Raw genomic sequence first — 43480 nt, 5'->3', positions numbered from 1 at the left:
GCCTGAATCGAGTCATGGCTAGACTGCCCCATACTTCAGAAACAGCCATTGCTATTACATTTTTAGTAATGAATCTGTCTGCCCTGCTACGGCAGGTTTTTTGTCTTTTTTTGTTTCTTTCCACAATCAGGTATTTTTCAGTCTTTAATTATGATCAAACCTTATCATTAAGAGGAAATAAAGCCGGAAATATTTATATTGCTTAACAGTTAAACAACTAATTAGTCCATCGGTTATTTTTCTCCGACTTATTCAGCAAGCCCTACATAGTCTCAGGCTTCCAGATGACCGCTCTCGGAATTCCCCAGAATCCCTATCAGGGATTGAAACGCCTCCTACCCCGAACTCTGCTGGGCGATTTCAACTCGGAATTCCCCCTCATCCCCTAACCCCTTCTCCCTCCGTGGGGAGAAGGGGAACCGGATTCTCTTGCTCCCCTCTCCCGTGCAACAAAAGCGAAGCATCCTCTGTCATCCCTCCTCACGGGGGGAACGAGGGGGGTTGGGAGAGCTCACAAGGGTAGGTTTTTTAAGATTGGGGTTGAGGTAAGACAAGGAAGACAAGTAGACCAGTAGACAAGGAAGAGTTTTAACGAAAAATCGGGCGTTTCGGCTTTTAGAAGTTAGTTTGACCGAACCGAATTCTGTACGGTTTTTCCCCCTTGTCTTCTTTCCATCCTTGTCCTCCTTGTCTTGTCCCCACCCTAAAATAAAAAACCTACACCTGTCAGGGTTGGGAGAGAGGCTGGGGGTGAGGGGTTAAAGTTGACAATGAAGGCTTTGCGCCCCTACAGTTTCCGGGCTAATGGTTAATTCATCTTGCAAAAGGTGTGCCACGCCACTACAATTTGGCGACAATTTGGCGATGGCATTTCCAGATATTTGGCAGAATTCAATCTGAATTCAAACGCTTGTTAATCTGGTTCATCAGTCCAGTAAACAGCGCACCTGCCATTAAAAGACCGATCGCGGGAGTAAAGACAGGATTCCACAAGCTATACCACACGTCTAATCCCAGTGAAACACCAATCGATCGCCCCAACAGTGCGATCGCGAACCAGAAGAAGCTGAATAAAACCAGGAAGAAATCAGCGACTAATAACTGATTTACCCAATAGATCAGTTTGTCTTTCATAATAGGTAAGTTATCTTCAGAAAATAGGACGTGAATGGCACAACGTCAATGCTTACTATACAATCAAGGACTTATACCGTATACTGTCGCCTGGGAACAACAGCGATCGCTTCTGTCACAACGGATTAACGATCCCACCCTTGATGATGTTCTCTTATTAATGGAACATCCACAAGTCTATACTTTAGGTCAAGGTGCAAGTTTAGACTTCCTCAAGTTCAACCCCGCAGAAGCGGATTGGGAGGTTCACCGTATAGAACGGGGAGGTGAAGTCACTTACCATTGTCCTGGTCAACTCGTCGGCTATCCCATTCTCAATTTACGATATTATCAGCAAGATTTACATTGGTATCTGCGACAGTTAGAAGCCGTCTTAATTGAGGTGTTGGCGGTTTATGGACTCAAAGGCGATCGCGAAACCGGGATGACGGGCGTTTGGCTAGAGGGACACAAGGTTGCCGCCATTGGCATTAAAGTCAGTCGTTGGATTACCATGCACGGCTTTGCCCTAAATATTTGCCCTGACTTAAGCGGGTTTAAGCGCATCGTCCCCTGTGGAATTGCCGATAAACCAGTGGGGAGTCTTGCCCAGTTTATTCCTAATATTACCGTAGACCAAGTCCGCCCCATAGTAATTGCCAAGTTTGCCGAGGTTTTCCAGGTTAGGTATCACAACTCAGACCGATTTAACCCGGTTTAAGTCAAGTTTTCCGAACAGCGAGTCGCTAAGAACTTATTCAGATCAGCATAGGTTCCCGCATAGGTAGTGGTTGGCTTCTCATACCCTTTCAGGCTAACAATATGTTGTTTAAAGCCCAGATTCTTGTATCCTAGCTGTTCCAGATAGCTATAGGTATCTTCTCCTAACGCAATATCCAGACCAATTTGTTTCGTCGCCGACTCCAGACGAAACGCCGCATTCACTGTATCGCCAATTGCTGTATAGTCAGGGCGATCTCCACTGCCCGTATTTCCCACCATTGCATAACCCGTATTCACTCCCGTGCCAATGCGTAGTGGGAAAGGTAGGGGGTACTGACTGGAAAGGGATGCCGTCATCCTGTGCAAATCGCTAACCGCTTGCAACACATTCATCGCTTCGTCTTTACTCACCCCTTTATGCCCATGAAACCAAATTGCCATCACCGCATCGCCAATATATTTATCCACCCAACTTCCCGATTTGCGGATAATATTTCCCGATTGGCGAAACCAGGTGCCAATCACGGCAGAGAGAATCTTTTCATCCAGTTGGCGAGTTAGAACCGTAAAGTCGCGGATATCCACCACCATCACCGACATGAGGCGGCGCACATGTAACGTAGAGGTTAGGGTTTCACTACTTGCCGGTTGGCTATAATCGCGATCGCGGTTACGGGTATCGGATGGCGAATGAAATTCCAGTTCAGTCTGACCAAACATCAGCTGATCGCCATTTCGTAATGTCACCGGAATACTCACTCGGCGTCCATTCACGAAAGAACCATTGCGACTTCCCAAATCAATTAGATAGAAATCACCAGTTTCAGTACACTGTAACATCGCGTGATTTCGGGAAATCCAACGATCTGAGAGGACAAAATTGTTATCATCTCCGCGACCAACTGTCCAGCAGTTACTACCCACCAGGGGGAGGTAGCGGTTACCTGTCTCAGTCGGTAGAAGTAAATAGGGAGTGGATCGTAGAGTCACCACAGGCACAGAAGCAACGACGGGTTAAAAAATAAACAGAGGATTAAGTCTATATCCTAGTAGATGCATTCTGAAGCCAAACGAGTGATTCCGGAAACTTCACTGCCCTTATGGTTTGATGTCAATATTTGTTTACTGTAGACATTCATGAGTTTTTATTGCAGTGTAGCTGCTAGCCAAAATAGGCTATCTACCAAAATTGTACTCAATACTGCCCCACTAAATGCCCACCACGGCAATCGCCCTCGGGTCAATGCCCCACATCCTACTAATCCTAGTGTACATCCTAAAACCGCTGCCCAGCTAATTCCCCAAGGGGTTTGTACTTGTGCGATCGCCTCTTGCAAGATCGGGGTGATCAAGGCTGGATCAACGTCCATGATCTGACGCCAGTAGGGAATCAAATCCGTTAAATAAAAATATACATCGGTGAGAGCCGTCCCGAACAGAGAACCCAGGTAAAACAAATTACCTACAGCGCCTCTACCCCGCCATAACCCCCAAAGGGCAAACGGTAGACCAATGGCTTCGATGGGTAAATGTAACAGAGGTTCAGCCCGCAGCCAGCCCCAATAGATTGAACCGGCTAGCCAGCACCAACTAAAACCCAGTAACAAATCTCCCCATACTCGCATCCCTGGACGCGCCAGTAGCTTGAATCCCAGCCATATCCATCCTAAGGTCAACAGTAAACTCAACCAGGGAAGTTGCCGGACTAATGGCGCTTGCACAAACACAGGGACAGAAACCAGAAATGAGGCAGCGGCAAACAGCCACCAGCCTTGCACTCTAGCTTTTGAGCCTATCCCTAGACCATTCAGGGGACTACGGATTGACATCAAAAGCCAAACCTCTTCTGATGGATTGGAGTAGTTGGAGGATGTATCAGAAAACATACTATTGCGAAACACGATTTCTTTAATTTTCTTTACTTATGTTTACATATCTCAATATATCATGAGCATTATCCCCCCTAGGGGGATATACATCCTATTATAGGGTACGGCTAGCACCTCCAGAAAGTTTGCGATCGCGATCAAGCTATGCCAGAATTCCGATTAAAGCGGGTAACTGGTAATTAGTAATTAGGGATTGGGAATTTTAACCAGCCTCAGATCCTGACTGTTCCCTGTTCCCTTGTCCTCATGCTCAACTTGAATTATGTCCGACTACTTATCCGACTACTTACATGATCAAATTGCAGTGGCGGTGGTTCAAATTTTTAAGGATTAGCCTTCTGAGTGCCTTACTCACCATACCGTTGAAGAGTTTTGCCACCACCATTACGACAGACGTAGCCGTACCCACAACCCAATCCACCTCCCAGATGAACATAGTTCAGGCGTTGGTACTAGGAATGGTGCAGGGGTTAACGGAGTTTATCCCGATTAGCAGTACAGCGCATTTAAAAGTCGTGCCTGTGGTATTAGGCTGGGGTGATCCAGGGGTGGCTTTTACGGCAATCATTCAACTGGGAAGTATTGCCGCCGTGCTGTGGTATTTTTGGTCAGACTTATGGCAAATTTCCACAGGCACAATTCAAGCAATTCAGAGGAGGGATTACCAAGCCAACGATTTTCGCATGGCGGTGGGTATCGGCTTGGGTACTTTACCGATTGTCTTCTGTGGCTTGTTAATTAAGATATTTATTCCCGATTTTGATAATTCGCCCCTGCGGAGTACCGTCGCGATCGCTTGTGCTTCAATTTTTATGGGGCTGCTGTTGGGCGTTGCCGAAAAGATCGGTACTAGAGAGCGCAATTTCGATAAATTGGGGATGCAGGATGGCATCTTGATGGGATTTGCTCAAGCCTTGGCACTCGTTCCTGGCGTATCGCGATCGGGTTCAACAATTACAGCCGGCTTGTTTATGAGGTTAGAACGAGGAACAGCCGCCCGCTTTTCCTTTTTGCTGGGTATCCCAGCGATTACCCTAGCGGGGTTAGTCGAGTTAAAAGATTTATTAGAATCCGGAGTTGGGGAGGGGGGATTCATGCCTCTCACCGTGGGCGTGATATCATCAGCCGTATTTTCTTATGCTGCGATCGCGTGGCTGATTCGTTACCTACAAACTCGGAACACTTGGATCTTTGTCTGGTATCGCGTCGCCTTTGGTGTGGCAATTTTAGCCGCGATTATCGCTGGGGTAATGCCCGATAGTTAGGTAGTGAGGGGAGGAAGCAGGGGAAGCAGGGGAAGCAGGGGAAGCAGGGGAAGCAGGGGAAGCAATGTAGAGACGTGCCATGGCACGTCTGGAAGCAAAGACATTCTGATGAAACATCTTTTGTAGGGGCGGGTTTTACCATTAACGTTTCGTTTTCACCCTGATATAACTAAACCCGCCCCGACCTAACCGTTCACTTATCACAAATGACAAATGACGATCCTCAATTTCTCCCCCCTACTTACTCAACAAAATCGCGGGAATCCTCGCCCTCAACTCTCGTAGGGCGAGGAGGGATAGCGGGATGCCGGAAGAATGGAGGCATCCAACTTTTTTTACGCTACGCATAAGCCATTATTTCTCCTGATTAACTCAACTTTACTAGGAGCAAATTGCCCGATACGCTTCCAGGTGTAGTCGCAAACGGAAATATTTTTGGTCTTTTTGGTATCGGTAAACCCGCTGACGTAGCCAATGTAAACTTTCCTAGCTTTTTCGGCTCTAACCAAATCACCAATCCTCACTCCAAAGGGGGTAATCGTCCCACCCTTACGCTTTCTGACCCCCGACTTATCCGGGACTTCAAAATGTAATTGGCGGCGGAAAAAGCCATACTCTTTCCCCCGCTTCACCGCGCCAGGACGGGTGATGATTTTAAATGGGGAAGGGGTCACGGTAACGTTACCCTTGTGGGTGTAACCGTGGGAGTTAGAGCCAGTAAACGGGACATATTTGACAAAATACCCACAAGCCAGTGTCACCCCATCAACCGCGTGGGTTTCCGGTTTGGCTATGGACTTGTTCGCCCTATCCTTCTCTAACCCTAGTTGGGTTCGGAGCTGAGATGTACCATTCCCATCCTTTTGCCAGCCGTGCCGGATATAGACAGGGGTGATACCCTGAGCTTGTCGAAGGGCGATTTTTTCCATCTGGGATATTGCCCAATCCTGACCCACCATGACCGGAGAGAACCCCTTACCCGACTTGGCACGCTTACGTTGGGAAAAGTCTATGTCGGCTCTGACCCTCTCATACCCAATCGCCGCCACCGGGAAGATAGCCGCCAATTCTTTGACTATCCGTAACTCCAACTGTCGAGAAGCTTTGATGGATGGGGGTATTTTGTGACCTTTGCGATTGTCAAACCTGCATTGCCGATGGTTGCGTTGATTGAATGGGACATCTCGGTTAATCCGCCGAGATCGCCGTGACCGTCGCAACATGGCACGGGTTTCCATCCGTTTTTTGACCCGCCCAAACGGAAGGATAAGATGCAGTTGTAGCAGGGTACATTTAGCCGACTGGACACCGACACCGGAGTAGGACTTACCCGGATCGACTCCTACCGCGATTGGTTGCACGTCCTCAGCCGATGGTGGTGTGGTGAGCTGGACGTAATAGACGCCAAGGTCTGACCACTTCCCCACTGCCTTACCTTCCTTGACCCACCGTCTAGCCCTGGATGGTTTGGTGGGCATTAAAGGTTTTCCTTCTTTACTAACTACTGGAACACGATTCATAGATATAATCCACTCGTGTAAATGTTTACGTCTCTTAAGGCATTGGTAAGGGTGTATCCTGGACTTACCCAGTTCTCAGAGATTCCTGAACCTACATTTAAGCCAAGCTAGAGAAGTGCTTGGAAGTGGTTATCCCTTACCAACTCATGCCCTATTCATGACTTCCTGGCAGGTTCCCTCTGCCAATCCCTAACCTCAACGAAGTAGGTTAGGGTTCATGAAGCTGTTCATTAACCTCTGGTAGTGAGTTGTCTACTTCATTCATGCGCTGAGAAAATCCCCAGAGGAAGATCAAGGCAATAATGGTAATCATCAACCATTCGGGCGGCACGAATTCGGGATTAATCGCCCGAACCAAAAGTCGCAATCCGACTATACCAACGGTAATGTAACCCGCATCCTCCAGGTTGACATACTCCTGCAGCCAACGGATGAATAATCCTGCCATAAATCGTAGGGTAATCACACCGATGGTGCCACCTGCCAGAACCAGCCAGATTTGGTTAGAAATCGCGATCGCGGTGGTGACACTATCTAAGGAAAATGCTAGATCAGTAATGGCGATCAGAGGAATTACTTGTAACAGCGATGTAAATCGGGGTCCATGATGGTGATGTTGTTCATCTTCCTCGGAGGTGAAATGCTCGAAGACTAACCAAAGCAAATAAGCAGCGCCGAGGAGTTCAAATTGCCAAAACTTGACCACCCACGTTGCCGTCAGAATCAGACTAATCCGCAGAATGTAAGCCACCACCAAGCCAAAGTTCAGCGCTTGTCGCTGAAGTTGCTTGTCTTCTAACCCTTGAGCAATTGTTGCCAGCGCGATCGCGTTATCGGCTGACAGCACGGCTTCGAGGGCAACCAAAATCAGCAGGACTAAGGGGGCTTCTATTCCTAGATTGAACGGTAACTTAAAAACTTGATCCAGCATTAATGAAATAAATAATGATTTCGAGTATTGACGAGGATGTAAGCTGCTCTTGCTCGGCAACTATGAGCCTTCTGTTAACTAATCTTAACGTGTTGCCCGAAATTTCTGCCGAAAACGGAGCAATAGCCAGTAGACTAAAGGTCATATTGATGTTTAATTAGGAGCTTGTAAACCATGTCCCTTTCAGATACCCAAGTTTTCGTCGCTCTTGTCGTAGCGCTCATTCCCGGTATCTTAGCCTTCCGTTTAGCTACGGAACTCTATAAGTAGTTCTCATTCCCAATCTGGCTGGGAACTGGCAAGGATGAGGGGTGTGATGTCCACCCTTGTCTTGTAGATACGGTTTGAGTTGCACCCCTCATCTCCTAATTCCGGATAATGGCAGCAAAATGCTGTAAAGTATCTGACTATCCGCAGCAGAGTATTGCCTGAGGAAAACTCTTTGTCTATGATCTGAACGTTAGGCACATTAGGCGACCAGCTCGATCGTGTCAGTCGGTGGACTGGTGAGTGCCGACACTGCCAGGATGAAGCTGAAAGAAAATGTTAGCGATTGTCAACCTTTTGGCAACGGACATACCTTCAATCCCCCCCTAGGCGTACAGTTTAAAAGCACGAGTCTGTAACTATCCAGACGAGAGGCGAACGCTGGCGCGTCAAACGTCGTTAGTCAATAAGGCGGTAGGGGTCTTACCAACTTTTTTTTGTACAAGGGAAGCGATACTTTTTGCCGAGCTTTCCTCTGCCGCTAAATTAAAGACGATAACGGGAGTCTCCAGCGAGTTTTTTTTGAGATGAATGCGATCCCAACCTCTCGACCCACTCGGCAACCTTTACCAACCCGCCGCAGGGTTCCTCGCCAAGAACGTCGTCCACGGCGGCATTCCTACTCCGTCGTGGCGGGTGAAATTACGGTTAAATTAGTGGTAAATCTGATTCTTTGTTCTGCCGCGATCGCGGGATTGGCACAACTGTTGCCCTATCATCTGTCCCAAAAGGCGAAGTTGCAAGAAGTACGATCAGAAGTGAAACGCACCCAAAGCCGGGTTCAGAAACTCCGCAATGACTTCGGCGAAGCGTTTGATCCGGCACAAGCTAGACGAGTTATGCAAGATCAAAGTTATCGGGTTGATCCAAATCAGCGTCAAGTCGTCTGGGAAGATCGACGTCTCATGCCCGATAACTAAATAGGGGCTGCTGAATAAATTTCGGGGTGGGAAGAGGCAACAGGGAACAGGGAACACTTTCAACCCCCTGGTGAGGTTTGAAATTCATGCGCTTAAGGGATCAAGTAACTCACCCATCCAGGTTTCAACTTTCTGGCGCAGACGACCCGAAGTTCCTGATACAGGGAGTTGAGAGAGGGCGCGTTGATAGTCAGCGATCGCGCAGTTCCAGTCTCCCCGCAGGTGATAGGTACGACCTCGTTCGGCATAGATGTGGTTTTGTAGGCATCCCAGGATTAAAGCCAAGTCCAGGTTTTCGATGGCGAGGTCATAAAGCCCTAATTCCCGAAAGGTTATGGCTTGGTTAATCCAAGTGCGAACATTACGCGGATTGAGATCCAATGCTTTTTCGTAATCAGCGAGTGCTTTGGCGAGTTGTCCCATGGCAGCATAGTAATTGCCGCGATTATTGTAAGCGCTGTCCAATTCGGGATTGAGTTGTAAAGCTCGGTTGTAATCGTCTAAAGCTTTTTGACGCTGACCCATTTGGAAGTAAATCAATCCTCGGTTGTTATAGTCAATGGCGTGGGTAGGATGATGTTTAATTGCCTGACTCAAAAGCGCGATCGCACTCCTGTACTCTCCCTGTTTGGCTTTGCGTTGAGCTGAGGTGCGTAAATTTTTAATCGAAAGGTGGTTAGGGGTTCGAGGGGTTAGTGTAATCGTGGGTAAAGGCTGGGGTTTCCGGCGGGACATGGGAATCCATTGTCTATTCTCTTCATCGCCTTTGATAAATACATGAGCGTTCATAATCGTTCTCCAACAACACCTGCGGTCTATCTACAATCAACCTTAAGTCTGGCTGCACCCCGCGAGTTGGTGTCGGTGTGTCACTTCCTGAGGCGTCTTTAATCCTCTTAATAATCACCAGCCAACCCAACGTATTGATGTTCTATGAGAAATCTACAGCACAACTTAGTTGCTTTCCTGAAATCTTAATGAATGAAGCTGAGTCATTCCCTCTATCCTGGGTGTTGTTCACCCCGCTAGCTGTGTGAACTTACAAAAATTGGCACAATCGCAATCAGCACTCAAACCTTTATTGCCATCTGGCGATGCTCCGTCCCCCAACCTTACAGGGCTAACGGTAACGTGCCAGAAATCTGCAACGTTTCTTTACATTCCCCAGCAAGTGATTGCTAAGTCTGACTCACAAATAAAGAATGTCCAGTCGAGAAGGTGGTAAAATGCAACCCAAGTAACTGATTGGTTTGGGTTGGGAATAGTTAAGGACACTGAAAATATGGCAACCACAACAGCATTACAGAATGCTCCTGACGTTAGTGCGGATAACTATTTAGTGGTAGGGTTAGCCACCTGCTTCTTAAAACAAGAGGGTGAAGTGGAGGAGGTGAAAATCCTGGAACCGATTCCTTCTGCGGCTCTGGAGGCAGTTCTCAAAGGGATTCCGACCTCCTATTCCATGGCGCATGGCACCACACTGGGCGAGGTTATCAGTGGTGACACCCCAGAAAAACCGCCGGAATTTCCCGCCGAGGCTCATTTTTGCGACGATTTTATCGCCCGCGCGATCGCAGCAGCTCGCACCTACAAAACTCGTCCGGAGGCACAAGCCCACATTCCCCCCGGTACAACACGCGATGATTTTAACTACTCTATCGAACGCAAGCGGGTGCTGAATCAGATACGAGTTGTGCGTAAGGAAGACGACGTTAAACAGCACGAATACACTCACAAAGTTCTATAACCCAAACGACGATGCTGAAACTTTATGGTGGCTCCCGCAGTCGGGCGTCAATTGTCCAGTGGTATTTAGAAGAACTGGGTGTTCCCTACGACTATGTACTGTTGGACATGCAAGCTGGAGAACATCGCCAGCCGGATTATCTGGCGATTAATCCGATGGGAAAAGTTCCCGCCATTATGGATGAGGATTTCCAACTGTGGGAGTCGGGAGCAATTTTGCTCTACTTGGCTCAAAAATATGGCAACCTGAACGGATTGGAGGAGCAAGCAACCATAGCTCAATGGATTTTGTTTGCCAATGCGACGCTTGGTCCGGGAATTTTTGTGGAGGCGAGTCGAGAGCGGGAAATGCCGAAATTATTTCCCCCGCTTGAGCAACGTTTACAGAATCAACCGTTCTTGTTGGGAGATAAGTTTAGTGTCGCTGATGTGGCTGTGGGATCGTATTTGAGTTATATCCCGATCATGTTACAGCTTGACCTGAGCGAGTACCCAGCTATCTCAGACTATATTAAACGCCTTGGCGAGCGATCGGCGTTTCAGAAAACGATTGGCGGACGCAGCTAAATAGGGGCTGCTGAATAAGTGTTGTGGTGAGGGGGAGCGGGGGAAGTTGGGGAAGCCAATGTAGAGACGTGCCATGGCACGTCTGGGAGCTGGGGGAGCAAGGGCACATTTTTCCTGAGCAAGGTGATGCCATACAGTTGAAGGATGCTACCCGATTCCCTTGAATCAAACCCTCTATCAATAAAGCTCAAAGCATTTATGGCTAAGGGTTTGGACTTTGTGCAGCAAGCCCTAAATATATAAAGCTGTAGACTATGAATCAGGACACCCCTAACTGGAATGCTGCTGACTTAAGCTGGGTTCGTAGTAGGCACGAAGCGTACCAGAAGCCTTCGCATCGCTTACTACAAACTCTAAAGTCAGTGCCATTTCCCCTAACTGGGTGTCCTTGCCATAATTGATTTTATTGATTTACCGGAAACCCACAGCCGCTTGCCAAACAAACGCTAGCAGCAAGAAAAAGACGGGGATGACTGGGAGAACGTCTACGATAGGGTCAAAGATAGAGTAGGCTTCAGGCAATTTCGCCAACAGCATGGCTGCTTCCATAGTTAAGTCTTCCTTTCTAAGCGAATTTTCAGAATTGAAAAGTATCTTAACATGAACTGGGTTACAACTGAGCTAGCTTCAGGGGGTAGGTTGAGTCTAGGGAAGAGACCCAACCTACTAATCTAAACCTGAGCTGTTGCCAGTTCAGCTTCAGCCGCAACTGGATAAATGCTCACTTTCTTGCCAGATTTACCCTTTCTCTCAAACGTCACCGTGCCATCAATCAGGGCAAATAGAGTATCATCTTTGCCACGACCAACATTGGTGCCGGGATGAAATTTGGTACCCCGCTGACGCACTAAAATGTTACCTGCTTTGACAACTTGACCGCCAAAGCGTTTAACTCCTAGCCGCTTGGCATTAGAGTCACGACCGTTACGAGTACTACCTGTACCTTTCTTGTGAGCCATAGTCTCCTCTTGTTTTAATAGTGTGAGTGGATCTCCTATTCTTATTCTGAAGCAGTTTCCGATGTTGCTTCAGGAGCTGACTCCTCCGCTTCTGGTGGCATTACCTCCACAGGCGTCGCCGGAGTCGATGTTTCTGTGGATTCAGCGCTAGCACCCGCTAACACTGAACCATTCATACTAATAGCATCAACCATCAGACGGGTAACTTCCTGGCGATGTCCCCGCTTTTTGCGGGTTTTCTTCTTCGGCTTCATCTTGTAGACCAGGATTTTGCGATCGCGAAAATGCCGCATTACCGTGCCTTCAACGGTTGCTCCATCAACCCAAGGCTGACCAATGGTGACGTCACCATTATTTTCAACCAGCAACACCCGTTCAATCGTAACTTTTTCGTCGGGTTCAACGGGTAGGAGTTCAATGTCGTAAAAACGACCCGGTTCAACTCGTAGTTGTTTTCCGCCTGTCTCAATAATTGCGTAACTCATGGAATTGTCCTTAAATGTAGCCGTACAGGTAGCTAGCTCATTAGTAGGTTAGGACTAAGACACAACATCAGATATACAAGCGACAGCACTGTCTAGCTTAACACTTGTACTAAGCCTAACGACTTTTCCTTAGTCCTAATCCCGTAGAGAAGCGATAAATCGCTGTGACTCTCAGGCTTTGAGCTGCTTTTGCTAGATCTTTACCTGATCCGAGCAGGTGTAGAAAGGCAGCTTCTCATCTTGCCTTATAAATGCTGAATTTGTCAAGTTTTAGCAAAGTTTTTCTGCCAAAGTCGCTTCAGTCTCAATACTCTAACCATTTTGATAAATCTCGCTGAAGCAACTCTTGAAGCTGAAGAATGTCTTCTCTATAAAATTCGACGAGTTGCTTGCGGACTTCTTGTGAAACTTTAGGTTTAACAAGATTTCCATTGTTAACAGTGAACGTAATTTGCTGGCGCAGTTTCTCAGAAAACAGTGGCTTCAACATCGATTTAATTGGGTTGGGTTTGTTAAAGAGTGTATATAAAGTTTTATTTTTTGGAGCGCGGCGGGATTCTCTAACCCTTTCGGATAAACAAGGAATAAATGTTTCGTTAACTTCTAGAAATTGAAAAATGTCTGGCAAAATATTGAAAAGATTGTTCTGAAAATCTTCATAGATATAAACTTTAATCTGATCACGTTCAAACACATCAACATAGCGTTTCAGTTGGACATAGTATAACCCCCGTTTTTTGTAATGCCAAAAAGGCCACCAGTTATCTAATATTCGCTGTTCTTCTTGTGCAAGAGCTTGGGCAAAATCTGTTAATGGTTCACGACCTTGGTAGACCAAATGTAAAAAATTTGAATAAGCTCTATCAATTGGATTGCGAAGCATAGTAATCAGCTTTACATGAGGAATATAGTGTTTTATCCGTTTGACCGCATTCGGGCTGTAAAGGTAGATTGTAGATGCTTCACCAATCGCTATTTCATTGGTTACTTTATTAAATAGTGCTTGATAGGCATCAATATGAGTCACAACTGACTTGGCTTCTTCAGAGTCATCGGGACCGCAAAAATTTAATGTTTCTCCTTCATAGGCAAAAAACTTTGGTTCTTTTGCAGGACTCATGTAAATTTGCGGATGCTGCTTTAAATATCTGTAAAGTGAAGTCGTTCCTGTTTTCGCCGCCCCTATAATTAAAAAATTAGGCATTATCATATTTTTAACTCCTTGAAATCAGTTTATTTGGATTGAATTAACAAAAATAATAAATAAAAACTTAATTTTATTTATTAATCAACTCATGTAATTGCCAATGTTTACTCTTTATAGTTAGCTAATTTACATAATTCTTCATAAATTTCATAAGTCTTTGCCGATACAGGTTCAAATGAGTCAGAATTTTGTAATGAAGCATCAGGAAAGTTACGGTCTACGTTGCCATCAATAAACTCTTCAATTTTATCAATTCCTGTCCCTTCTAATACTTGGTTATAGTGAATAAATAACCATTTACCTTTGTGTATATGAATTTTCAAAATGTGCTGATACATGAGTTCCCATACTTGCAATGCTTGACCAAAATTTATTGAAAAATTATGTAAATATTTTTGCTTTTCACGAACTTTCAGTATGCTGGAAGCAGTTGCCGCTGGATGTCTAAATATACACAAAAATACAGTATCCATTAAAAATGGTCTCCAGGCAGGCAATGTATAACAGAAGCGAGGATCTTTAAAGCAAAAAGGTTGTTTCTGCGTTAATGATTCTATTTTTTCTGCTATTCCCTGAGAACAATGAACTTTTTTTTCCAAAGGTATTCTGGCAAGCCAGCGTTGATTTCTAGTCGGTCTGTTTTTGAAAAAATTTCCAATTATTCCTCTTGGTCGTGCAGGTACTACCTGACTCAATAATTCTTCATTAATAGCTTCAACATTTTTTGATTCAAAATAGCCCTTAGGATTGATTCGAGTTGGAGACATTATCCTATCTCCCATGAAATATCCTGCACCATTCAGAGTCCCAGCCACCATACTAGTGCCACTACGTCCTGAACCTAATATAAGACAATTGAACATTTGCTATTTTCCTCCTAAATTTATTCCAATGTAACAATATTTTTTGATTTAACCTCAATTCCAACCCTTTTAAAACAATATTTTTTTCTGGTATAGTAGGTTTGATGAATTACAATAAATTTTACTACGCTTTAGGTCTAATACTTTAATTTCATAAACTATCATCCCCTAATTACAGGATATAACTTTTTTCAATGTGATCTATAATTATTGCTAATCGATTCTCCCAAGAAAACTGACGTGCAAAATTAATCTGTTCAACATAACCATCAATTTTTCGAGGATAATTGTCTAACACTTGCTTAAGGCATTGAGCGTATCGAGTTGAATAATCGGGTTCACACCAGCCAGCAATAATATTTGTCTCTTTAAATTCCATTAAGGGAGGTATCTCTGTTGCTACAATAGGAGTTCCAGACGCCAAATATTCAAAAAATTTGAGGGGTGAGGTAAACGTTGCTGCTTCGCCCGAACAGTGAGGATGAGCTAAGATATCGGCAGCTTGCAGTAAACTAGGTAAATGTTCGTGCTGAATGTAACCCAAGAACGTAACATTATCCGCTTGCTTTTCCCTGGCTAGTTGCCGATAGGCTTGTACCTGTGATTCATCTCCTCCGGCAAAGGCAAATTGAATCTGGGGTAATTTTTGAGCGACATCAATTAGCAGATCAACCCCTTTAAATCTATACAATCCTCCTGAATATACTACCAACTTTTGTCGTCCCTCGGCTAGCAACTTTTGTCGCCATTGTTTAGCTTTGTCAGGTTGTCGAACTAGAAATGATTGATTAAAGCTAAGATGAAGCTTGAGGATTTTATCTGGTGGCATCCCTTTTTGAATCATTTTATCGCGTACAGGTTCGGCAACTGTGACCGCTACTTGAAAGAGAGGATTCTGGACAATTTCTGGTTCATATTTATGGTTGGGATAGTGTTCTCGCTCGTAAATAACTGCAATGCCCGATTTAATCGCTATTTTTACCAAATTCCAATCTAAAGTATGCAAAATTTTAGTATGAGGAAAAATATGAATAGGAAAATAGTACTTGCAGACTATCGTACTGGGGTGAGTCCACTTTCCTCCAATTCGACCAATGGGCCACGGCATAGCGAGGGGAATAACTTTAAGTTTATTGTCAATATTGTAATATTTAACGATTTTTTCCTCTGGCTGGCTTAGGCGAAACGGATAAATCCAGTCAATGGGATTAAGGGATTGCTGTGGTTTCTGAAGATAGACTAAGACAGCGGGATAGCCTAGGTTTGCTGCTGCATTAGCAGTATTAACATCATGAACTATATGAGCTTCTGGTTTAGGTAGGACATTTCTTGTGAAAAAAACATAATATTTATTCATCGGATTGTTATATTTTTTTAAGTTTTTGAAGAGGATAAAGCTTATTTTTTCACCATTCTAGCACTATTTTCAAACAATTCAATAGTATTGAGAATATTGATAGCTGAACTATACGATTCTTCTAGTAATTCATTCTCTTCTTCTGGAGTATCTACTAAGTCATCCGCTAACAACCGGATAGAACCGAGCATGGAATTGAGCATGGTTCGGACTTCGTGAGAGGCTTTCATTAAAGCAGGATTTGTGGTGGGCGTACCTTGAGGATGTTCAGCAAATTGCATCTGATACAACCGTGCATAATATCCTCCTTTGCGTAAAAGTTCCTCATGTTTTCCGACTTCCATCACACACCCTTTCTCTAAAACTGCAATTTGATCAGCGTTTTGCACAGTGGAAAGGCGGTGAGCAATAACCAGAGTTGTGCGATCGCGACTCAATTCCTCCAGCGCTTCTTGCACCAAACGCTCAGAAACTGTATCTAATGCACTCGTAGCTTCGTCCAGAATCAAGATATCCGGATTTTGTAAAATAGCGCGAGCAATAGCAAGGCGCTGACGCTGTCCTCCTGATAATAACACCCCGCGATCGCCAATCATTGTATTAAACCCCCCAGGGAGTTGTTCGATAAATTCTAAGGCATTCGCCCGTCGTGCTGCTTCAATTACATCTTTTTCGGAAGCATCTGGTCGAGCATAGGCAATATTATCGTGAACCGAGGTATTAAACAAAAACGTATCTTGGCTAACAATTCCCATATTATTACGGAGACTTTTGATATCAAACTCCCGTAAATCGATTCCATCTAGGGTAATACTCCCCTCTGTGGGATCATAAAATCGTGGTAATAAATCTGCTAACGTTGACTTACCGGCACCCGATGCTCCCACTAACGCTAATGTTGTCCCACGAGGTAAGTCTAAATTAACCTCTTTTAACACTACCTTGTTCGGTTGAGTCGGATAGGCAAACGATAGCTGATCAAAATAAATTCCTTTTTTCAATGGATGATAAGGCTGAGAACCCGGCTGCATAAAGGGCTTATTATCATAACGCAAGAAGTCATGTGCTACTTCCACACTGGCTGAACTATTCGCTAAGGAACCCCTGGCTTTATTTAACTGGGAAATTAACGGTAAGAGCCGTTGCAGTAAGATGAGAAAACTTAGTAATACCGCAGATAGAGCCTCTATCTGACTAGCAAAAAATATTCGCCCCATAAACACAATCCCCAGCAAACCGACAATGCTAGTCACTTCACCAACAGGTCCTATGGCTGCATTGTTTGCCTGAGACTTAAAATCCGCCTTTTCGCGATCGCGGATTAGCTTCCGGATTCTTTGATACTCTCTCTCATCATTACCAGTAGATTTAACCAGTCGAATTCCGCTTAACGTTTCTAGCACGGCAATCGAATAAGCTTTTGACAGACTTGATAGCTGTTTACCAAATGCTTTGGCACGACTAATTGAGTATTGATTGACTAACGCAACAATAGCCACTAGAACCGTTGAAGCCAACGTTAATTGCCAGGAAAGAGCCAGTAGCAAGGCGAGAAATACTAGGGCATTCGTCACCGTCACCATCATATTCAGTAGGGTGCTGACTTCTCCAGCGGCTCGACCAATTTCTGTACCTAGGCGATTCACTAGATCGCCGACTTTCATGCGAGAGTAAAAATCTATATCTACGTCTAGTAATAATTTCACACCAGCTTCTCGTAAATCACACGTTATTCGGCGTCTCAACGAACTGGAGGCTAATGTACTGGCATAATTAGAAAGATTTTTTAAAATAATTAGTCCCACAATAGCTCCCGCCATCGCTACCAGTCGATAATTTCCCGGCAGGTTATTAAAGGGAGACATAATCGCCTGGAGAATGGGCGGACCACTTTTTAAATCTAAATCTATACCTAAAAGATTTAAAACGATCGGAGCGATTAGGGCTGTACCAATACCGTTAAATAATCCACCCGATAATCCTAAGAGAACCGTTGTCCCCACTCGAATCGGATATCGTCTAATAACTTTTGATAATAAATTTGAAGCCATAGAGTCTTATTTTCTTTAGTAGGATCAATACTTAAAACTATAATTGACTAATCACTTCAGATAGTATATCTGCCATTTTATCTATACTGTAACACTCCATACACCTTTTCCTCGCTTCTTTTCCTCGCTCAATTGCTTCTTGGTAGTTTTGAAATATCCACCGAATTTTATCAGCAATTTGTTCAGGAGAACTGGCATCGACTAAATAACCCGTGTCTCCTAAAATTTCTGGAATGTCGCCAACGCGAGTGGATAAAATTGGTTTGCCCATTGCCATCGCATCAGTTAATTTCAGCGGAAACTGAGCTTTAGCGGCTGGAGTATCTCGCTGAGGAACGACCACAATATGAGCTGCTGCAACGACTTCAGGCATTGCTAACACAGGTAACCTTGGTAGCTTGATAATCCAATGCCCCCATTTTTCCATGAGTTGATGGTCATAATCATCGTAAGGACTACCCCCAACAATTACAAGCCTTAAGTCGGACTCATTTAATTGATCAAGCGCGATTAAAACATCTTCTACACCTTTATAAGGGCGTGGCGCTCCTGGAAACATGAGAACTCGATAGTTAGCCAGATCATATCGTTTTCTACTGATTTCTGGATTATACTGACTGGGATCGAATACTGTCGTATCTTTGCCCTGAGGTAGATATACACCACCAAAACGTTCTTGCATGAAATGAGTGTGAGTTGTGATCACATCAGCTTGGGAAGCCAAACCTTCTGTCAACCTTAAATAAACAGGATGATTAGGATTTCTAAGAGCGCCTTCAGGTTTTAAAATATCTCTAGCGAATTGTTTTAAGCTAGGACGGTATGTCCAATCATCACCTCCATACCAACTTAACTCCCAATCGTCTATATCTAAGAGAACAGGACATCGGGTTTTAAATTTTTGAATAAGGGCAACCCCAAAACTGGTTGGTTTTAATTTGCTGGCATAAATAATATTTCCTTGAATAGTCTTAATTAGAGTATTCAAGGAAATAATGAATTTTGGATAATTATAAGCGGGAATTGTAATAATAGGAATTTCAGAAAGCGGACTATCTGAACTCTGCTCGTGGGGAACAAATCCTATAACTTCGACTTCATAATTAAGTTTCTTGAGAGCTTTATACAATAAAAAAGGTCGCACGGCACCGCCCCACCTGCCCGATCCACTGCTCGATAAGTCACTGACAACTAAGGAAATCTTTCGCTTGGGTTTCAACACGTTGGTCTTTTTTAACTGATCCACTGTAGTCGTCCCATTTGCCGTTCATCCAAGACCCGATTAATATAACTACGTTCCTCTTCGGTAACTTTATAGTCAGAAAGCATCGTAGTCACCAACTGAAGATACTCCCAACGGCTCAATTGACCTGTATCGAGAATCCGATCAACAATTGAGGCGATCGCGGGACTAGAGGGGCGTTGAATAGTTACTGCCATGGGCGGTTAGTCTTTTTTAGCGGTGACCTAGATTTTCGACTACGATAGCCTAGTTAACCGAGGTTCGTCATCTCAAGCTGAGTGAGTGGCAGTAGAGATAGGATGAAGGTTAAAGGCTCTTGAGTATTTCCATTCTAATCTAATGCCTATTGACACGATTTGCCATTGAGGTGGTTTATCTGTCAAATAGGGAAAATGATTGATAGCAGACTTTTTTGAGGAGGAACGATTTAATATGCAAGTCCATCGACTACCAGCCCTTTCAGATAACTATATCTTTTTGCTGCATGAACCCGAACAGAACATTGCTGCTGTGGTTGATCCAGCCGAGGCTCAACCTGTATTACAGCATCTGGAAAAACTGGGTGTCGAGTTAGTAACAATTTTTAACACTCATCATCATTGGGATCATGTGGGTGGAAATCAAGAGTTAATTCAGCGGTATCCTGATGTCTGTGTCTATGGGGGAACCCAAGATCGGGGCAGAATTCCGGGACAACAGGTATTTTTACAAGAGGGAGACGAGGTTCAGTTTAGCGATCGCACGGCTGAAGTCTTTTTTGTTCCCGGTCATACTAGCGGACATATTGCCTACTATTTTCCCCCTGTCACCAGCGATGATGTGGGTGAATTATTCTGTGGTGACACCATATTTGCCGGAGGATGTGGCAGGCTTTTTGAAGGGACACCCAAGCAAATGGTTGATTCCTTGAGTAAGCTGCGAAGGTTACCGGATAACACCCGTGTCTGGTGCGCCCATGAATACACCCTAAAGAATCTTAAATTTGCCCAAACCGTTGATCCCAACAACCCAGACCTGCAAAGCCGCTATACTGACGTTGAAGCGGCTCGTCGTCGAAAAGAGGCAACAGTCCCCTCCTTACTGGGCGTCGAAAAACGGACGAATCCCTTTTTGCGCTGGGAACAACCGACACTCCAAGAAGCAGTTAAGAGTACAGAACCTGTGCAAACCTTTGCCCGATTGCGGGGAATGAAGGATCAGTTTTAACCCAGTAGAGACGTAGCATGCTACGTCTCTACACCAGGAGTTGCACTCGGATAGCAAATTTTCGTATGATTGGAATTCTGAGTGAGCATCAGTATTTAAGTCAAGCAGCCCGTACCCAAAAAAAGACAATGGCAAAACGTGTACAGTTAGTTTTAAATCAAGACGTTAGAAAGCTAGGCAAATCCGGCGAACTGGTGGATGTCGCTCCTGGCTATGCTCGTAATTATTTAATTCCCCATGGGATTGGAACCTTAGCCACTGCTGGTATTCTCAAGCAAGTTGAGCGGCGTAAAGAACAAGAGCGACAACGTTTACTCGAAGAAAAGCAGCAAGCTGAAGCCCGTAAGACAGCATTAGAAACCATAGGTCGCTTTACCATCCGCAAGCAAGTCGGTGAACAAGAGGCAATCTTTGGTACGGTTACGGCAGCTGATGTAGCAGAAGCCATTCAAGAAACCACAAACCAAGAGGTAGATCGTCGGGGAATCACGCTTCCCGATATCAGCAAGCTCGGTTTCTACAAGGCACAAGTCAAACTGCATCCAGAAGTTACGGCGGTTATAGAAATTCACGTTGCTCCGATGTAGAGACGTAGCATGCTACGTCTCCGGATGTAGGGGCGGGTTTTACCGATAACGGTTTGGCACTGTCCCGATAACCTAACTAAACCCGCCCTTCCAGGGGAACAAGGAAAGAGGAAATTAAATTAGAGTTACCTGCAAGTAGTATGAACCTTACAGCCCTCCGCTCCCCCGCTCCCCTGCTCCCCTACCCTCTGGTTGTACTCGCTATCTCTGGCGATGGCTTCAAACTTTAACCTTTCAATCATCCCTAGCTCTGTACCGCCTCAAAACATCGAGGCGGAGGAGTCTATTTTGGGTGGGATCATGCTTGATCCTGAAGCAATGAGTCGAGTGGTAGATTTATTATCTCCAGAAGCCTTCTACGTTAGCGCTCACCAAGAAATCTATAGATCTGCCTTTATTCTGCACCATGAAGGTAAGCCAACGGATTTCATGAGCGTTACCTCTTGGTTATATGACCATAAATTATTAGACAAGGTGGGGGGTCAGAGCAAGATAGCGCAGTTAATTGAACGCACGGTGTCAGCCGTGAATATTGACCGCTACGCGGCGTTGGTGATGGATAAGTACCTGCGCCGTCAACTTATCCAATCGGGAAATGAGATTGTTCAATTGGGTTACGAGACACCGATGGCGTTGGACTTTGTTCTTGAGCAAGCGGAACAGAAAATTTTCAATTTGACTCAGGTGCGTCCACAACAAGGGTTAGTGCCAATCTCTGAGACATTAATTCAAGCCTTCCAAGAAATCGAAACGCTTCATGAAGGACTTGCCTTACCCGGTATACCCTCTAATTTCTATGACTTGGATGCGATAACGGGTGGGTTTGGGCGCTCTGATTTAATTATTGTGGCAGGAAGACCCTCAATGGGTAAAACTAGCTTTGCGTTGGCTATGGCTCGCAATATTGCTAACAGATTTCCTGTCGCAATTTTTAGTTTAGAAATGTCCAAGGCGCAATTAGTCCAGCGGCTTTTATCCAGCGAGGCTGGCATTGAAAGTAACTATTTGCGAACGGGGCGAATTACTCAAAATCAATGGGAACCCCTCTCCCATGCGCTGGGAACGTTATCAGAATTACCCATTTATATCGAGGATACGCCTAACCCCACCGTTATGCAGATGCGATCAAATCTGCGGCGTCTCCAGGCAGAACAAGGGGGAACGCTGGGATTGGTATTGATCGATTACTTGCAGTTAATGGAAGGGAGTGGTAGTGAAAATCGAGTCCAAGAACTGTCTCGGATTACCCGTTCTCTCAAAGGGTTAGCCCGCGAACTGAATACTCCTGTGATTGCCTTATCTCAGCTTAGTCGAGGGGTAGAGGCGCGGACGAATAAGCGACCGATGATGTCTGATTTGAGAGAGTCGGGTTCGATTGAGCAAGATGCGGACTTAGTGATTATGTTGTACCGGGATGAGTATTACCATCCGGATACCCCTGATCAAGGGATCACAGAAGTGATTATTACCAAACATCGCAATGGTCCCATTGGTGTCGTGAAGTTGATTTTCGACCCTCAGTATACTCGCTTCCGCAATCTTGCCAATCCCAATCAGTGATTATTTCGTCATTTGTCATTTGTCATTCGTCATTTGTCATTCGTCATTTGTCATTTGTCATTTGTCATTTGTCATTCGTCATTTGTTCGTCATTCGTCATTCGTCATTTGTCTCACCAGCCGCCTTGGGTTTAAACCCAAGGCTAAAAGCTGAAGCTAAAAGCTTAAGTCAGCTAATTTTTAGTAATTCCACATCAAAAATTAGAGTCGCGTTAGGCGGAATCACGCCACCTGCACCACGGGAGCCATACCCCAATTCCGGGGGAATGATCAGCCGACGACGTCCGCCCACTTTCATCGTGGCAACGCCTTCATCCCAGCCTTTGATCACCCGTCCTGCACCGAGTTTAAAGGAAAAGGGACGGTTGCGATCGCGGGAACTATCAAACTTGGTGCCATCCTCCAGGGTTCCGGTATAGTGAACCACAACGGTTTGACCTTTTTGGGGTTGTGCGCCTTCACCTTCTTTGAGTTCGACATATTTCAAACCCGATGGTGTGGTTACAACCTCCTGCTCGGTGTTCTGTTCCTCAGTTGAATCCGTACTCATAGCAATTGATTGATTTTCAGGGATTGGTTTAGCCTGGGTAACTTGGGTTAGGGGTTGAGGTTGGGTTGGGTTGAGTTCGTCGGCGGTTGCACTCCCACGGCTGAGTTGAGTCACGACCAACAACAATCCACAGGCAACAATAACACCTAAGCTGATTAGAATATCTCTCAAAATCTATCCTCCTATTCAATGTTTGATTAACGCCACAGCTTATTTTCTAGATCCCGCACTTGACGTTCCAACCTATCAATGCGCCCCCGCAATTCATCCACTTCTGTTTGCCGAGGCACACCTAACTCCTGCAACAGATGCCGTAGCTGTCGTTCCATGTTGACTTCAAAGTTACCTTGTTCCGATTTGATCTGCTGCACCATATCATCAACGAATCCTTGGGCTTGCTCTGGATTAATTTTTCCATCTTTTACCCATTCATCACTAACTTCTCGTAGTTTGTCTGCAACCATTGAGGTTGTGCCTACACCAACCATCAATAACTGCTTCAGCCAATCTCTATTATCCATACGCTGTTCCTGTAACTCGGTGGCTAACCCCAGGATAGGGGAAGGGAGGTTGATTCCAACCCCCAGTTCCATTTTGTGCTATCTTGCCCACAACTGCTGCCGTATTTACCCGCCCTAAAGCGAGAAGCAGGGGCAGAAAAGCGACTATCTTTGACTTGAAATTGGTATGATTCAACCGTTTGCACCGTAACCGATCAAGCGTCTTATATGGTAATTGAGTATCTTAAAATTAGAGTCTCGCCCGAACTTCGGGAAACCTTTATTCAGAAAGATGCCGAAATCTGGACATCGATGCTGGCTCGCTGTCCGGGATTTATCAGCAAAGAAGTCTGGATTGAGCCAGAAACACCCACCGAAGTCATCCTGATCATTCGTTGGACAAGCCGTGAACAGTGGAAAGCTGTTCCACAAGAGCAGTTGGAGGGAACCCAACAGCAGTTCGAGCAGGAGTTTGGCAAAGCGTATCAGATGATTCAGGCGAGTGAATATCAAGTGAGAAAATTCCCCCAAACACCCAGTTAAGTTAGACCTGATGCCCAATTGTCCCCGTTGCCATCAATCTATCACTAATCGAGAAATTACTTGTCCTCATTGTGGCATGATTCTCAAAGCCTACGGTCATCCGGGTATTACCTTACACCGAGCCGTGGAACAGGAGTATTTGTGTCAAACCTGTCTCTATCATGTTGATGATACTTGTACGTTTCCTCAACGTCCTTATGCCAAGGAATGTACCCTTTACACGGATAAAGACCAGTCTCCGCTCGAACCTGAGCCGATTTATATGCCGCGTCGTACTCTCTTACAAGCGGCAAAATTGTGGTGTCAGCGTCACCCAGCCGTAGTCGGGTTACTGGGATTGCTTGCCGTTAGTATCCTGTTTACCTTACTCTCTAACTCCTGATCCGTCACGCTTTGAATTATATATATTCGGTGCAAAATTAGGTCACCGTCGCGGCTGTCTCGTCCGTCTCTGTTGTCAGTAAGTGGTCTTCTGAAGGCTGCTCAATTGATTGGTCTTTTTCGGTACACACATCCAAATTAAACCAGAAGGTTGTACCAATCCCCACTTCACTAACTAAATAAACTCGGCTGTGATGTTTTTCAACAATATTGCGGACAATAGAAAGACCTAAACCTGTTCCTTCCAGAGTATGAACTCGATTCTCGACGCGGAAAAAGCGATCAAAAATGTTTTCTTGATCCTCCCAATCAATCCCAATACCTGTATCAGAAATTTCCACCCGAACTTGGGGAATTTCATCCGGATGATTGGGATTGGGTTCTAGGGGATAGGCACGAATCACTACTCGTCCACCGGATTCTGTGAATTTCAGTGCGTTGCCTACTAAGTTATCAAAGACTTGCAGCAATAAGTCATAATGCCCTAACACGGGAGGCAATTTAGGCGAAATTTCATGTACCAGTTCAATCCCTTTATCCCGGGCATTAAGCTGGTAGGTGCGGAGGGTTTGCTCCACGGGTCCAGCAATATCTACGGGTTCAAAGTGATAAATGCGGCAAGATGTCTCCAGTCTGGACAAATCTAAAACATCATTAACTAGACGAGTTAAACGGTCCGTTTCTCGATTCGCCGTTTCCAGAAATTCTTGCCGTTCTACCTCGCTCAAGTCTTCGCCGTATTCGTGTAGGGTTTCGATGAATGATTTGATGTTAAATAACGGCGTTCTCAGTTCGTGAGAAACATTGCTAATAAACTGACTCTTTGCCTCATTCAGTTCAACCTCACGGGTAATATCCTGCACCGTCATGGCAATACCTTTAATGCTCTCGCGGTATTGGTCAAACACCCGCGTCAGCAGAATCCGAACAGTACGCAGTGTGGGTTCAGTCAGGGTAATACGGAACTCCTCTCCTTCCCGTTCCGCCGTCGTTTCGCCGCCAGCAATTTGATACAGGGGTCGCGTCAGTTCTAGGGTGACGGCTGTCGGTAGATGATGCAGCACGTTTTCACCAACCAGGGTATGACCATCCCAACCAAAAATACGCCGTGCGGTTGGGTTGACCAAAATCACGTTCAATGTGGTATCGAGCAATACAGCACCATCTGCGATCGTAGATACCAAAGTTTCCAGTTTGGCTTTTTCTGCGGTCAATTCCTCAATATTTTGTTCTTCATAACGCTCTAAGCGTTCTGCCATTTCGTTGAAGCTGGAAATCAGTTCTCCCAGTTCTCCACCCAGGGGTAAGTCAATGCGCTGCTTGAAGTTCCCTGCAGCAATATTTTTCACACCCGTGAGCAACTCTTTAATTGGTTGAGTAATTGTCAAGGCATTAAATACGGCACCCAGAATCACCATCACCCAAATCGAGATAAACACAGCAATGGTGACATCCCGCGTCAAATTTGAGGAGGCGACAACCGTGGGATTGGGGTTAATGCCAATGGCTAAAACGCCGAGATAGTTCCCTTCATGGGTGAGGGGGACAAAAACATCCGTAACTTCCCCGTCTGGGGTGACATGCTGCCGAACCATCGGTAGGTCGGAGTTTTTGGCGTAGTCTTCGGGAAGCTGAATCCGGCGTCGAATGGAGAGAGAATTGTGGACTTCCGATTCAGAAAAGGGGATGCCGAAGAAAATTCTGCCATCCTCATCCGCGTAAATCATATAGCGCACACTAGAGGTACTGCTATAAAAACGGTGAGAAAAGCGAGCGACTTCAGTAAGATTGTTTTCGGCAATCTGAGGGGCGACATTCGCCGCCAGCAGTAGACCCAAATCCCGACCAAAACGAGTGTCGTTCACTCGGGCGTCTTGTTGAATCGTGTTGACTGCCCAAAAGGTCAAGCCACTCATAATCAGGGAGACGGCTAAGGTCGCCGCCGCCATTAATCGGGTCTGGAGAGTAAACTCCGACCACCATCGTCCCAGTATCTCTCGGAAGGTTTTCAGCAAAGCCAGTAAAATTAGTCGATCAGCATTAAACGGAATTACCTTAATTTATCTTAATTCTCTCAAAAATTCAGGCGTTGAGCAAGGAGAGGGGGATGGGGAAGTAGAGACGTAGCATGCTACGTCTGGGAGATGGAGAGAGGGGGAAGTTAACTCAAAACTCTACCTTCCCTGTTCCCTGTTCCCTGTTCTGTGACCAATGACAGGGTTAGGCTTGAGTGACACGATGACCGATATCTTTACGATAGTACAGTCCCTCAAACTCAATACAGTCTATCGCCCGATAGGTGGCTGCGATCGCACTCTCCAATGTTTCACCCGTTGCTGTCACCGCTAATACGCGCCCGCCATCGGTTAGCATCTGTTCCTGCTTAAACTGAGTTCCGGCACAAAATACCATAGCCCCCCGTTCCTGGGCTTGTTCAATCCCACTAATAGCATGACCCTTCTGATACGCCTCTGGATACCCTTGCGCCGCCGCCACTACACAAGCCGCCGCCCCAGGATGCCAGCTAATTGGGGGCAATTCTGCCAATTTTCGCCCGGTACAAGCCAAAAGTAACTCGTGCAGGGGCGTTTCCAACAACGGTAAAATCGCTTGAGTTTCCGGATCACCGAAGCGACAATTAAATTCTAGAACCGTGGGATCACCTTGAGGCGTAATCATTAATCCCGCATAGAGAACCCCGCGATAGTCAATTCCTCGTTCTTGCAACGCCTTAACTGTGGGTTGGAGAATGTCTTGTTCAATCCGTGCCATCAAGCTAGGATTCACCAGGGGAGAGGGAGCAAACGCGCCCATCCCTCCCGTATTTGGACCTGTATCTCCTTCACCAATCCGCTTATGATCTTGAGCGGGTAATAAGGGACGAATCGTCACGCCATCGGTTAGTGCCAAGACAGACACTTCTTGACCCGCGACACAGTCTTCGATGACTACGGCCTTAAACTTATTCTTAAACAAGAACTCAACCGCCGCCACAGCTTCCTCAATGGTTTGAGCTACCGTAACCCCTTTTCCGGCTGCCAAACCATCTGCCTTGACGACTATTGGGGCATCTTGCTGTTTCAGGTATGCGATCGCCTCATCCTTATCGGCAAACATAGCAAACCCAGGAGTGGGAACGCCAGCCGACTGCATCAATGTTTTTGCCCAAGCCTTACTCGATTCAATTTGGGCACCTGCTTGAGTGGGACCAAACACGACCAAGTTTTGACGACGTAGGTAGTCCGTAATCCCCAATGCTAGAGGGAGTTCCGGACCCACAACCACTAACGAAATATTATGAACTAAAGCAAACCGAGCAATTCCGGCAAAATCATCCACTCGTAAAGACAGATTCTGACACTGTGGATTTGTCGCTGTACCCCCATTGCCAGGAACACAGATTACTTGTTTAATGCGTTGAGATTGCAACAGTTTCCAGGCGAGGGCGTGTTCGCGTCCCCCATTGCCAACCACCAAAATCTTCACGTTAGCCTCGCGCTCCCGAAGAAATGAACGATAAAGTATACACTGCCATAAAGCAGGGGGTACCACGGATGCCGTTGTACCCAATGAGTGTGTGAGTTGAGCAAATGTCCTCCATTATGCCATGGGATGTCGCCATAAGTGTGTAGGGGCGGGTTTAGGAACTTGATGCGTGGCTATGGATGATAACGTTTGTTCAAAACCCGCCCTAACTTAACCCTTCGCTATTTGTCCAACGTCCAATACATTCTGTCAATATTCTTCAAACCCTTACCCAGGACAAATGACGAATGACTTACCCTTTTTGCTGTTGATAGCGCTGTTTAAATTCTTTCTGTCGTTTTTTGTGATCCACGATAGGTTCAGGATAGCCACAACTCGAACGTTCATCCGCTGGAATTTTACCCGTCACCAAGTATTTTGTATCCAGTGAACTCAACTCCGGTAACCATTGGCGAATATACTCCCCATCCGGGTCATATTTTTGTGCTTGACTTGCGGGATTAAAAATTCGCAAGGGTTTCGGGTCCATTCCACTGGACGCACTCCATTGCCAGCCGCCATTATTAGCGGCTAAGTCACCGTCATATAATTTTTGCATAAAATAGGTTTCACCCCATTGCCAATTAATAATTAGGTCTTTGGTTAAGAAACTGGCAACAATCATCCGACAACGATTGTGCATCCATCCCGTTTGATTTAATTGGCGCATGGCAGCATCTACAATCGGATAACCCGTTTTGCCTTCACACCACGCTTGAAACAGGGTTTGATTATTGTCCCAGGGGAAATTTTCAAAAGTATCACGATAGGGTCCCTCTGCCAATTTGGGGAAGAAATAGAGAGCATGTTGATAAAATTCTCGCCAAGCCAATTCCTGTTGCCAGGTTTGAATACTATCACGAGTTTCATCGCTACGGCTACGTTCTATCGCTGTTTGCGTGGCTTGCCAAACCGTGCGAATTCCGATCGCACCAAATTTGAGGGCGGCGCTGAGTCTGGATGTGCCATCAATGGCGGGGAGATTGCGTTGGTGTTGGTAGTCGTCAATAGCGCGATCGCAAAATTCCTCTAGTCTCTCCTGGGCGGCTTTTTCTCCCGGTTCCAGCACCAGGGGATTGTCCCAGGTAAACCCTAACTCTTTCGCCGTAGGTAACTCAATTGCGCCTACTTTGTTTACCACATCCTGTTCCGTTGCAGTTAATCCTTCAGCATTGGTTAAGGATTCAGCAGGAGTGGCTTTGGCTTGGTCTTTCCAGTTTTTCCAGAAGGGGGTATAAACTTTATAAGGATCGCCGGAATTGGTGCGAATTTCGCCGGGGGCGTGTAAGAGTTGATCCCAGAACTGTTCAACCGCAATCCCTTTTTCTTCTAGGGCATCTTGTATCGTGCGATCGCGCGATCGGGCATAAGGTTCAACATCCCGATTCCAGACTACCGCTTTGGCGTTGAGGGCGTCAGCTAAGGCGGGAATTCCTTGACTGGCGTTTTGATGCAAGATTAGTAATTGACTCCCAGCTTCAGCGTAGCGTTGTTGTAACTCCTGTAAGCAGCCAATCATGTACGTGATTCGTGCTGGAGCGATATCATCCCGTTCTAAGATATCTGGGTCAAGACAAAAGACTCCTATCACCTTCTGGCTTTTTTGACAAGCCGCAGCCAGACCAATATTATCAGAAATGCGTAAGTCACGGCGATGCCAGAAGAGAATCAGATCAGTCATGAATGATGAGATTTGAATGGGTAGGGGCGGGTTTAGCCTTTCTGGTTTCGCTGTTAATTATAACGTTTATTGAACGCACCCCATCTAAATCAAAGATTCTAGATGGGGACTGCGCTCAACTATTTCGTTCAAAACCCGCCCTCCGGGTTAATCAATCAAGTGCATTAAAATGGACTCCAATTCTTATTCAGTCAGCTTTAGCTGACTTTCGCTGTTAGCCTTGGGTTTAAACCCAAGGCGTTTTAAGGCTTGTGGATTAGTGTTAGGATAAAGTAAACGTCTTACAGGTAGCCTGGTTTCAGGGGTTGCTTATAATGATTCAAATCCTACAAAAATCACTAACATTTGACGAGTTTGTTGCTGAATACGGAGATCATCCTCGCTATGAACTAATTGATGGAGAATTAGTTGACATAGAGCCAACAGGTCCGCACGAACAGGTAACGGGCTTTATTAACATGCAGTTGAACCTAGCCATCGCTCATCTTAAGCAACCCTACTTTATCCCGATGCGATGTCTGATTAAACCCTTAGGTCAATATTCCGCCTTTAAACCGGATGTGATTGTATTAGATAGACTTGCCCTACGCGATGAACCGTTATGGAAACGTGAACCGATTATTACACGGGGAACTTCAGTCAAGTTAGTGGTTGAGGTTGTGAGTACAAATTGGCAAAACGATTATGCCCGCAAAGTGGATGATTATCAAGCCTTGGGGATTCAGGAATATTGGATTGTTGATTATCTGGGCTTAGGTGGAACGTTTTTTATTGGTTCTCCCAAACAGCCGACCATTACTATCTGCGATTTAAAAGGAGAAACTTACGAGATGAGACAGTTTCGACGGGGAGATTATGTGGTGTCACCAATGTTTCCTGACTTGGAGTTAGACGCTGACCAGATTTTCAAGGCTGGTGTGTTAGATTAGCCGTAATCCATGAATTTCGTTAGTCGTCATTTATTTATATCAACGCCAGTAAACCCAACACAATAGGGCTAAAGCCCTGACTACGAACCTAATCATCAAGCACCAAATTAAGATAATATCTTTTCCGTTCAGGTTGTAGAGACTTTGAATGCAACGTCTCTACAATTTTCGCCACACTACCATATCTGTCAACATAACCATTAGAAATGTGGACACAGGTTTGATAGGGCGCACGTCTGTGCGCCCCTACGGTTTCCGGGATATGTTCAACAACAATTAACCCACTATTGCTGCAAAAACGGACGCGCTAGGTAAAAGCTACAAATCGATTTAGCATCAACCGCATCCCCCCCATGAATCGCTTTTTCTAATTGTTCGGGTGTCATCAACACCGTTTCTAAATCTTCATCCACATCCAATCCTGGCGGCGTTTCCAGTTTCTCTAAATCTTGCGCCAGAAATGCGTAAATATATTCATCAGAATAGCCTGGTGCCAAGGCAAAATTGCCCAAAGATTGCCAACGGTGCGCCCGATATCCGATTTCTTCTTGGATTTCCCGTTGGATTGTGGTTTCGGGATCTTCTAAAGGTTCCACCGTACCCGCCGGAAACTCTAATAACCGCCGTTGTACGGTAAACCGATATTGACGCACGAGTACCAGTTTCCCCTCTGGGGTAACCGGAACCGCTAGCGCCCCACCGGGGTGACGAACGCATTCCCAGTCGCCTTTTGCTTGGTTGGGAAGACGCAGGTGATTAACTTCAAAGTTAAATTTGCGTCCCTGATAAACAAAGCGTTGTCTGAGTAGTTGAGGGGGTTCTTTACCTTGAGGCATGTCTAACTATACGGGGTGAACTCCAGAACAGTCTACCCTTTGTACGAGTTGTGCGATCGCACATCCGGATTTTGGTTCGATCCAGTCGGGGGCAATTTCGGCTAAGGGAACCAGGACAAAGGCTCGTTCAGTCATCCGGGGGTGGGGGATTTGTAGGGTAGGAGTGTCTATTATTAAATTATCGAATAATAAGATATCTAAGTCTAGTGTTCTCGGTCCCCAGCGTTCCCGCCGTTCCCGCCCGAACTGTTTTTCGATGCTGAGAAGGGTTTGTAATAAATCGTGGGGGGTTAGCTGTACCTCTAGAATCACACAACCATTGAGATAATCTGGCTGCGGCGGACCAATCGGGGCGGTTCGATACCAGCTAGATTGAGACGTGACCGTGATACCGGGAGTTTTCGCTAACATGACTATAGCCGCCTCTAGGATGGCACGGGAATCCCCCAAATTGCTGCCTAGCGCGATCGCCGATGGTTGAGAGTGTGACACGATACGCCCCTGCTGTTAAGTTTATAGATTACCAGAGAATCGACGAAATTTTTGCCGCGATCGGATAAATTCATGCACGAAGAACAAATCCTCGGTCTTTGGTTAGCGGGTCCTAAGGGAACAGTTTACTCCCTAGCAATGAGTTCCGATGGCAAGACTTTAATTAGTGGTGGCAGTGATACAATTGTGCGCGTCTGGGATTTAAGCAATGGAGAGGAACTCTCCTGTTTTAGAGGTCATTCTGACTGGGTGCATGGGGTAGCCATAAGTCCAGATGGTCAAACCTTGGTGAGTGGGAGTTTTGATCGCACATTGAAAGTGTGGAACCTGAAAAATGGGGAGGAATTATACACCCTAGAAAGTCATTCGGATCGAATATATTGTGTAACGATTAGTCCTGACGGACAACGAATTTATAGCGGTAGCCAGGATACTACGATTAAAGTTTGGGATATTAACAACGGTACTGAACTGCACACGCTAACTGAACCATCAGACTGGGTATATTCCCTCGCCATCAGTTCAGATGGTAAACGATTAGTTTGTGGTTGTGCTGATGGTACGATCTGGATTGGTTATCGGAAAATACTCACCGGTCATGTCGGTAGCGTTACCTCCGTGGCGATTAGTCCCAATGGGAAAACATTGGTGAGTAGCAGTATTGACAAAACGATTAAACTCTGGGATTTGCGAACAGGAGAGGAAATTCGCACACTGACAGGTCATTCGGGAACCGTTACTTCAGTGACAATTAGCCGAGATGGACGCCGAATTATTAGTGGAAGTAACGATAAAACAGTAAAGGTTTGGGATTTACAGACAGGTGAAACCCTGCACACGATTAGTGATCATGTAGAAGCCGTTTTAGCGGTAGCAATTAGTCCAGATGGACGGACAATTGCCAGTGGTAGCCAGAATGATGTGATTAAAATTTGGGGAATGAGATAGTTTTTATTTTTGTGTCGGGGCGGGTTTCCTATTATCGTTTCTGACATTACCCAGATGCAACTAACCCGCCCGTTTTTAGGTGTGGGTTTAGCCATTCAAACTAGCTTCTCACTGATAAACGTTCAACAAAACCTGCCCTTATTCATAAATCAGTGTTCTGAAACAGGGGGTTAAGTAAAGGGCGACCCGATAAAATTGAGTGGACACCGTTGTTGATTTGTGCAAGCGGGTCACCCCTACACGAGAAATAAAGGTGACATCCTCCCTAGTCAATCCGAATCTTATATTATCTAATCATCAGGGTAGAAGGGTAAAAAGGTAAGTTTTTTTACCAATAACTACAGGTATGATAGATGAACGACACCGCAGGACATAATATCAAAACAATAAGTCCCTTGACAAATGACCAAGGACGAATGACGAATGACGAATGACAATTACTCTTGAGTAATCACCCGCACTAAAGTAGCAGTATCAAATGCATCGGATGGATAATAAACCGTCTCATAATCATTGATCGCGATTATCGCTTTTTTCGGTTGAGTATCCTCTCCACCCAATTGCTGCTTAGCGACCTCGGGATTATTGAAACAAAACCAAACTTGGCGATCATCGCCCCGAAACCTGGGTAACTGTTTGGCGGCGGCTTCATCAACAACAAAACATGGGATCTTTGTGTTTCCTGGAAGCTGGTGATTAGGTTCGTAAGTCCCAGTGAGAACAATTTGACCTCGAAATTGGACTCGCCCAATTACACCATACTCAGGTAATGAGTCAGCTTGAACTGAGACAACTTCCAGACCCATAAATTCCTCGCCTGGTTCGAGTTGACGGGGGTCAAAATGGTTATCAACCGCTTTCAACTCAAAGGATAAGTCTTTAGTCGGTGTCGGGGATGGGTTAGTCTTAGCGGCTAATGCAGCCGTACTCAGTAAACACAGGAGTGAAAAAAGTGCGATCGCGGTTGGATGTTGACGCATGGGGAAATAATCTCATTTAGAGTGAATCGATAAGGCTACACTATCGATCATGACTCTATATTCGCTAAACTGACGAGCTTGTGCATCACTCCACAGGATCAAGATTAAGCTGTTTGGTATTTAAACCCTAATGTCAACCATGACGAAACCCTTGTAGTACGAGCATCTTGCTCGCTACTAATAATTTTGGGTTATTTGATATGCATTGTTCCTAAAGGATATCCTCGGCATCCGCTGCCAACACCTGATCGACCGTTAAAGTAAGGTTAGGAAATGTTTGACAGGGAATAGTTTCTCCTGGCAAATACTCACATCGTTGATATTCCCCATTCCCCAGCGTTAGCACAATAACTTTCTTCCCCTTCCCGCGCCAGCAATATTTAGCTGGAATTTGACCCCGATCATCAACAATCCAATATTCCGGCACTCCGATTGCTTGGTACTCCTCTTGTTTGTCCACCAAATCCGTAGACCAATTACTTGAGGCAATCTCAACAATCATAAATGGTTTAGTCGTAATCCCTCGGCTGGGTCGATCTTCAAAGAAAGTCTTGGGTCGTTCAATAATAGCAATATCTGGTCGTCTCGCTTTTGCTTCGTCCAGAAAGAGTGCATTTCGCTTGCGAACCGAATACTTTAGCTTGAGTCGCCTGTATGACAGTTCAAACATAAACGAGAGAAATTCTAGGATTTCTTCGTGCAATTCGCTGGGTTCAGGCATCAGCACTAGTCTCCCATCAACCAACTCGTACTCGTTAATTTCATTACCGTCATCGAAATTCAGAAACTGCTCAAAGGTGAGTAAGTTTGTGATCGTGTTCATGGCAATCGGTATGGGGGCTTTAATCTATCCTATCTGGAAGTGTCACGAGTGCGGCAAGACGCAAGCGTGTCCGATAGGACGTATCGCCAACCACTCCCTCAGTTTCCTGGATAGTCAGCGTCATTGGCTACTCAGCCGGATTCATATAAAGATCTACTGGATTGACACAGCTAAAATGGTGGAATAGATTCTAGGTTGGGTTGACGATAGGAAACCCAACAGGATATAGGGCTAAAGTTCCCTACTACAAGCCGAATCTAATCTATCAAATAAGGTGTGCCACGCTAGTACGATAGCCAAGCCAAGCCTCGACAAACAGGATTTTGACAGCATTTATCTGTCAATCTCTGAATCGATAACGCTACACTATCGATCATGACCCATATTCGTTGAATCGATGAGCCTGTGTATCAATCCCAAGTGTCAGAATCCCGATAATCCCGATAATCTGCTCTATTGCCAAAGTTGTCAGTCTGAATTGCTATTGGAGGGACGTTATCGGGTTATAAGTCTCTTGGGCGAAGGCGGTTTTGCTAAGACCTATGAAGTTAGCGATCGAACCACTATCCCCAAAGTTATCAAAGTTTTGAGTAAAAATGAACCCAAACCTGTAGAACAATTCCAGCGAGAAGCCCAAGTATTAACTCGGCTGCATCATCCCGGAGTTCCCAAAGCAGAGGAATCTTTCACTTTTTACCCTAACAACAGTCAAGAACCCGTGTATTGTTTGGTAATGGAGAAAATTGAGGGAGAGAATCTGGAAAAGTGGTTAGAAAATCGGGGGAATCGTCCCATTGGTGAAAAGTTAGCGGTTGATTGGCTAACTCAACTCGCCAACACACTACACGAAGTCCATAAAAATCAGCTTTTTCACCGAGATATTAAGCCATCAAATATCATGATCAAGCCAGAGGGAGGACTGGTATTAATTGATTTTGGCATAGCCCGAGAAATTACTGGAACCTATGAGCAAAAACAAGCAGCAGGACAAGTTACAAAAGTTGTTTCTGACGGTTACTCTCCCCTAGAGCAAGTCATTGGTAGCGCTGCTCCCCAATCAGATTTTTTTGCATTGGGTCGTACCTTTGTCCATTTACTGACGGGAGAACATCCTTTGAATCTTGGCGATCCCTATCGCCATGATATTTATACCGATGAGTTAGAGGATTGGCGTGACAAAGCACCTCAAATTTCCTCTCTACTCGGAGATTTTATCGATCAACTGATGGCTCGTCCAATTCAGAAACGTCCCGCCGATACCCAGTCAATTTTGGCACAGTTGGCAGAGATTGATCAAACTTTATATCCCCGAAAATTATCTAACACTACTTCATCTCAAGTCGTACATACACCCAACAAGCAAAACATTGTCTTAGAACGCACTATCGGTGATAATTGGTATTCTGATTCCTTTGAATCTGTTCATTGCTTAGCCATGAGTCCAGATGGAGAAATTTTAGTTAGTGGTAATGGTAACGCAATTAAAGCATGGAATATGAATAATGGAACAGAAATTTATACTGTCACAGAACACCGAAATAGCGTATTGTCTCTAGCGATTAGCCTAGATGGACAATATCTGGTTAGCGGTGGTGATGATAGCTCGATTAAGGTATGTAAACTCAGCACGGGAGAGCTAATTCGCACTTTTGAAGATAATCACGGTAGTGTATATTCTATAGCAATTACTCCGGATGGACAGAAGTTGATTAGTGGTAGTTATGGGGGATTTACAACGTTATGGAATCTGAATACTGGAGAGGAAATTCGTACTATTTTTAAACATACAAAATCTAGGCATTATACAAAGTCTGTGCGTTGTGTAGCAGTAAGTCCAGATGGAAAAACTATAGTCAGTGGTGATTTAAGTGGTGTAATTGAAAGTTTTCCACGCTGTTCTTTCAGAGGACATTCAGGTTATATTAGTTCAGTCGTCATTACTCTAGATGGAGAACGCTTGATTAGTAGCAGTTCTGATAAAACCATCAAGATATGGAGTTTAACTACTGGAGATAAAATTGACACGCTCACTGGGCATACCGGCGCGGTTACTTCTCTAGCCGTCAGTCCCAGTGGAGATCTATTAGTTAGTGGTAGTGAAGATAAAACAATTAAATTGTGGAATTTAAATACAAGAAAGGAGGTGAATACAATTACTGGACATTTAAATGAGGTGACCGATGTGGTTTTTAGTCCGGATGGACAGTTTTTTGTCAGTGGCAGTAAAGACTGCACCATCAAGGTATGGCGAATCCAGTAAATAATTTCTTCTTCAAGTCTCCCATAGTTCCGCAATCGGCAATTCCCAGCCTGGAAGCAAGTCTGGAATTGTCAAAATATCCCCATCCCTCAATACCATTTCCGGTTGACCCTGCTGATAAACTGTTACAGTTCGCTCTGTCTCTGGTTCCATAAAAATACCCACAGGCATCCCCATTTCCTTCAGCATTTGCAACTTTGCTTTTTGATACAAACTTGGATCAGTTTCCGCTTCCGTACAACAGCAACATTCCATGACTAAATCTGGTACTAATTCTGGATATGATTCGGGTAACTTTGTCAATCCATTCTGGCGCATATAATCCCGCATTCGTTCAGCGCGAATGAAACAGTTATCCGGTTCAATCACATCCCCCTTCGGCAAAATCCAACCGCAGCGCCCCAAAACATAACCCAAGGGATGATCAGAACCCGTTTTAACCCAATTCATCAAAGCAAAGCCAAAATTAGACCTTGCGATCGCGAAGCGTGTCCGATAGGACGTATCGCTGACGCCATTCCCCCACAATTAACAATACAAGGGGACATGATAATGATTCGACCTCCCCGTAATTCCATCCCATAGTCATTAAACGTGGCTTGTACCCGTTCCAAGTCATGGGGGGTAAAGGGTAAAGAAAGGGGTGGAGTTAAGATAATTCGCCCATTTTCTAACCGGGCGGGATAATCGGGAAATGTTGTCCGAACCTGTTCGAGTTCTTGGGTTGAAAGTGTCACGGGTAAGAGAGTGCGATCGCGATCGCGTTCGCGAAGCGTGTCCGATAGGACGTATCGCGTCTAATTATATCATGAACCTTCCGGCACGTTACTAACAAATTCTGCCAGGGTTTGTGCCGTCAAAGCCACCGTCACTAAATCCTCTAATTGATTGACTTCCAGTACCTGTAAACGTGGCTCAACATCTGGCGGAACCTGTTCAAAGCGAGTTGAGAGGATACGCAATAGCTGTCGTAATGTCCCTTGTTGAAATCCTTGTTGTTGAGCCGCTTCTTCGGGTAGGGGGACAAGATTACCATCTTGATCATAAAATCGTAACCAAACCGCCGTCTCTCGGTCTATGGTTCCTTGCCAAGTTCCCAACCATAACCCCAATGTCTGACACCACAGCCAACCCTGCTGATTGGGGACTAACGGTTGATACTGTTGAGACGCATCCAAATGCCACCCCTGTAAGGAATTGGGGTCAAAGGGATTAAAAACAAAGTAATCCGGTGTTCTGAAAATACGCTCATAAATATCTTTCTTCGTCCCCGTATCCGCAGACGCCGTAGAAAAAGACATTAATTCGACAATTACATCAGGATAACGCCCCCCTTCTTCCCACACAACCCAACCTTGCCGTTCAGTTGTCCCGTCAACATTTAATACGGCAAAGAAATCGGGTCCTCTAAAATCTCGGTTCCGTGCCTGTTCACTGCTGTAATAGATAAACATATTACCGCTGGTGAAGAAATCATTGCGGTCAAGATAAGCTTGCTGCAATGACCGAATCAGAACATTTATAGCAATACGGTGGCGATTACTTTCCAACGGTTCCCCATCATCAAAGATTAAGTCAGTTGGCGGCATGGATGGTTCCCAGCCTACCACAGTTTGGGATGTTGTCTCTTGGGTTACCAAGTCGGACATGATCAGCGTCTCTCTCCACTAAGGTGTTTTTTTCCACATACCTAAACGGATCTTAACAAAAGCGCGATCGCTAACACTCCCTTTACTGATTGTCTTTATTAATCGGTTATAGTCATTGAGAACGAAAAAATTAATTGGGTTCGTAGTAAGAGCATTCCTAGATTTTGTGAGGTAACAGGCGTCAACCCAACCCACAACCTATTCCATCCTTGTATTTAGGGGCGCAAGCCTTGCGACCCGTGTCACGCCAAGATATTTATATCCATTGTCATGATTCCCACCCAGATTTATTGTGATAAAATTTACTAATTATGGTTCAAATCATCCAAACTCAAACCCTGAACATCATCGACCTTGAACAAAAATTCGGTTTAACCCAAGCCGATGATGACCAATTTTTTTCAGAGTGGTACGAGAATCTCCCGGACATTTCTGACTTAGAAAGACAAATTCTAGACCGGGTAAAGTCCAACTACTTAAGTTTGATCAAACATCGGGAAATCTCCGAAAACATGGTAAAATTAGCCGTTCTGGGTCCTTTGCTGACTTGGACAGACTTTTATCACCTCCCACTTGTCTGAACCATTCAGCCTATTGAAACGAGAAAATGAACTCTATAACGTGCTGAGTATCCTCAAAAAATTCAGTCAACTGATGACTGATTAATAATAAATTTAAATGCACTATTCCTTAACATGACCAATGACGATCTAAGTAGGTTGATGGAAATAAACTCAACCCTATTAAGCTCTGTAAACAGTTCTCAAACCCTTACAAATGACAAATGACAAATGACAAATGACAAATAAAAAATGACGAATGACGAATGACAAATGACAAATGACAAATGACGATCACCGCCATTAACTTTAACTGTCCCTACCGACTTACTCACTATGTCTCATCGTCCCATTTACCTTGACAACCACGCCACCACCCCCATGGATGAACGGGTGCTAGAGGCGATGCTGCCTTTTTTTAGAGAACATTTCGGCAACCCTTCCAGTATCAGCCACGCTTATGGTTGGGAAGCAGAAGCAGCGGTCAAACAAGCACGACAAACTCTCGCTGAAGCTATCCACGCCACACCAAAGGAAATCGTCTTTACCAGTGGTGCAACAGAAGCGAATAATCTAGCAATTAAAGGGGTTGCTGAAGCCTATTTCAGTAAAGGGCGTCATATCATTACCGTCCAGACTGAACATCCAGCCGTGCTTGATCCCTGTACCTATTTACAAGACTTAGGATTTGAGGTCACATTTTTGCCTGTTCAAGGGGATGGACTCGTCAACCTAACCCAGCTTGAAAAAGCGATTCGTTCCGATACGATTTTAGTCTCGGTGATGGCTGCCAATAACGAAATTGGCGTATTACAACCCCTAGCTAAAATTGGAGAACTTTGTCACCAGCATCAGGTACTCTTCCATACCGACGCTGCCCAAGGGATTGGTAAAATTCCCTTGGATGTCCAGGATATGAATATTGACCTCATGTCCTTCACTGCCCATAAGCTGTATGGTCCTAAGGGGATTGGGTCACTGTATGTTCGCCGCCGTAACCCGAAAGTGAAGTTAGCGTCACAAATTCAGGGAGGGGGACAGGAACGGGGACTCCGTTCGGGTACACTCTACACACCGCAAATCGTAGGCTTTGCCAAAGCGGTGGAACTCGGATTAGCCGAACAAGCCTCTGAATCTCAACGCCTCCGCCAGTTACGGGAACACCTCTGGACTACCCTGTCTTCATTAGGGGGAATTCACCTGAATGGTCATCCTGAGCAGCGATTGTCAGGAAATCTTAATATTTCGGTTGAAGGAGTAGATGGTTCTGCCCTGCTGTTGGGATTACAGCCTGTTGTCGCCGTGTCATCGGGTTCAGCTTGTTCATCAAGCCACGTAGCCCCATCCCATGTCCTCTTGGCACTGGGACATTCAAAACCTTTAGCTCATGCCTCAGTCCGATTTGGCATTGGGCGCTTTAATACCAGAGAGGAAATTGCTCAGGTTGCCCAACACGCGATCGCAACAATTGAGTCCTTGCGGCAAGCTCAAACCCCTACAACGTCGATTCTGTAACCCGCGATAACCCCCTCACAGCTAAACTGATAGTCTTACCCGTTAACAATCAACAATCAAAGCAGTATAATGTAAAATTGAGGAAACAGTTGCGTACCTACAGTGACACTAGGTTCGACCTGTAGAAACTATCTCATAGATACTGTCCGCAACTGATTCACACTTCCAGACTTTTGACTTGCACGTTACCAAACTCCAATGCTGACCCTTGGGCGAAGGGATATGACATTGGCTACCTGTAGCATTGGAGAAAAAGTAGATCCATGAGAGTGTCAGTAGTCTTCAGTCACTCCCCGATCACGATTTACATTTTCTAAGTAAAGCTAAAGTTTTTGCTTTTCAGAATCATAAAGGGTAGCCAAAGTAAGAGTGACCGATCAATTTTAGGTATGCGATTTAAGATTTTTGGTGAAAAAGGTAACTCAGACAAGCATTCAAGCATTATTCAAGCTTGGCTCGTTTGCCTGTTCTCTAAACTAATCAGCTATCTAAAATTTCAACAAAGACCAAGCTTCAGTACTTGAGCGTACTGCCAAATTTTGAGGAAATTGAATGGCAAAGCAAATTATTATTGCAGAGCAATATCGTCTGGCTGCTGTCTTTTCAGAAGATCAAATCCAAGAACTTGTCGTTGCCACGGGCAGCCACCAAGTCGGTGATATTTATCTCGGCATTGTCGAAAACGTTTTACCAGGCATTGATGCCGCATTCGTCAATATCGGTGATGCCGAACGCAATGGATTTATTCATGTCACCGACTTAGGTCCGCTGCGACTTAAACGTCGCTCCGGGGCGATTACGGAACTGCTCACCCCGCAGCAAAAAGTCTTAGTCCAAGTGATGAAGGAGCCGACGGGCAATAAAGGTCCTCGGCTGACCGGAAATATCAGCTTACCGGGTCGTTATCTGGTGCTGATGCCTTATGGACGAGGGGTTAATTTATCCCGACGGATTAAGAACGAAAACGAACGTAATCGCCTCAGAGCCTTGGCTGTGCTGATTAAACCCGCTGGGATGGGATTATTGGTTCGCACAGAAGCCGAGGGCAGAGCGGAAGAAGCGATAATGGAGGATTTGGAGGCGCTGCAACGTCAGTGGGAAGCCATCCAGCAGGAGGCAACTTCGACCAGAGCGCCAGCTCTACTCAATCGCGATGATGATTTTATCCAACGAGTCCTCCGCGATATGTACACAGCGGATGTGAATCGGATTGTGGTTGATTCCAATACTGGGGTCAAACGGGTAAAACAGCAGTTAGTAAGCTGGAGTGGCGGTCGATCACCGGAAGGGGTTTTAATTGACCATCACCGCGATCGCCTCTCAATTCTCGATTATTTCCGAATTAATGCGGCGATTCGAGAAGCCTTAAAGCCACGAGTCGATCTGCCATCGGGAGGCTATATTATTATCCAACCGACGGAAGCGCTAACCGTTATTGATGTCAACTCCGGTTCCTTTACCCGTTCCGCCACGGCGCGAGAAACCGTCCTCTGGACTAACTGTGAAGCCGCGACGGAAATCGCCCGCCAATTGCGCCTACGTAATATTGCTGGCGTAATCATCGTGGACTTTATCGATATGGACTCGCGGCGTGACCAATTACAAGTTCTGGAACATTTCAACAAAGCGTTGAAAATGGACAAAGCCAGACCCCAAATCGCCCAATTGTCAGAACTGGGGTTAGTCGAACTCACCCGCAAGCGCCAAGGTCAAAATATTTACGAATTATTTGGTCGCACTTGTCCAAGCTGTGGTGGATTGGGACATCTGGTGCATCTTCCCGGTGAGCCAGAACCTCAAGTGCAGCAAGAGCCAGAGCCTATTTCTCGCGTTGAAATCCCGGAAACCCCTGATCTTCCAGAACCCCTAGATATCCCTGGCTTTAATGAACCGGATGAACTTGAACTCAATCATCCGAGTTATCAAGAACGGGGAATCCCCAATGGCACTAATCGCCGCCGTCGTCGTCGCCGCCTAGAGGATGTAATATCCAAGGATGAACCTGTAGCCAAGAGCAATGTTCGCCCAATTACCCTGTCCCAACGTTCCTCTGATGTGAGTGAAGACGTAGAGGGGATGAGGCGCGATACGACATCTGTTGAACGTCCCATCGTGTCAGACTCCAGTGAACGAGTGGGCAAACCCCAGCTCATTCGGTCGGTGGTAGAAATGGAACCGCCGGAAGTTATTCAGGTTGAGATGACGCCGGAAGAACAGGATGTTTATGCCTTGATGGGCATTTCACCATTAGTGCGGTTAGATAAGGAGATTAGAAATCCCCGATCAGTTATGGTTTCGGTAGTGCTTCCTGGAGAAGCTGAATCGGATTCTTCTGACAATTACACCACTGACAATGACACCACTGACGATTCATGGGAAGATAGGTCTCACCCATCAGAGGAATCAGACTCAGAAGAGAGTTCAGACAAGGTACTGGTTACTTCTTCTGGAGAAGCCGCTGATGTTGATTTAGAATCATCGGCTGATTCAACCTCAACCAGCGAATCGGAAACAAAACCGCCTTTGATTCGTCGTCGTCGCCGCCGTTCTTCAGCAATGGAGAATGAGTAAGGGATAAAGGGGTTTCAAAAGCGGATTTGGTATCACTCCCCAAGTTAGGCTTCACCGTTCCGAAAAACCTATACAGAACTATGCATATCTAGGCATATCTGGACTTGCGTCGGAACGTGCAGACCAAGACTCACCGCCGTCTACGTTAGACGGGTCATGACACCTTGATGTGAACGCCAGCATCATGCTCTATCGGATTCAGTTAAGCAATCAGTGAACAGGTTTATAGCTGTAGTGCTGAATCCTTAAAAAGCCCGTCTAACATTGTCGAGGCAAACT

General features: G+C 45.4%; 45 protein-coding genes and 1 pseudogene. 19 read left to right on the top strand and 27 right to left on the bottom strand.

The window, feature by feature from the left end; genetic code table 11:
- Positions 1-206: pseudogene (locus tag RIC07_RS10890) on the top strand (hypothetical protein); the annotation flags it as partial.
- A gap of 685 nt (positions 207-891) precedes the next feature.
- On the opposite strand, the gene RIC07_RS10885 reads toward RIC07_RS10890, so the two are convergent.
- On the bottom strand, positions 892-1134 hold the full coding sequence (locus RIC07_RS10885; protein ID WP_446394534.1) for a hypothetical protein: 243 nt from the start codon (positions 1132-1134) through the stop codon (positions 892-894).
- Between the two features lie 34 nt (positions 1135-1168).
- Between RIC07_RS10885 and lipB the strand changes: the two genes are divergently transcribed.
- Complete coding sequence (gene lipB / locus RIC07_RS10880; RefSeq protein WP_446394533.1) at positions 1169-1834, top strand: lipoyl(octanoyl) transferase LipB; 666 nt, start codon at positions 1169-1171, stop codon at positions 1832-1834.
- On the opposite strand, the gene RIC07_RS10875 is transcribed toward lipB, so the two are convergent.
- Positions 1831-2829, bottom strand: a complete 999-nt coding sequence (locus RIC07_RS10875; protein ID WP_446394532.1) for an adenylate/guanylate cyclase domain-containing protein — start codon at positions 2827-2829, stop codon at positions 1831-1833. The genes lipB and RIC07_RS10875 overlap by 4 nt on opposite strands.
- A 152-nt stretch (positions 2830-2981) precedes the next feature.
- Complete coding sequence (locus tag RIC07_RS10870; RefSeq protein ID WP_446394531.1) at positions 2982-3722, bottom strand: DUF3120 domain-containing protein; 741 nt, start codon at positions 3720-3722, stop codon at positions 2982-2984.
- A 293-nt stretch (positions 3723-4015) separates the two neighbouring features.
- On the opposite strand from RIC07_RS10870, the gene RIC07_RS10865 reads away from it, so the two are divergent.
- Positions 4016-4990: an undecaprenyl-diphosphate phosphatase gene (locus RIC07_RS10865; protein WP_446394530.1), complete on the top strand. Its 975-nt coding sequence runs from the start codon at positions 4016-4018 to the stop codon at positions 4988-4990.
- A gap of 335 nt (positions 4991-5325) precedes the next feature.
- On the opposite strand, the gene RIC07_RS10860 is transcribed toward RIC07_RS10865, so the two are convergent.
- On the bottom strand, positions 5326-6510 hold the full coding sequence (locus tag RIC07_RS10860; protein ID WP_446380821.1) for an RRXRR domain-containing protein: 1185 nt from the start codon (positions 6508-6510) through the stop codon (positions 5326-5328).
- Between the two features lie 208 nt (positions 6511-6718).
- Positions 6719-7441, bottom strand: coding sequence for a TerC family protein (locus RIC07_RS10855; protein WP_446394529.1), 723 nt, complete (start codon positions 7439-7441; stop codon positions 6719-6721).
- 174 nt (positions 7442-7615) lie between these two features.
- Between RIC07_RS10855 and psaM the strand changes: the two genes are divergently transcribed.
- Positions 7616-7711, top strand: a complete 96-nt coding sequence (gene psaM / locus RIC07_RS10850) for a photosystem I reaction center subunit XII (RefSeq protein WP_071777246.1) — start codon at positions 7616-7618, stop codon at positions 7709-7711.
- 524 nt (positions 7712-8235) lie between these two features.
- Positions 8236-8628 carry a slr1601 family putative cell division protein gene (locus RIC07_RS10845; RefSeq protein WP_446394528.1) on the top strand — a complete coding sequence of 131 codons (393 nt, stop codon included), beginning with the start codon at positions 8236-8238 and terminating at the stop codon, positions 8626-8628.
- Between the two features lie 84 nt (positions 8629-8712).
- Here the strand turns inward: RIC07_RS10845 and RIC07_RS10840 are convergent, their stop codons facing one another.
- Entirely contained in the window at positions 8713-9417 is a 705-nt protein-coding gene (locus RIC07_RS10840) for a tetratricopeptide repeat protein (RefSeq protein ID WP_446378378.1), read from the bottom strand.
- A 493-nt stretch (positions 9418-9910) separates the two neighbouring features.
- Here RIC07_RS10840 and RIC07_RS10835 point away from each other — a divergent pair, with 493 nt between their 5' ends.
- Positions 9911-10375 (top strand): hypothetical protein, encoded by a 465-nt coding sequence (locus RIC07_RS10835; RefSeq protein ID WP_446378376.1) that lies wholly within the window; start codon positions 9911-9913, stop codon positions 10373-10375.
- Positions 10376-10386: 11 nt separating this feature from the next.
- Complete coding sequence (locus tag RIC07_RS10830; protein ID WP_446378374.1) at positions 10387-10941, top strand: glutathione S-transferase family protein; 555 nt, start codon at positions 10387-10389, stop codon at positions 10939-10941.
- Positions 10942-11352: 411 nt separating this feature from the next.
- Here RIC07_RS10830 and RIC07_RS10825 read toward each other — a convergent pair whose 3' ends face one another.
- The 9 genes from RIC07_RS10825 to RIC07_RS10785 all read right to left on the bottom strand — a co-directional run bounded on the left by RIC07_RS10825 (position 11353) and on the right by RIC07_RS10785 (position 19303).
- Positions 11353-11490 carry a photosystem II reaction center protein K gene (locus RIC07_RS10825; RefSeq protein ID WP_006103223.1) on the bottom strand — a complete coding sequence of 46 codons (138 nt, stop codon included), beginning with the start codon at positions 11488-11490 and terminating at the stop codon, positions 11353-11355.
- Between the two features lie 122 nt (positions 11491-11612).
- Entirely contained in the window at positions 11613-11900 is a 288-nt protein-coding gene (gene rpmA / locus RIC07_RS10820) for a 50S ribosomal protein L27 (protein ID WP_446339739.1), read from the bottom strand.
- A 41-nt stretch (positions 11901-11941) separates the two neighbouring features.
- Entirely contained in the window at positions 11942-12385 is a 444-nt protein-coding gene (rplU, locus tag RIC07_RS10815; protein ID WP_446394527.1) for a 50S ribosomal protein L21, read from the bottom strand.
- A gap of 304 nt (positions 12386-12689) precedes the next feature.
- Complete coding sequence (locus RIC07_RS10810; RefSeq protein WP_446394526.1) at positions 12690-13595, bottom strand: sulfotransferase family protein; 906 nt, start codon at positions 13593-13595, stop codon at positions 12690-12692.
- A gap of 101 nt (positions 13596-13696) precedes the next feature.
- The gene (locus RIC07_RS10805; RefSeq protein ID WP_446394525.1) at positions 13697-14455 is read right to left on the bottom strand and encodes a sulfotransferase; all 759 of its coding nucleotides are present in this window, start codon (positions 14453-14455) and stop codon (positions 13697-13699) included.
- A 172-nt stretch (positions 14456-14627) separates the two neighbouring features.
- Positions 14628-15812 (bottom strand): glycosyltransferase family 4 protein, encoded by a 1185-nt coding sequence (locus RIC07_RS10800; RefSeq protein ID WP_446394524.1) that lies wholly within the window; start codon positions 15810-15812, stop codon positions 14628-14630.
- Positions 15813-15853: 41 nt separating this feature from the next.
- Entirely contained in the window at positions 15854-17863 is a 2010-nt protein-coding gene (locus tag RIC07_RS10795) for an ABC transporter ATP-binding protein (RefSeq protein WP_446394523.1), read from the bottom strand.
- 37 nt (positions 17864-17900) lie between these two features.
- On the bottom strand, positions 17901-19109 hold the full coding sequence (locus RIC07_RS10790; protein WP_446394522.1) for a glycosyltransferase family 4 protein: 1209 nt from the start codon (positions 19107-19109) through the stop codon (positions 17901-17903).
- Positions 19097-19303, bottom strand: a complete 207-nt coding sequence (locus tag RIC07_RS10785) for a hypothetical protein (protein ID WP_446394521.1) — start codon at positions 19301-19303, stop codon at positions 19097-19099. Before RIC07_RS10785 ends, RIC07_RS10790 begins: the two co-directional genes overlap by 13 nt.
- A gap of 235 nt (positions 19304-19538) precedes the next feature.
- On the opposite strand from RIC07_RS10785, the gene gloB reads away from it, so the two are divergent.
- From gloB to dnaB, 3 genes are all read left to right on the top strand, one after another.
- Positions 19539-20312: a hydroxyacylglutathione hydrolase gene (gloB, locus tag RIC07_RS10780; RefSeq protein WP_446394536.1), complete on the top strand. Its 774-nt coding sequence runs from the start codon at positions 19539-19541 to the stop codon at positions 20310-20312.
- Positions 20313-20440: 128 nt separating this feature from the next.
- Positions 20441-20899 carry a 50S ribosomal protein L9 gene (gene rplI / locus RIC07_RS10775; RefSeq protein ID WP_006103244.1) on the top strand — a complete coding sequence of 153 codons (459 nt, stop codon included), beginning with the start codon at positions 20441-20443 and terminating at the stop codon, positions 20897-20899.
- Between the two features lie 213 nt (positions 20900-21112).
- Entirely contained in the window at positions 21113-22459 is a 1347-nt protein-coding gene (dnaB, locus tag RIC07_RS10770; protein ID WP_446375523.1) for a replicative DNA helicase, read from the top strand.
- Positions 22460-22627: 168 nt separating this feature from the next.
- On the opposite strand, the gene RIC07_RS10765 is transcribed toward dnaB, so the two are convergent.
- Together RIC07_RS10765 and RIC07_RS10760 are read right to left on the bottom strand one after the other, a co-directional pair.
- Positions 22628-23179 carry an FKBP-type peptidyl-prolyl cis-trans isomerase gene (locus tag RIC07_RS10765; protein WP_446394520.1) on the bottom strand — a complete coding sequence of 184 codons (552 nt, stop codon included), beginning with the start codon at positions 23177-23179 and terminating at the stop codon, positions 22628-22630.
- Between the two features lie 26 nt (positions 23180-23205).
- The gene (locus RIC07_RS10760; protein WP_044209078.1) at positions 23206-23529 is read right to left on the bottom strand and encodes a phasin family protein; all 324 of its coding nucleotides are present in this window, start codon (positions 23527-23529) and stop codon (positions 23206-23208) included.
- A gap of 207 nt (positions 23530-23736) precedes the next feature.
- On the opposite strand from RIC07_RS10760, the gene RIC07_RS10755 reads away from it, so the two are divergent.
- Positions 23737-24051: a TIGR03792 family protein gene (locus tag RIC07_RS10755; RefSeq protein ID WP_446394519.1), complete on the top strand. Its 315-nt coding sequence runs from the start codon at positions 23737-23739 to the stop codon at positions 24049-24051.
- 10 nt (positions 24052-24061) lie between these two features.
- Positions 24062-24433, top strand: coding sequence for a hypothetical protein (locus RIC07_RS10750; protein WP_446375544.1), 372 nt, complete (start codon positions 24062-24064; stop codon positions 24431-24433).
- Positions 24434-24470: 37 nt separating this feature from the next.
- Here the strand turns inward: RIC07_RS10750 and nblS are convergent, their stop codons facing one another.
- From nblS to RIC07_RS10735, 3 genes are all read right to left on the bottom strand, one after another.
- The gene (gene nblS, locus RIC07_RS10745; protein WP_446394535.1) at positions 24471-26381 is read right to left on the bottom strand and encodes a two-component system sensor histidine kinase NblS; all 1911 of its coding nucleotides are present in this window, start codon (positions 26379-26381) and stop codon (positions 24471-24473) included.
- A gap of 271 nt (positions 26382-26652) precedes the next feature.
- Positions 26653-27918 carry a phosphoribosylamine--glycine ligase gene (gene purD, locus RIC07_RS10740; RefSeq protein WP_446394518.1) on the bottom strand — a complete coding sequence of 422 codons (1266 nt, stop codon included), beginning with the start codon at positions 27916-27918 and terminating at the stop codon, positions 26653-26655.
- A 292-nt stretch (positions 27919-28210) separates the two neighbouring features.
- Entirely contained in the window at positions 28211-29638 is a 1428-nt protein-coding gene (locus RIC07_RS10735) for an FAD-binding domain-containing protein (protein WP_446394517.1), read from the bottom strand.
- A 2-nt stretch (positions 29639-29640) separates the two neighbouring features.
- On the opposite strand from RIC07_RS10735, the gene RIC07_RS10730 reads away from it, so the two are divergent.
- Both RIC07_RS10730 and RIC07_RS10725 read left to right on the top strand, forming a co-directional pair.
- Positions 29641-29856, top strand: a complete 216-nt coding sequence (locus RIC07_RS10730; RefSeq protein ID WP_446394516.1) for a hypothetical protein — start codon at positions 29641-29643, stop codon at positions 29854-29856.
- Positions 29857-29952: 96 nt separating this feature from the next.
- Positions 29953-30567 carry a Uma2 family endonuclease gene (locus RIC07_RS10725; protein ID WP_446394515.1) on the top strand — a complete coding sequence of 205 codons (615 nt, stop codon included), beginning with the start codon at positions 29953-29955 and terminating at the stop codon, positions 30565-30567.
- A 284-nt stretch (positions 30568-30851) separates the two neighbouring features.
- Here RIC07_RS10725 and RIC07_RS10720 read toward each other — a convergent pair whose 3' ends face one another.
- Both RIC07_RS10720 and folK read right to left on the bottom strand, forming a co-directional pair.
- A complete protein-coding gene (locus tag RIC07_RS10720; protein ID WP_446394514.1) occupies positions 30852-31403 on the bottom strand; it encodes an NUDIX hydrolase in 552 nt (183 codons plus the stop codon).
- A gap of 6 nt (positions 31404-31409) precedes the next feature.
- Positions 31410-31895: a 2-amino-4-hydroxy-6-hydroxymethyldihydropteridine diphosphokinase gene (folK, locus tag RIC07_RS10715; protein ID WP_446394513.1), complete on the bottom strand. Its 486-nt coding sequence runs from the start codon at positions 31893-31895 to the stop codon at positions 31410-31412.
- Positions 31896-31967: 72 nt separating this feature from the next.
- Here folK and RIC07_RS10710 point away from each other — a divergent pair, with 72 nt between their 5' ends.
- A complete protein-coding gene (locus RIC07_RS10710; RefSeq protein ID WP_446394512.1) occupies positions 31968-32843 on the top strand; it encodes a WD40 repeat domain-containing protein in 876 nt (291 codons plus the stop codon).
- Between the two features lie 437 nt (positions 32844-33280).
- On the opposite strand, the gene RIC07_RS10705 is transcribed toward RIC07_RS10710, so the two are convergent.
- Together RIC07_RS10705 and RIC07_RS10700 are read right to left on the bottom strand one after the other, a co-directional pair.
- Positions 33281-33823, bottom strand: coding sequence for a hypothetical protein (locus RIC07_RS10705; protein ID WP_446394511.1), 543 nt, complete (start codon positions 33821-33823; stop codon positions 33281-33283).
- Positions 33824-34034: 211 nt separating this feature from the next.
- A complete protein-coding gene (locus RIC07_RS10700) occupies positions 34035-34646 on the bottom strand; it encodes a Uma2 family endonuclease (protein ID WP_446394510.1) in 612 nt (203 codons plus the stop codon).
- Positions 34647-35043: 397 nt separating this feature from the next.
- Here RIC07_RS10700 and RIC07_RS10695 point away from each other — a divergent pair, with 397 nt between their 5' ends.
- On the top strand, positions 35044-36906 hold the full coding sequence (locus RIC07_RS10695; protein ID WP_446394509.1) for a protein kinase domain-containing protein: 1863 nt from the start codon (positions 35044-35046) through the stop codon (positions 36904-36906).
- A gap of 12 nt (positions 36907-36918) precedes the next feature.
- Here RIC07_RS10695 and RIC07_RS10690 read toward each other — a convergent pair whose 3' ends face one another.
- From RIC07_RS10690 to RIC07_RS10680, 3 genes are all read right to left on the bottom strand, one after another.
- Positions 36919-37356 carry a Uma2 family endonuclease gene (locus tag RIC07_RS10690; protein ID WP_446394508.1) on the bottom strand — a complete coding sequence of 146 codons (438 nt, stop codon included), beginning with the start codon at positions 37354-37356 and terminating at the stop codon, positions 36919-36921.
- Positions 37356-37643, bottom strand: coding sequence for a hypothetical protein (locus RIC07_RS10685; RefSeq protein ID WP_446394507.1), 288 nt, complete (start codon positions 37641-37643; stop codon positions 37356-37358). The genes RIC07_RS10690 and RIC07_RS10685 overlap by 1 nt, the downstream gene beginning before the upstream one ends.
- A 69-nt stretch (positions 37644-37712) precedes the next feature.
- A complete protein-coding gene (locus tag RIC07_RS10680; protein WP_446394506.1) occupies positions 37713-38555 on the bottom strand; it encodes a Uma2 family endonuclease in 843 nt (280 codons plus the stop codon).
- Between the two features lie 311 nt (positions 38556-38866).
- Here RIC07_RS10680 and RIC07_RS10675 point away from each other — a divergent pair, with 311 nt between their 5' ends.
- The 3 genes from RIC07_RS10675 (at position 38867) to RIC07_RS10665 (ending at position 43201) form a co-directional block, all read left to right on the top strand.
- Positions 38867-39136, top strand: coding sequence for a hypothetical protein (locus RIC07_RS10675; protein WP_446394505.1), 270 nt, complete (start codon positions 38867-38869; stop codon positions 39134-39136).
- 315 nt (positions 39137-39451) lie between these two features.
- Positions 39452-40630 carry a cysteine desulfurase family protein gene (locus RIC07_RS10670; RefSeq protein WP_446394504.1) on the top strand — a complete coding sequence of 393 codons (1179 nt, stop codon included), beginning with the start codon at positions 39452-39454 and terminating at the stop codon, positions 40628-40630.
- A 552-nt stretch (positions 40631-41182) separates the two neighbouring features.
- On the top strand, positions 41183-43201 hold the full coding sequence (locus RIC07_RS10665) for an Rne/Rng family ribonuclease (protein WP_446394503.1): 2019 nt from the start codon (positions 41183-41185) through the stop codon (positions 43199-43201).
- The last annotated feature ends 279 nt before the right edge of the window (positions 43202-43480 follow it).

Source organism: Coleofasciculus sp. E1-EBD-02, from assembly GCF_040218245.1.
In the GTDB taxonomy this organism is placed as follows: domain Bacteria; phylum Cyanobacteriota; class Cyanobacteriia; order Cyanobacteriales; family Coleofasciculaceae; genus Coleofasciculus.
The sequence above is the reverse complement of the archived record's forward strand: the minus strand, read 5'-3'. Positions and strand labels throughout refer to the sequence as shown.

Coding starts and splice junctions, on each gene's coding strand:
- RIC07_RS10885 (WP_446394534.1), bottom strand. CDS start 1,134: ATGAAAGACAAACTGATCTATTGGGTAAATCAGTTATTAGTCGCTGAT.
- lipB (WP_446394533.1), top strand. CDS start 1,169: ATGGCACAACGTCAATGCTTACTATACAATCAAGGACTTATACCGTAT.
- RIC07_RS10870 (WP_446394531.1), bottom strand. CDS start 3,722: ATGTTTTCTGATACATCCTCCAACTACTCCAATCCATCAGAAGAGGTT.
- RIC07_RS10865 (WP_446394530.1), top strand. CDS start 4,016: ATGATCAAATTGCAGTGGCGGTGGTTCAAATTTTTAAGGATTAGCCTT.
- RIC07_RS10860 (WP_446380821.1), bottom strand. CDS start 6,510: ATGAATCGTGTTCCAGTAGTTAGTAAAGAAGGAAAACCTTTAATGCCC.
- RIC07_RS10855 (WP_446394529.1), bottom strand. CDS start 7,441: ATGCTGGATCAAGTTTTTAAGTTACCGTTCAATCTAGGAATAGAAGCC.
- psaM (WP_071777246.1), top strand. CDS start 7,616: ATGTCCCTTTCAGATACCCAAGTTTTCGTCGCTCTTGTCGTAGCGCTC.
- RIC07_RS10845 (WP_446394528.1), top strand. CDS start 8,236: ATGAATGCGATCCCAACCTCTCGACCCACTCGGCAACCTTTACCAACC.
- RIC07_RS10840 (WP_446378378.1), bottom strand. CDS start 9,417: ATGAACGCTCATGTATTTATCAAAGGCGATGAAGAGAATAGACAATGG.
- RIC07_RS10835 (WP_446378376.1), top strand. CDS start 9,911: ATGGCAACCACAACAGCATTACAGAATGCTCCTGACGTTAGTGCGGAT.
- RIC07_RS10830 (WP_446378374.1), top strand. CDS start 10,387: ATGCTGAAACTTTATGGTGGCTCCCGCAGTCGGGCGTCAATTGTCCAG.
- RIC07_RS10825 (WP_006103223.1), bottom strand. CDS start 11,490: ATGGAAGCAGCCATGCTGTTGGCGAAATTGCCTGAAGCCTACTCTATC.
- rpmA (WP_446339739.1), bottom strand. CDS start 11,900: ATGGCTCACAAGAAAGGTACAGGTAGTACTCGTAACGGTCGTGACTCT.
- rplU (WP_446394527.1), bottom strand. CDS start 12,385: ATGAGTTACGCAATTATTGAGACAGGCGGAAAACAACTACGAGTTGAA.
- RIC07_RS10810 (WP_446394526.1), bottom strand. CDS start 13,595: ATGATAATGCCTAATTTTTTAATTATAGGGGCGGCGAAAACAGGAACG.
- RIC07_RS10805 (WP_446394525.1), bottom strand. CDS start 14,455: ATGTTCAATTGTCTTATATTAGGTTCAGGACGTAGTGGCACTAGTATG.
- RIC07_RS10800 (WP_446394524.1), bottom strand. CDS start 15,812: ATGAATAAATATTATGTTTTTTTCACAAGAAATGTCCTACCTAAACCA.
- RIC07_RS10795 (WP_446394523.1), bottom strand. CDS start 17,863: ATGGCTTCAAATTTATTATCAAAAGTTATTAGACGATATCCGATTCGA.
- RIC07_RS10785 (WP_446394521.1), bottom strand. CDS start 19,303: ATGGCAGTAACTATTCAACGCCCCTCTAGTCCCGCGATCGCCTCAATT.
- gloB (WP_446394536.1), top strand. CDS start 19,539: ATGCAAGTCCATCGACTACCAGCCCTTTCAGATAACTATATCTTTTTG.
- rplI (WP_006103244.1), top strand. CDS start 20,441: ATGGCAAAACGTGTACAGTTAGTTTTAAATCAAGACGTTAGAAAGCTA.
- dnaB (WP_446375523.1), top strand. CDS start 21,113: ATGGCTTCAAACTTTAACCTTTCAATCATCCCTAGCTCTGTACCGCCT.
- RIC07_RS10760 (WP_044209078.1), bottom strand. CDS start 23,529: ATGGATAATAGAGATTGGCTGAAGCAGTTATTGATGGTTGGTGTAGGC.
- RIC07_RS10755 (WP_446394519.1), top strand. CDS start 23,737: ATGGTAATTGAGTATCTTAAAATTAGAGTCTCGCCCGAACTTCGGGAA.
- RIC07_RS10750 (WP_446375544.1), top strand. CDS start 24,062: ATGCCCAATTGTCCCCGTTGCCATCAATCTATCACTAATCGAGAAATT.
- nblS (WP_446394535.1), bottom strand. CDS start 26,381: ATGGCGGCGGCGACCTTAGCCGTCTCCCTGATTATGAGTGGCTTGACC.
- RIC07_RS10735 (WP_446394517.1), bottom strand. CDS start 29,638: ATGACTGATCTGATTCTCTTCTGGCATCGCCGTGACTTACGCATTTCT.
- RIC07_RS10730 (WP_446394516.1), top strand. CDS start 29,641: ATGATGAGATTTGAATGGGTAGGGGCGGGTTTAGCCTTTCTGGTTTCG.
- RIC07_RS10725 (WP_446394515.1), top strand. CDS start 29,953: ATGATTCAAATCCTACAAAAATCACTAACATTTGACGAGTTTGTTGCT.
- RIC07_RS10720 (WP_446394514.1), bottom strand. CDS start 31,403: ATGCCTCAAGGTAAAGAACCCCCTCAACTACTCAGACAACGCTTTGTT.
- RIC07_RS10710 (WP_446394512.1), top strand. CDS start 31,968: ATGCACGAAGAACAAATCCTCGGTCTTTGGTTAGCGGGTCCTAAGGGA.
- RIC07_RS10705 (WP_446394511.1), bottom strand. CDS start 33,823: ATGCGTCAACATCCAACCGCGATCGCACTTTTTTCACTCCTGTGTTTA.
- RIC07_RS10700 (WP_446394510.1), bottom strand. CDS start 34,646: ATGAACACGATCACAAACTTACTCACCTTTGAGCAGTTTCTGAATTTC.
- RIC07_RS10695 (WP_446394509.1), top strand. CDS start 35,044: ATGAGCCTGTGTATCAATCCCAAGTGTCAGAATCCCGATAATCCCGAT.
- RIC07_RS10690 (WP_446394508.1), bottom strand. CDS start 37,356: ATGAATTGGGTTAAAACGGGTTCTGATCATCCCTTGGGTTATGTTTTG.
- RIC07_RS10680 (WP_446394506.1), bottom strand. CDS start 38,555: ATGTCCGACTTGGTAACCCAAGAGACAACATCCCAAACTGTGGTAGGC.
- RIC07_RS10675 (WP_446394505.1), top strand. CDS start 38,867: ATGGTTCAAATCATCCAAACTCAAACCCTGAACATCATCGACCTTGAA.
- RIC07_RS10670 (WP_446394504.1), top strand. CDS start 39,452: ATGTCTCATCGTCCCATTTACCTTGACAACCACGCCACCACCCCCATG.
- RIC07_RS10665 (WP_446394503.1), top strand. CDS start 41,183: ATGGCAAAGCAAATTATTATTGCAGAGCAATATCGTCTGGCTGCTGTC.